A 57,413-nucleotide genomic window follows, 5' to 3' on the forward strand; every position below is an offset into this window, starting at 1 on the left:
TGTGGCGTTATTGGCTCTCTTCACGGCCGCTGTCCACCTGTATCTCTTCTTAGAACATGGTGAACTCGTGATGCTGCTCGCTGGGGCAGGATTTATCGGCGGAATCGTTCTCTTCTTTACCGGATTCAATCGTCACTATCTCTACGCCAGCGGAGCACTGTTTACGCTCGTCCAAATTCCGCTGTGGGTACTCGAGGGGATGCCCCATCTGGATAGCTTCGGTCTGCTCGATAAGATCGTGCAGGTGCTCTTGGTTCTCCTGCTCGGCTACCTCTATTTCCGGGAACGATAACACAGGGGGCGCTGACAGAGAACCGATCTTCGACGACCCCTCCCCAAATCTGAACCTTTCAGAGAGGGAGATCCGAGACGTTTCAGCGATATCCGAACACACGGGCCGTCCCACCTTCGAGATGGGGACCCTCCCTCCTCCTGACGACGCAGTGTCGTAGGGTATTCGCCTTGTCCGTCGATCACCCGGTTCGTGTTGACAGAACCGACAGCGTCAGGCGGCGCAGTTGTTGGCCCCGGTCTCGAGCATCGTAGCATCGCGACTACTCTCGACGCTCTCCTTTCCACGGTTGATGCTGATGACCGTCTCGTAGTTATCCGGCTTTTCGGGGATGTTTTCGATCATCCGCTCGACGAACCCCTCTTCGTCGAGATCAACCAGGTCGAGACTGTTGCGGACATCCGTGAGTAACGCGCCGACGAGTTCGCCCGGTGACCCGTTCTCGTAGGTGCCGTCGTTGTTCACAGTGACGTGCCCCGGGAGCACTGTGAGTTCGTCCGAAAGTTCCAGCAGCGTGTCGTGGAGCGTCTCGTACTGCATCCTCGCGCCTTCTTCGGCCTCTTCCTCGCCGAATTCGAGTTCCGTGCGGCCAACCGAGTCGAGGAACAGAGCGTCGCCGGTGAGTATTGCTTCGTCGTCGATACGGTAGTTGACCATCTCGGAGGTATGGCCGGGCGTGTATAACACTTCGATCTCCACATCACCTATCGAGACGGTGTCACCGTCCTCCAGCGGGTCAAACTCGTAGTCGATGTCTCGGGCGGTTGCGTGTTCGCCGAGGCGGTATGGAACGTCGAGTTTTGCCGCGAGGTCGTGACCGCCGGAAATGTGGTCGGCATGGATGTGAGTATCCATGATCTGTGTGATCTCTAGCCCTTCCTCGGCGGCCGTCGTTACATACTGGTCGGTGTGTCTCGTTGGGTCGACGACGACGGCCTCCCCAGTGCTCCGTGATCCGACGAGGTAACTGAGACAGCCTTTCGCCCGGCGCTGGAACTGGATGATAACGAGGTCGTCGTTCTCGGTGTCGACGCGAGCAGTCTCGTACAGGGAATTCCAGTCCCGCATCCCGCCTTTGACGACCGCAACGTCGTCGTAGTCGTGTGCATCCAGCTCGGAGGCGAGCGTCGACGACGTTGCTCCTTTTCCACAGATCGTGATTATCTGGCTTCCGTCTGCCCGCTCGTCAATCTCCTCTTGCTGGTCATCGTCCAAGGTTTCTGCTGGCCCGAACGGGATGTTCTCCGCGCCCGTGATGTGCCACGCTTCGTAACTATCCTCGGGGCGCGTGTCGATGAGTGTGTAGTCATCGTTGTCCGAGTCCTGTTCGTCCGCAAGCTCACGGACGGTGATTTTCTCGAACATCGCTATCCGGACATACAGTATTGAATGTGTTAAGCATTATTGCCGCTCAGTGAGACGAGTCATTGCCTCTCGTGAACCGCCTCGTCGATGCTCGATGCGTCTCAAGGTTAGTCACCGTCGTGCGGTGAACGATTGGAAGCATCTGAGACGGAGTGAAACGATTCGAGACGGAGTTCTCTCTTTATTCGGTCTCCGCGACTCCAACAGACTGCTATGGCAACCAAACCATCCGCCCTCGACGGAGTCACCGAAGCATGCTCGGAATGCGCACGTGAGACGCTCCACAAGGTCCGGGTGGAGCTCCGAACAGAGAGCTCAAAGCCGACGAACGCAGAGTACTCCCGCGAACCGTATCGCGTGGCGACCTGCATGGAATGTCAAACCGAGACGACGCTGCGGATGAACAACGCCTGAGACAGACACCACTGTACAGACTACTCTTTTAGCGACAGCCGCTCCCTGTCGAGAACACGAACCGTCGTCACCGCCAGAGACAGCCACGAGAAACACTCGCGAAGAAGCTGATCGCGCCGACGAGTAAGCAGCGAACAGATTGATAACGAACAGGCTCTCACCCCCTCCTGTGCGTCGAAAGATACACAGACGGCGCTCGCGGTTTCGTTACGACCGGCAGTTTTCTCGTCGGTCGTGATACTCCGAACCATCGCTGGCCGCCAGCCACTCCTCTGGTGGCCGGTCTCTCATCTCGACCCCACGCGGTGAGAAACTGTCACTCAGCAAGTTGCACGGCCAGCACGGGAACCTCAGCAGTTCGAATTACCTTTTCAGCAACGCTACCCAGGAGATGGCGGTCGATCCCAGACCGCCCGTGAGTCCCAAGGACAATCAGATCGATTCCATGGTCTATTGCATACGACGTGATCTTCTCGTGGGGACGTCCATAGTCGACCACCTCTGTGGTCGTTGGAACGCCAGCTTGGGTTGCCTGTGCCGCAACGGCCTCAACGAGTGTCTGCCCCTCATCGTCAAGTTGTTCACGAAGCACATCCGCAGTGATCTCACCCGCTGCTGGCGTCGCAGTGAGATCAACCGCCGACTGGTCGACGACGTGGAGCACGTGCAACTCTGCCTCATACGTTTTTGCATGTTCGATCGCCTGCTCGACAGCGGCTTCTGTCCCGTCACTACCATCCGTCGGAAGGAGGATTCGATCGTACATCGGGGCACCCTTCGCAGCCATGCGGCAAATGGTCACTGGCCGTCGCGTTCAGCAGCGTCTTCTGACTACCACTTGTCCCGACTTGGATCGTGAAAGGAAAATGACACAGTGATGGCGCGCTGAAACGACGCTCCGGAGGAGAGGTACGGCGAATCAGTCGTGACCGACCCCTTCTCGTCGTTCCGAAGCAGCGTGCCGACGAACGGTCATCGCTCAAATGGTTCGGGCATCTCTTTCATCCCCGATAAGATGGGGCTTATTATACAGCCGCAGAATACATGTGTCGTTACACGATTATGTATGTAATCCTGTTGGCCCAGAGCCGGTTTCGGAAAGTCGGCGTACTCTCGAGTTCGCTCAAGTCGTGTTCACGTCTCTGGCGATCATCTCTCTTCGATATCGGTGGTTACGACAGGTTTGTTCCGACTGCCAGTCGAAGGTAGTCGACGGTTCTCTACAGTCAGCACCTGTCACAGCAGTCGAATCCGAAATTTTCGTTCTCGCATCGTCGCAAGCAGTTACCCCTGTGGGTCAGCAGCTGAGGCATCACAGGGAGGTTGCACCGGGACGGACAGATCGACCAGACCCATCGGTGGGTCAGGGTTGAACATTCATCGATCCGGCTCGTTGAAGGGCCAATTCGGTGATCTCCTCAGGAGTCGACGCTGACTTCGCCGCGAGGACGCGGGTCATCATGCCGAGTTGCTCGGCGGCGACTCGTCGGAGTTCCGATTCGTCGACGGTGTTTCCGAAATAGTACTCTTTTGTTCCTTCCTCGGTGATAATGCCGACGTACACCGAGTCAACGTCGTCCCTACAGATAGCGTCTGCCGCGCGTGTCTGAAGCCCGTCGAAATCGTCGGTGCTCTCTTGGCTGGTCATCTCGACTGAGCGTACGCGTCACTGCCATAAAACGATGGGGACATTCCTTGGGCTCCGACCCGATCTTCGATCCTGGGCGTGCGATTCCCGTGGCGATCCGAAATCGAATACTTGCTCACAGACTGGAACTCGTGCCGACGACAGTTCTGCTCGCCGTTGTTGGCGCTGCCATGTTGCTGGTGTGGCGCGGCCGGGCTCCCCTTACGCAGCGGTACTCCTCAAGCAAGCGAGGGACCGACGAAGACTGGCGTTGGACCGCGGCTCCGGACGGAATCCGTATCAGTCGAAGGGAATCCGCGAAAAACCAACCGAGAACGCCAGGGGCCCCAGTGCTTTTCCTACCCGGTACAGTAGCTAAGAGTGGCTCAACCGATTACCGCGTAGTCGATCTCATCATGACTGACTCACCCACCCGCTCGAACGACACTCCCGTAATCCGCGTCACGGTCGGCCGCGACGAGTACCCGGCCAGCACCGGACAGGCAACCCACGCAAGCAACGAGGGAACGACGGTTACGGCGCGTGGTCGCCAACTGCTAGATACCGTCCGAAGTGTCGACGGGGCGGACGTCCGGGAAGTGGGGTCGACCGGCGTCCGCGCCCTCGAACCGCTCGTACTTATCAGCCACGGCGGACGGACGGCCTACCACTCTCGTCCGTCACTTCACCGTGTGGAGGAGCTCGCCGAGGTCGCAGCGTCGGGCGACATCGATGCTACCGACGCCACGTGGGTTGTCGACCACGACCCCGACATCACATCGCTACCGGCGCCACCGGACGGTCCACTCTCGGTTGGTCGTCGTCGCGTTCTCGATCGATGTGGGTGGGTTTCGCCCGGTTCTGACGCAACCGCCGTCCCGTCCCGAGCATACAAAACTCCGGATGCGACGTTAGACCGCCTTCGGGACATCGGTCTTCTGGGGCGCGGGCGGGGCGACGCCAGCCGTGACGCTCCCGTCGCTGAGACGCTAGAGACGGTCCGCGCGGCGACCGGCGACCCGGTCGTCGTGGTGAACGCCAACGAGAGCGACGACCGCAACGAAACCGACAGGACATTGCTCTCGGGGTCGCCAGAAACGGTCCTCGCCGGTGCGCTCGCCGTCGCGGAACTCGTGGGTGCGGATCCGAGCGACGTAGTCGTCTACACGAACGAAGCCGATGCACTGGCACGCCGTCGGGTGCGCAACGCAGCCCACACGATGGCCGACGGATCGGATGGCACAGACACCACACAGGTCGTCTCCGGACCCGACGAGTACATCGCCGGTGAGTTCACTATGGCCCTAGAGGCGTTGGAAGGAAACGACCGGCTCGAAGCACGGCTCCGCCCGCCTGGCCCTGCGCGCCATGGGCTCTATGGTCGGCCGACGGTCGTCCACACTCCCCGGACGTTCGCCCAGATACACCGGGCCCTCACCGAACCCGATGCGTTCGACGACGACGACGCCGACCCGGGGACGCGCGTGGTCACCGTGACGGGAGATGTCGAGACGCCGGCGACGGTCGAACTCCCCACCGGCGGGTCGCTGGCCGCAGTCCGAGACGCCGTAGAAACTGAGGGCAGCTTCGAGAGGGCTTGCGTCGGTGGTCAGTTCGGCGGGTTCTCCCCCACACTCGACCACGGCGTGAGCGCGCTCGCACTGTCGAACGCTGGTCTCGGCACCGAGGGCACAGTCGAACTGCTGAACGACGACCGCTGTGTGGTGGCGAACGTAGGCGAGCGCGTCCGATTCGCCAGCGAGGGGAACTGTGGCCGCTGTTTCTCCTGTCGAGAGGGATCGAAGCAACTCCTCGAGCTACTTCGCGATGTCTACAACGGTACCTACGACGACGACATGATACGTGAACTCACCCGTACGGTAGGCGATTCAAGTATCTGTGACTTCGGTCAGTCGGCCGCCCGTAGCGTCCGGACGGCCGTCGACCGCTTCGAGACCGAGTTCGAAGCTCACGCAGACGGACGCTGTCCCAGCGGTTGCTGCGAGGTATCCCAGTCATGAGTATGCACGACGACCCCGGACCGACCGAGCACAGTCCCACCGACGCGACTCCCGGCGTCCCGAACGTCGACGACCCGCAGTCAGAGACGCCGCTGACCGACGAGTTCGAGACGGGAACGGCCAACGACCCCGAAGTCGGAACCGCAGGCGACGAGGCGACGACGGTGACCGTCGACGGCGAACCGGTCACCGTTCCGCCGGGGTCGACGCTCATCGACGCTATCGAGGCCGTTGACACGGACGCCGACGTTCCGGCGCTCTGTTACTACGACCGCGACACCGAGCAGACCGACAAAATCGGCCCGCGCGGGACCTGTCGGACGTGCATGGTCGAGACAGACGACCACGGCATGGTGCCGTCCTGTAGCTTCCCGGCGGAGGACGGTCTCTCGGTCAGCACGGACGACACCGACGCAGAGGAGGCCCGAGACGTCAACCTCGACCTCGTGCTCTCGAACCACAACCTGCGGTGTACGACTTGCGGACAGAACGGCCGCTGTGAACTGCAGGACACCTCTATCGAACACGGCGTGAACGAACCCCGCTACGGCGTGTTCAGCGACCGCGACGAGTACGCACCCCTCGACGACTCCTCGGTTATCCAGATCGACCGCAACAAGTGCATCCTCTGTAACCGCTGTGTCGAGGCCTGCAACGACGTCCAGAACGCCGGCGTCCTTCGGATGTCCGGTCAGGGCGACGACATCCACATCGACTTCCAGAAGCCCGAGGCCGACACGATGGCCGAGTCGACGTGTATCTCCTGTGGACACTGCGTTACAGTCTGTCCGACGGGGAGCCTCGTCGAGGAGGGGCTCACGGACGCAACGACTATCCCGCTGCCCGGGTTCACCCAGAAGGTGTCCATCGGGACGGTCCACGAGAAAGTCCCCGCGGAGACGGCCGACACGGCCGAAGAGCCCAATCGCGACCTACCGGAGGTCGGCACCGAGGACGGCGCGGCGCGAACTGACGGCGACGAACCATCCGGGGTCGCGGCGTTCATGGCCGACGCGAAGCAGCAGGCGACGGACCTCCCGAAGAAGGCCGCACGGAGCGCCGCCGAGACGGTCGAACACACCGCCGAAGCGGTCGCTGAGGAGACGTTGACCATCGGCCAGCTGTTCGACGCCGCACAGGCCATTAGCGCCTACCGGAAGCGTGAGCTCACGGTCGCCGATACGACCTGTACGTACTGCGGCGTCGGCTGTCGATTCGACCTCTACGGGAAAGGCGAAGAGGTCCTCGCCACTCGGCCGGCCGAACCAGAGCAGACGCCCGCCAACGACTTCTCGACGTGCGTGAAGGGGAAGTTCGGCTACGAGTTCGTCAACTCCGACGAACGACTGGAGACGCCGCTTGTCAAGGAGGACGGCGAATTCCGCGAAGCGTCGTGGGACGAGGCGCTCGACCGTATCGCCGAGCGCCTGACCGCCATCCGCGACGAGCACGGGTCGGACTCGCTTGCGGTGACCTCCTCTTCGAAGGCGACCAACGAAGAGAACTACCTCGCTCAGAAGTTCGCCCGGCAGGTGCTGGAGACCCCGCACGTCGACAACTGCACGCGGCTCTGTCATTCTTCGACGGTCGCCGCGCTCAAGCAAACGGTGGGGTACGGCGCGATGACCAACCGCATCAACGAGGATATCGGCGAGACCGACGCCTACCTCATCACGGGGTCGAACACCACCGAGAGTCATCCCGTCCTCGCGACGCGCATCACCCAGAACGTCCGCGCGGGCGCGGACCTCGTCGTCTTCGACCCGCGGGAGACGACTATCGCCCAGCATGCCGACCAGTACACGCGAACCAAGCCCGGTACGGACATCGCGTGGCTCAACGGGATGATGCGCCACATCATCGAGAACGATCTGCAGGACGAGGCGTTCGTCGATGAGCGAACGAAGGGGTTCGAGGACCTGAAGGAGACCGTCGAACCGTATACGGCGGACGCCGTCGAGGAGATGACCGGCGTCTCGCCCGAAGAACTGCAGAACGCGGCTGAGACCATCGCGAACGCAGAGACGTGCGTCTACGGCTGGGCGATGGGCCTCACCCAGCACTCCCACGGGACGAAGAACGCGCTCGCCATCGCCAATCTGGCGCTGCTCTGTGGACACGTCGGCAAGCCTCGGTCGGGCCTCTCGCCATTCCGCGGGCAGAACAACGTCCAAGGGGGCGGCGGCGACATGGGCCCCATCCCGAACAACCTACCGGGCTACCAGCCCGTCGACGACGAGGACGTCCTCGACAAGTTCGAGGAGTCGTGGGGCGTTCGGCCGCCGGGGACGGTCGGCCTCCGGGTCACCGAGATGTTCAGCGCCATCCCCGGCGTCAAGAAGAACGACGCGGAGAAGGACGACCACGACGGGGGCTCCTCCGGCAGTGACGACGCCGAGGGCGAGAAGCGCGAGCGGGGGACCGGTGATCCGCACGCCCGAGAGGGGTACTCCCCCGGCAACACGGACATCCACGGGATGTATATCGTCGGCGAGAACCCCGTGGTCTCAGAGCCGGACGTCCAGCACGCCGACGATGCGCTGGAAGCCCTCGACTTCCTCGTCGTGCAGGACCTGTTCATGACCGAGACGGCGAAGTACGCCGACGTGGTGCTACCCGCCGCCTCGGCCGCCGAAAAGTACGGCACCGTCACGAACACCGAGCGGCGGGTTCAACTCGTTCGGCCGGCCGTCGAGTCGCCCGGGATTGCCCGGACGGACATGGACATCCTACAGAACCTCGTCGGTCGACTGGACACCGGGGTCGAGTGGGACTACGAGACCCCGACCGACGTGATGGACGAGATAAACGACCTCGTCCCCATTTACGGTGGCGTCAGTCACGAGCGACTGGAGGCGAAGGAGGACGGTCTCCAGTGGCCGTGTTGGGACGAGGATCATTCCGGCACGCCGTACCTCTACGACGAGGAGTTCAACTTCGACGACGGACTGGCGCGGTTCGTCCCGTCGTCGATGCCCGACGAGCAGGAATCTACCCCGAGTGAGGAGTACCCGTTCACGCTCTCGACGGGCCGCGTGCTCTACCACTGGCACACGGGGTCGATGACTCGCCGCGTCGAGACGTCGATGCGACACGTCGGCGAGAGCTTCGTCACGGTCCACCCGGACGCCGCCGAGGAACTCGGCATCGCAGACGGTGAGTACGTGCGTGTCGAGTCCGAACAGGGCGACATCGTCGTGAAGGCGAACGTCGAGGCGACGTCGGGGCCCGACGTGCTGTTCATTCCGATGCACTTCGTCCACGGCGCCGTCAACAGACTAACCGAGGAGACGTTCGACCCGACGAGCAAGATCCCCCAGTACAAGGTGACGAACGTCAGTCTGCAACCGCTCGGTTCCGACCCCAACCGAAAGCCGACGTCACTCGACGAGCTAGCTGACGGCGACTCCGAACCGTTGGCCGGCGACGACTGAGATGTCGGTTATCGAGCGGCGGACCATCCCCGAAGCGAAGACCGAGAGATGGACAATATCGTAGAGTTCACTTCCAAGAACTGAACCGGAGGGAAGCAGCGCGAACCCTACTGCGACGAACACTGTTCGACTGCTCTGCTTTCGTCAGTACGCGCGAAATCCCTGGTACGCGCTGAGGGGACCGAGGCAGACGACGATCAACTTCGCAACGACGAGGCCGAGCTCGATCCCTCATCAATCCTCATTAGTTGCACCGTCCGGAAATGCGCACAGTGAGGTGAACAGTCTATAAAAAGCAAAATTAACAGAATCGTAGTCGTGATGTGATGGGTTTATCCGACTTTTGCTCATCTTAGCGCCGTCTGTTAGCTAGCTCTATTTGTACTCGTCTTCGCGCGCCGATAGTGTAATTTAGAAGAAGTAAATGCTCAGAGAGGATTTGTTCGAAGCAGAGGGTCGGCGGGATTCTTATCGATACTCGAAGACGCGCGCCATGCCTCCCTCAAGATGGTAGGCGTTGTGGCAGTGGAACAGCCAGTCACCGGGATTGTCGGCGACGAAGTCGAAGGTGACACTGCCCATGTGGGAGGGGACGATGACGGTGTCTTTCAGAGCGTCTCCGACCCGGAAGAAGTGGCCGTGTAAGTGCATCGGGTGGAGCATCGCGCTTCGGTTGTTGAGTTGCACTCGAACGTGGTCGCCCTCCTGAATCTGCAGCGGGTCTGTATCAGGGAACTGTTGGCCGTTGATGACCCACGACCCAGCTTCGGACCCTGTAGACAGCGTCAAGTCGAACCGTTTGTCGGGGCTACCGCTGAACGCCTCGAGCGACTCGCGCGCCTGCAGGTCACTGTACTGCAGTCGACGGCCCTCGAACGTCGGTTCGGTTGGCGTCGTCGCTTCTGCGCCATCGTACTGTAGAAGCGCACGGGCGGGTGACTCGTTTCCGTCGACGGGGATGCCCTGAATGTCCCACGTTCCAGGTTCGTCCGCCGTGACGATTGCATCGTATCGCTCGCCAGCTCCGAAGACGAACGAATCGACTTCGACGGGGTCGACTGGGCGACCGTCGGCGTGTGAGACGCGCATCGTGTGCCCACCGATACCGACGCGGTACGTCGTCGCACCACTCGCGTTGATGAACCGGAATCGAATCTGTTCACCCTCGGAGACGGTGAACTCCGTGGGTGAGTTCGGACCCTGACCGTTCACCAGATGGCCGGCATACGGCGGTCGCCACGTCGACATCATCCCCCCTCCTCCGCCCATGCCGCCCATACCTCCCATGCCGCCACCAGAGCCACCACTGCTGTTTCGCCACTCAGATTCGGGTTTCGGAGCAGTGGTCAGATAGTCGTTGAGAAACACGATTACATCGCGGTCGTAGTCGACGTGGGGTGACTGCTCCTCGACAATGAGTGGGCCCAGCAGTTGGCGTTCGAGTTGGAGTCCGACGTGGCTGTGATAGAAGTACGTTCCTGGTGGTGTCGCGTCGAAGACGTACGAGAAGGTCTCGTCGGCGGCGATCGGTTCTTGTGTGATTCCCGGAACACCGTCAGCGGGATTGCGGACTGGGACGCCGTGCCAGTGGACGGTCGTCTCTGCATCGTTGGGAAGGTCGTTCGTTACGTCCACGCGGAGGCGTGACCCCTCAGAGACTCGGATCTCGGGTCCGGGGACTTGGTCGTCGTACAGCCATGTCGGTAGTGACTCTCTACTAGGGCTGTACTCACCTACTGTCGCGCGTATCGTCTGCGTCTTATCTGCCGAATCAGGAGGTAGTGGAGTACTATCAGGACGACTTGGGCCACTGGAATCACCGATCGTCGGAAGTCCAACACAGCCAGATATCGCAGCGAGTCCGATCGCACCGGTGGCTAACGCCTGCCGTCGAGTCAAATTCGGTTTCATTTTCGACCCGAAGTTCCGGAGTGGTTGGATAGGGCTGTCGACACTGAATGGCGGACTCGTTGAGTTGTGGTGAGCGAGTAAGTCGTATCGCTGCCATACTCTCCCACCGAACAAGGCGTATTAGTTCGCTCATTAGAATCGGTCTCTCCGTCGAGGACCGTGACGCACGGATTCATCTCGGGGGAGGTCGCTATCCTTTCGCTGCTAAGGGTCATTGTTTCGAGATAGGAGTTGACAGCAGATGTATTTTTGGACATCCATCCCACTATTAGACACAATCATCCTGTGAGGCCCGCGATTAACCTGTCGAGTATTGACAGCAGAATGAGCAGCTCATCGGACACGGCTCAACGGACTCGCTCGCGAGAGACGTTCCCTCGCTGGGTTCTGCTCGAGGGAACGACTGACGATTGTCGGAATATTTCTCTTGTCGATACTTTCAGTGCTAGTGCCGCTTCAAGCGTGATTTGTTGGATATAGCTGACGAAGTTTAATGCGTGCGTCGTCGGTCGTGAACTGCCAGTCGATAGTGGAATCAGCCGCGTTTCGAGTGCGTTCCCACGCAGCGACCTCCGCACGGAGGGTCGCTGCGTCGGGGAGTCGTCGGTTGAGACACTCTGTGGTGAGTGCGCTGAACTCAATCTCTGCCATGTTGAGCCAACTCCCGTGCTTGGGTGTGAAGTGGAACTCTAGCTTCCTGAGCAGACGGTGTGCTTCTTCAGGTGGGAGAAACTCGTAAAAGGCGTAGGCTTTGTGCGTATCGAGGTTATCGAGCACCACCCGGATGCAGTCGGCATCCGGGTAGTGCTCATCGACGAGTGCCTGCATTTGCTGAACGAACTCCTGCTTGCGGCGGCGCTTTGTCACCTCGACGTGTCGCCACCCGACGAGTGGCTCGCTCATCATGAAGAGGTTCCGCGTGCCGTTTCGTTCGTAGGTGTAGTCGTACCGAGCGACCGCTCCCGGACGGGCCGGGAGCGGGTCACGGACGTGCTTGTGAAGCACTTTGTTACTCTCGTCGAAGCAGACGACAGGACGAACTGGGTCGTACGGTTCGTGATAGAGGTCGAGAACGTCTTCCATTTGGCAGACGAAGGCGGCGTTGTGTTCGGGTTTGATCACCCACGATTTTGATCGGTGAGGGTGCAACCGTGTTTTTTTAACACCTGTCGGACGGTTTCGTGAGAGATCGACTCAACGTCGATCTCGTTGAGTGCGACAAGATGTTCGGCTAGAAGGTGAAGCGACCAGCGAGACCGTCCTTCTGGTGGGTCGCTACAGGCCAAGGCAATGAGGTGTGCTTCTTCGCGACCATCGAGTTTGCGTTCATAGACACGGTCGGCCTTGCGGCGATGAATCGCCGCGAGGCCGTCCTCGGTGTAGTGTTTCCGAACACGTCCAACCGTGGCTGGATGACAGCCAACGGCTTGACTGACTTGGTGGTCAGTCAAGCCGTCATCGGCGTGCAAGAGACAGCGTGCACGCGTGAGAACACGTGTTTTGTGCGTCCCTGCGGCTAGCATTGCTTCGAGTTCAGCTCGTTCGTCAGCGGAGAGATCGACAACGTACTGTTGGGTTCGTGGCATGATGGGCTTCAGACACAGCTGAATACTAGAGAGACGCTCTCTACGGAGATATAGTTAGCAGTTCAGGACTGAAGCGGCACTAGTGCTTTTATCGTTTATCGGGGTTCTCTCACCGCAGCTATTGACCCCGATGAACTTCCTCTTTAGTCCGCTAATCGGAGAGAGTTTGACACTCATCACCGTGGTCATCTCTATCACTCAGCTAGTACTCTCTCGGGAACTCGGGTCTCCAGGTGAGCCGTATCAACGGATACAGCAGACAGAACAGTATCGAGACGAAGCCGAATCGACTGCTGGAGGTTCTGTGAGTCCCGTCCCTCTAACCGAACTCCTTCGGTAGGTACTCGTCGTCACTATCCTCACATTTGTGCCACAACGAGATACTTCTCTTGGTGAACAGTACGGGTCCTTTGCAATCGGCCACAACTCACCTAAAAGAGCTACACGTAGGCGAAGACGAGTATGCCTGCCCAGCAGCCGCTTGCAACCGAGACAGCAGTCCCGTTAGCGTCCGGTGGCTGGTTGTCCGGTATCGTCAAACAGATCGAGCACGCGTTCGCCCCGGCACGAGAAGTCATCAGGCCGATCCTCTCGAGTCCGACCGTGGTCGGGATCTGGGCCGTACTCGTTCTCGTCTCGGTCGGTGTTCTCTGGTGGGATCTCCGGAAGAACAACCAAGCGATCGCATCGCTGATGCAGGCAGTCTGGACGCTCGTCGTCCTGTACTCCGGTCCGTTCGGATTGGCGATCTACTGGTACTCGGGCCGAACGCAGATCTCCCACGACTCGCTGTGGCGACGTGGGTTTCGGTCGACTGCACACTGCTACTCCGGTTGTGGCGCCGGTGAAGTCGTCGGTATCACGCTCGCTCAAGGGATCCTCGCGCTCACTGTCGGGTGGGTCGCAGCGGTCACCTTCGGGTTCGCGTACCTCTTCGGCTACGCCTTGACGATCGGCCCACTCATGCAGGATGGGGTGGGCTTCACAGAAGCGACGTGGGACGCTCTCCTGAGCGAGACTCCCTCGATCACGGTCATGGAGATCTTCGCCATTGGAACCGACCTCTTGCTTGCTGCCGAGGCACACATGGGTGATCTCCTGTTCTGGTCTGCACTTGCGTTCTCGCTGTCTATCGGCTTCCTCGTCGCGTGGCCCGTGAACGTCGCGCTCGTCCACTTCGGGGTGAAAGAAGGCATGAGCAACCCTGCGAAGATGGGAGCACAGAGTGCATCAGACGACTAATCATTCCCGAAGCGAAGTGCGGTGAAGAGTAGGCGGTGCCGCCTTCGAAGATAGACGACGTCGTTAATCAGTGTTCTCTCAGTATAACCGAAGCCCCCTACTCACCTTCTCGAGTAGGCTTTAAACATCTCCGCTATTGGATTACAGACATAGCTTCGTAATGCAGCTTTACAGAATACGGGTTGAAGCGAGGTTTAAGCAGGGGATTGAAGGAGAGTATTCGCAAAACGAGCGGAACGTTGCTCAGAACTACTCGAACCAAGTGCCTGAACCCTGAAAGGCAGTACCAGAAAACAAAGTAAGGCGCTTATAAATCGAGCGTCGAAGAGAAAGGTCAGGAACAAAGAGACCACCTACAACAAGCTTCAACAAGTAACAGGTGTTTTAATCACTCGCCAAGATTGGGCAGTCGATGCCATTTACACGGCGAGCTGCTGTCCGTACGTTGGCAACTGCCGGTGTGTTCGGTGTTGCAGGTTGTCTCGGGTCGTCCAATACGCGTAGCTGGGAGCTCGAAGAGAACGTGGCAGTCGCGAATGCTCAGCAGTACAACGCACCTGGGTGCGGATGCTGTAAGCAGTACGCGTCGTACTTACGTGACAATATCGACGGGGGACTCACTGAGACAGTCCCCGAGGACATCGTTCGCATCAAAGAGAAGTATAACGTCCCCGAAGACCTCCGTAGCTGTCACACGCTCGTCTTGGAGGACTACGTCGTCGAAGGACACGTTCCGGCACAGGTAATCGCGAAGCTCCTCACGGAGAAACCGGCGATCGAGGGCGTCGCACTCCCCGGGATGCCAACCGGGACGCCTGGTATGGGTGGAACGAAACAGGGGCCATGGACTGTCTACGCAATTGGTGGGAAGCAAGCCCAAGAGACGTACGTTGAGCTCTGATCGAGTACTTAGCAACTTCTACTTTCGATACTGTAGATTCTGAACTCTGGCCACATAACTTAGTGGACCCAAGCACCAAGCGTTGGGTGAAATAGACATAACTGATGTCCACCCATCGGCGGTCGCTCGAAGCGTCCACAGGAACGACGAGGATCCGTTCATCCTCGACGTCCGAAACGAAGAAGACGACGAGGAGTGGCGCGTTCGGGGAAGTACGAACCTCCCTGTCTACGACGAACTGCTCGATCACAACCGTTCGACGTCAGAAGAGCACCTTGAGGATCTCCCGGGCGATGAAGAGATTGTCGTCGTCTGTGGCGGTGGGATCACCTCGACACGTGCTGCGAGTTTCCTCCCTGACCACGGCTTCGATACGACGTCCATCGACGAAGGGATGGACGATTGGGGTCGCGTCCACCCAGCCTACGAGATCGAAGCGACCGACAGTGTCGTCCAGATCGCTCGTCCTGGAACAGGGTCCGCGTCGCATACGTCAGATCGCGTTCGCTGATTTCGGGGCCGTAATACTGCCAGATTTGGTAGATATTGTACGCTCGTGACGGAATGTAGATCGACCCTCGAACATCGACGAAATCCGTACTCTTGGATGGGTTGCTGACTCCCGCTGGGTCACCAACGTTTGGTGGCCACTCACGCTGCTCTGTAAATTCCGTGACTGGGGAGCTACAGCCGTGCCAACCACGCCTCCGACGGCACTCGTTGCCAAGAATTGCCGTCGAGTCAAGTCAGACCTCGTAGCACGGGCCCACATAGAAACCACTTCACAACGAGGTTCACGTGTGTTCTCTGGCCAGATATGGAGGTGAATGTGATGGTCCCGCTACAACCTGTTGGTCGACTAGTGCCGATCGGAGTTAGCAAAAGGATTCAGACATCGCTGTTCTTACCTTCAGTGGGTTGTTATATCTGCGTGCAACACTCAGAGAGTGCGCTCAGCGGAATCCGAAGACGACAGCAAGCGCAACCAGAGTGAAGAAAATCAACCCCGAGAGAGTCACAATACCAGTCACACCACCAATTTCGAGGGCTAAAACTGCACATCCCACTGCTAACAAGCCAGCTACAAAGAGTGCAACCCGAAATCGGAGGTATCTCCCGAGGACTCGGGTGTTCCAAAGGAAATGGAGAGGGCTACGCATATCTGGATTCCTCGTTCCACTCACAAATAAACGATGCAATACCGTACCCTCTATTCAGCACGCAGATTTTGAGGGTGGGAAATCTGTGACGTTGAACAGTACGAAGACTTCCGCTAATCGCTACGAGTGTCCCGGTCAACCTCTCACGGCACGAATTGAGTGCACTCCACCACTTAACGCACTGTCTGATGCAAAACCATTAGCGATCTCCGAGTCTAGTCTCTACTACAGATAATGTACGAGAATATCCTGCTGCCGTACGATGGGAGCGATGGCGCGGCGGCCGTCCTCTACCACGTCGGTGAGATTGCAAATTGGACTGATGCCACCGTACATGTGCTCTTCGTCGCCGACACCGCACGTGACTCTGTAACCGTCGTCGAAGGACGAACCGTCGATACACTCGTCCAGCAGGGCGATGACATCGTCGGGGAGGCAGCAGAGACACTCCAGTCACTCGGTGTCGAGTATAAGACGGATGTCGTTCAGGGGAATCCAGCACCGACGATCGTCGAGTATGCAGAGCGGTACGGCCACGATCTCATCGTGATGCCGACACACGGGCGGACAGGCATCTCCCGGTATCTCATCGGCAGCGTAACCGAGAAGGTCATCCGCCTCTCGTCAGTACCTGTCTTGACCGCGCGCATGCAACCCGATGAACAACTCGTATTTCCATACGAGAATATTCTCGTCCCCACCGATGGAAGTTCGGGTGCGACGCACGCCGCTGAACATGGACTCTCGCTTGCAGCGACACTCGACGCAACCGCACACGCACTCTCAGTCGTTGACGGCGACACGTTGTTCGGACTCGACGCCCGCTCAGCGGTTGCTGAGACGGGTGGTGAGACGGCCGCGAGTGACGCCATCGACGACCTCGTTGCCACCGCAGACACGTACGGCATCACGAACCCTGTCACGCACATCGAACACGGGGCGCCTGCAGAAGCAATCCTTGAGTATATCGACGCCAACGAGATCGATGTCGTGGTGCTTGGAACCACTGGCAGACGCGGCACCGATCGCATTCTCCTTGGAAGTGTTGCAGAGAAAATCGCTCGCGCAGCACCAGTCCCGGTCATTACAGTCAATCCCGGCGAAGAGTAGCAGTTTAGGTTCTGTCGTCAGTAACTCGTACACTCCAGTAGAAAGGGTCGACCAAGATGATCTACCCGTTCAGAACGACGTCCGAAGGCTGGACGACTTCGATCTTTCCCTGCTTCCTGTAACTGGCGATGTGCTCGCACATTTCGCGGAACTCGTTCTTCGAGTTCTCGGCATCGCCACCGATCAAGTGCAGATAGAGATTGTACATCCCACGGTACGCATGGGCCACTTCGAGTTGGTTCGCAACTGCCTCGGGTGAATTCGGCCGCGAGCGGTTGACGAACATCGGTCCCATGAGCGCCGACTGTGAGAGCCCCTTTTCGGAGCCCTTGAACGCGAGGTAACCGAGCTTGTGATGTTCGCGGACGAGTTCGACCGTGTGCTCATCACACCCACCACCAGGATACATGAACGCGATCGGATCGCCGAGCCCGCGCTCCTTCATGAGTCGCTTTGCACGTTCGATCTTCTTCTTCTGGGCGGAGCGCCTGAGACCGTACAGCGCCTGGAGGTCATTTCCATGGCTGGCGAACTCCCAGCCGGCTTTCTTCAGTTCGTCTAACTGCTCTTGGTTCATCCGGTTGTCGTTGCCGATGATGTCCGGCGGGACAGCCACGACGCCCTCGAGATCGTACTCCTGCATGATCGGGAAGACGTCCTCGTAGACCGAAATCGAGATGTCGTCGAACGAGAGCATCACCTGCCCCGTCTTCGTCTGCTTCTCGTGGAACCGAATGTCGTCTAGCCAGTAGCGCTTATTCGCACCGTCACCGTCGAGCGTGATTAATATCGACTCGATCGATCCGAGATCACCATCGACGGAGTTGATCGAGGGGTTGACCCGCATCCACGTGTTCGGGTGGTTCTGATTGAGCTGCTGGATGAGCCGAATCTCGTTGCCCGCGGTGTCAGTGAACCAGATGCGAAGATTCGTCGGCTCCGGCTTATCGAGTTTGACCGCGAGTGAGATGTCCTTGGTGGACAAATCAACCGGCACCGGAAACTCCCAGACGATCGTTCCACTGGCGTTCTCAACGCGTGCAGATTGGCTACCAGTGTAGACCGTGTCTTCGTCGGCAGTGAGATTGACGTTCGCGTGTGCCTGCCAGAACGAGAGATCTTCGAACGCCGCAGCGCTTGGTTCCATCGGTTGTGGTGACCCAGGGTCGTCTGACTGCGACGACTCAGGTGTCGATGTCTCCGTTGTCTCGGTCTGATGAGCAGTCGTCTCGGTTGTCGTAGTTACCGTCTCGTCAGTATCCGAACCGCCACCCATACACCCAGCAACAAGCGCCGACGATGCTAATGATAGGACACTAATAAATTTTCTTCGACACAACCTCTTATTTTGTTTCATTTTGTGAGCGAAACCCGTTCATTTGGTATAGGTTTTGTGCTAGCAACTTCTCCCTGATTTCAGGGGAGAGTACCACAGGTATCGCTCCTCCCCTCCCTACTCACTCGCTTCGCTCGTTTCTTGAGGAAGGGGACTCCGCGCTACCGCTTCAGTTGAACAACAGCAACCTCAACCCGATCCCTCACACGTCCGTATGTATTAGTGACTTCTCCCACGACTACACTCGTGGGTGCCGCCTTGGAGAACTGTGAGGTTCAGCCGAAAAGTCTCCTCGTAACGGGCCGGAAGATCGTGGTGAGTATCACTAGTTAAACCGCTGTTCAGTGTGTTCTCGAGACCATTGTGAGAGTGGTGCCTGCCTTCGCCAGAGCCAAAATCCTGCTCCACCACTTACCATCGACAGCAGCGTCAGTACGGCGAGGCGTTGGATCGATCCCGAACTGGTGAGGTTTCCCATATAGCTACACCTACCTCAAGAGAGGTATGCGTTCGGGCCGCGAGCAGCCCAGACGCGCAGTGAACACTGGTCTTCCTGTTGGGCCACCAACGCTACCGATCGATTGCAACAATCACGGCGAAGACGACGTCTCACGGTCGGTGAACACGCCGATGGGCTACGTCATCGAGGTCGTCCAGGCGCCCTGGTACGGGGCAGTCTGGGGGCCCGGGTCGCTGGCCATCGGGACGGGGGAGCACATCGCGCCGTCGCTGGCCGTGCTCGTCGAACGGAGCGGCCCGATAGAGATCACGGCGTTCGTCGCGATTGTGGTCGCGACACGGGATGTGATGCTCTGGCACCAGAAATCCGGGCCTCGGTGAAAAGAAGAGTTTGAACAGGTACGATCCCCGAGGAGTTGGTCGCTGACGCGTCGCGAGTGGGCGCTTCTAGTCTTCAACACCGTGATCCCCGACTACACGACAGGACTCTAATTCACGTCTCGGTGTGGGAGGGAACAGTTCTACTAGTCCAGTCGAGGAGGTTCATTTTGAACACTGTCGGAGCCGACCACACTGTGTGCATTGAGAGCACCGGTCTCAACTACTGCGCTACGGAAGCGTTGAGATTGTATCTGCCATTACAGTACTATGACTTGTTCCTATGAAATAAGGTGGCCCATTAACGCTCACAAGACGCTATTCAACACGAACTCTTTGCCAATCAGATGTATTCCGCTGTCTATGCTCTACCAATGTCGCGGACCGCGCGCGAGATATATTCATCTTGATTGTTGTGGAATATTCCCCCAGTCAAAAATTCCCCATCTCATTCAGCCGAAATTATCCTGTTTCTATCATGTATACTACACGTTAATGAGGATGAACATTGTAAATCTTCGGATATGGGTGTATCCGGGTCTATACTATCGCCAATCTGCGTATTGATGGTCCATGAATTGTTTCTCCTCAGACCTAACTGCATCATTTTCTCCGAAATAATTCACGAAATCTGAATACCTGTGTGAACGTCTCTTAGCCCCATCTATCCCCAATTCGGCTTCTATGGGCATGAAATAACTCTCTCTTGGGATTCACAAATCGTGAATACTTTTGAGGTGCCTGATGAAATGGTCTAATATGCCCCGGAATGGATCTGGCCGCTCTCTCAAGACGCTTGAAAACGCCCTAGAAATCGTTGATATAATTCAGGAACGAGAAGCTCTTACTATCGGTGAAATCACCGATGAAGTCGGATTCGCGCGGAGTACTGTTCATGGATATGTCAAAACGCTTGAAAACGAGGACTACCTCACCAAACAGAACGGAACTTATAAGCTAGGAATGGCGTTCCTCGACAAAGGTGGAGACGTTCGAATCCGAGACCAGCAGTTTCGAACAACAATCCCGAAAATCGAAGAAATAGCCGAAGAAACCGGTGAGCGTGCTCAATTCATCGTCGAAGAACACGGTGTAGGTACATACATCCATACAGCGATTGGGAACAATGCCGTACGAGCTGATTCTCGGATTGGGAAACGAATAAACTTGCACGCCAGCTCGGCAGGTAAATCTATTCTCGCTCATCTCCCGCGCAGTCGTGTTACAGAAATCATCGACCAGCACGGCCTCCCAGCATTAACTGAAAACACGGTCACAGACCGGGAGGACCTCTTTGACGAACTACAGAAGATTCGTGAACGCGGATACGCAGTAAGTGATGAGGAGTCGATCGGAGGACTGAGAGCTGTTGGTGCGCCGATTCTAGCTGATGACACTGTCATTGGTGGAGTAAGTATATCGGGACCTGCACACCGCATCAAAGGAGAAAAATTTCGTTCTGAGCTCCCGAACTTCCTCTTGGGTGTGACGAATGAACTCCAGCTTCGATTAGAGTATCAGTAGCGTCACCTCTCGTGAATGCAACCATCGGTGGTTCATCACCAGCATCATCGTTATCCTTATTAGTCAAAACTCGAACGTCCGGTGCATGGCACATGACACCAATGTCACTACGACACGCCGTGGCTTTATCGCCGCAGCTGGTGCCGGCACCGTAGCACTCTCGGGTTGCAGCGCGATCCAGAGCGAACTCCAGAGTAGCGGTGGCGAATACCCTAGTGAAGACATCACCTATATCGTCCCTTTCAGTCAGGGTGGCGGTACCGACACCTACGCTCGGAAGATTATGCCCCAAGTTTCCAACGAACTGGATACTGGGATCGCAATCGAAAATGTACCAGGGGCTGCCTCGCTGAAAGGGGCTGCTGAGATCCTCCGTTCCGATCCCGAGGGATACACGTTCGGTGGGTTCAATCCTCCGTCCACGCCGATCTCCTACCTTGTACACCAGCCGGATTGGGATATGACGAAGCTCATGCCCGTCTGTACGTACGCCCGAACGCCCTACGGAATCTTTGCGAACCCGGAGCATAACATTGAGGGCCTCAAAGATCTCGTCAACCGTTACCAGTCTGGAGATCTCAAGCAATTCGCAGGGCTTGGACGCGGTGGTATCGTCAACCTCGCTGCTATCGTGATGAAGAATGACTACGGCCTGAACTACGACCAATATGTCGCTTACGACGGCGCTGGACCTGCGATCAAAGCGGCTGTCTCCGGTGAAGTCCCCGTCGTCGCAACTACTGACACTGCCGCGCAGAGTGCCGTTGAATCGGGTGATCTCGAGGCTGTCTCGATTCTCTCGAGTGAGGGGAGCTCTGTCTTCCCTAAGGCACCATCCCCGTCGGACGCTGGTTTCGAAAGCATCGACTACATCGGCCAGCTCACTCGGTGCATGTTCTTACCGCCCGAAACGCCGACGGATGTCCGCGATACGCTCGCAGAGGGTGTTAAGGCTGCACTCCAAACCGATGAAGTGCAGACTTGGTCAGAGCAGACCGGAAATATTGTCGAATATGGTTCTCACGAACGTGCTAAGAAGGCCTTAGTGAACTCCATCAACACAATCCCGAATAAAGTCGACATGTCGAAGCTTCGCGGCGAATAATATTCCAACACATCATTTAAATCATACAATGAACGCATCTGGATACACTAATACGTACAATTACGATATTGTTGTCGTCGGTAGTGGTACCGCTGGCCTCACGACCGCACTCCGCGCTGCGGAACTTGACCGTACTGTTGCCGTCCTCGAGAAAGCTCCCCGTGAACATCAGGGCGGACACACTCGATTCAGCGAGTCGTTCCGTGTCCCCTCCGTTGGGACTGACCTCGAACAGTATGGCTTCGAGTTCGACATCAAAAACTACACTGCTGATGAGTTCTACGAAGATATTCTCGATCAGACCAGCGACCGGGCAGATCCGGACCTCGCTCGTTATCTCGCCGAAAACGCCGGTGATACCCTTGAGTGGCTCACCGGTTCCGCTGGCGTTGATTGGCAGATGGAACCTCTTGCCGTTGGCTATACCGTGACGCGTACGTGGTTCGATGGCGAAGACTATGTTGATACCGTTACTGAAGCTGCTGAAAACGAAGGTGCAGACTTCCACTTCAAGACTGAAGCTCGTGGGTTCCATCGAGATAGTGATGGTAGCGTCGTCGGTGTGGATGCGATAACTGACGATGGCCAAGTTCGGTTCGAGGCTGACGCCGTTGTCCTTGCAGCTGGCGCATACAGTTCGAGTGACGAAAAGCGCGTTCGGTACTATGGACGTGATTATGACGCGATGAAAGTGCGTGGCAGTCGATACAACACTGGCGAAGCACTTGAAGCAGCCAGCGACGTCGGTGCTGATCTCGTTGGTCAGTGGGGCGGTGCCCATATGGCACTTATTGACGCTGCTAGCCCGGACGTCGCTGGTGGTGCAAACCGTGTCGACGGCTACCAGTACGGCGTCATCGTGAACGACGAAGGAGAACGGTTTGTCGACGAAGGTCAGGACGCTCGTGCACATACTTACGCGAAGTTCGGCCGTCTCATCTTTGAGGAACCAAATCACGTCGCGTACATTGTCGTCGACTCGAAGGTTCACAACCTCCTTCGCGCGACTGGACCGTCGGATCCCATCGTCGCGGATAATCTCCCTGATCTTCTGGACGAAGTCGGATGTGGTGACCCTAAGACGGCTGTCGAAAACATTGAAGAGTACAACGCTGCTTGCGACCCAGGTGAGTTTGAACCAGAGGTTCTTGACGGGAATGAAGCGACTAGCGTTACACCCCCGAAGACGAACTGGGCGCTCCCCATCGACGAGCCTCCCTACTACGCATACGCCGTCACTGGTGGTATCACGTTCAGCTTCGGTGGTGTCCGGACCAACACCGACGCAGAAGTCATCGATAGTCGCGGCGAGACGATTCCGGGACTCTACGCTGCTGGGAACAGTACCGGCGGACTGTTCTTCGACAACTACCCTGGCGGAACCGGTCAGATGAACGCGGCCGTGTACGGGAAAACTGCGGCCGAATCAGCTAACGAGTTTATTCAAGAATGAGCACATCCAAATCCTCGGTGACGGATCGACTTGCCGATATGGTCAGCGGCGAGCATGTGTTCGCCGCGCTGCTAGTCACACTTGCCGTGTATATGTTCGTCACGGCCTACGACTTCCCACCGGCAGCACGCCTCTTTCCACAGGCTGCGTCTGGACTCGTCTTGGTCGCAGCCGCGCTTCGCGTCCTAAACAACGTCATCCCTTACGAATTCACCAGAGATGACGCTGTTGTACTCAGCGGTTCTGATGCCGATGAGTCGTCGACATCAGAGACGGAGATGAGTGAAGACAATGCGGAGAATGAAGACCTAATCCGCATGCTAGTCCTTGGTACGCTCATTACAGGGTATATCCTCCTTGGGTACGCCATTGGACTATTCTGGGTAACTCCGATTTTTGCACTCGCCTACCTCGTCTACACGGGTCAGAAGTGGTGGGTGACAGCGATTATCACCATCGCACTCACCGGGGTTGCCTTCGTCTTCGTTGCGCTCATGAACCTTGACATCGTTACTGGAGGACTCTAAATGGCAGACCTTAGTGTACTCTTCCACGCAATCGAAACGGTGGTTTCATGGCCGGGAATTGCGCTCCTCGCGCTCGGTGTCTTTATCGGTATCATCGGCGGTGGTCTTCCCGGTGTCGGAGGTGCACTTACCCTGGCGATTGCGACACCATTCACACTCCAGATGGGGGACATCACCGCGATTATCTTCCTCATCGGAATATACAATGGGGTCATGTACGGGGGCAGCATCTCTGCAATTCTGTTCAATGTTCCAGGCTCCGCGTCTGCAGCAGCGACAACGCTCGAGGGCTATCCGATGGCGAGAGTAGGGCGTGCTGTCGACGCACTTACTATCTCAGCTGTTTCCTCAGCCATCGGTGATTTCCTCGGTGGAGTGGCCGTTCTCGCGATCCTTCCTGTACTCGTGTCAATCGTCCTCTTGTTCGGGACGCCCGAGTACTTCTTAGTCGCAGTCCTTGGACTCTCGCTCATCATGGTCGTCTCTGAAGGATCGTTCCTAAAAGATGCAATGGCGGGCGGGTTCGGCGTGATGCTTGCAACTGTTGGGATCGCACCGATGCTCCCAACACAGCGATACACGTTTGGTCAGCTCGGCCTTCACAACGGAATCAGTTTTGTCGCAGCCCTCATTGGGATTTTCGCAGTTTCGGAGATGCTCCGTCTGAGTAAGCAGGGCGGGACGATTTCGCGTGGTGGAGATGTTGACATCGGAGGGAGCGTCCGATCGGGTATTCGGACGGTCCTTTCAAAACCCCTCACGCTCATCAAGTCTTCCGTCATCGGTTTGCTTATTGGTGCAGTTCCAGGGTCCGGAGGGTCTGTCTCAACGTTTATCGCGTACGGGGAAGCAAAACGTGCATCTAACAACCCCGAAAAATTCGGAAACGGTGCCGAGGAAGGTATTATTGCCACGGAGTCCTCAAACAACGCGACAGTAAGCGGATCGCTAATTCCGACACTGACGTTCGGTATCCCGGGGAGCACCACAACCGCCGTCCTCATCGGTGCGCTCATGCTTCACGGGATTCGCCCTGGACCGGCACTCTTCGGCGCACAGATCAACCTCACATACTCGATTTTCGTCTCACTCGTCGTGTGTAGTTTCATCGTCTTTGCCCTCGGCCTCCTCGTCGTTCGGTGGGCAGGCTACTTGACGACGGTGAACACCTCTGTGATTATTCCCATCATTATCGTGCTGTCCGTTTTAGGCGCGTTCTCGCTCAATTCGAACTATATCGACGTGTTCGTCGTGCTCGCATTGGGGATTATTGGGTACTTCATGGAGTCGTACGACTACTCCATCGTTGCGTTCCTTCTGGGACTCATTCTTGGTCCCATTGCGGAGGAAAATCTCTCCAGATCGCTCTCCCTTAGCAACGGAAGTTTGGATATCTTCTTCGCAACCCCCCTTCGACTACTGCTGATCGTCGCAACGGTAGTGATCATTGTCGGGCCGTATCTCGGTCCGGTGCTGAAACAACAATTCGGCTCAACCTCAAACGCTTAAATGGATCAGAATTCACTGCAGTGCGCCCTCGTTCGCGGAGGTACCAGCAAGGGAGTTGCCGTCGCTCGCGACGAGCTCCCAGAAGAGAACACCAATACAGCGCTCCTCTCGCTGTTCGGCAGTCCTGATGAGCGTCAAATCGATGGACTTGGTGGCGGAACGTCGACGACATCGAAACTGATGATCATCGAAGAGAGTAATCGCGATGGCATTGACATAGACTACGAGTTTGGTCAGGTCAGTGTCCGTGAGCCGACCATCGACTATGGAGGAAACTGCGGAAACATGACAACTGTCGTTGGGCCGTTCGCTGTCGACCAAAATATGGTCGATGTCCCCGACTACGGTGAAACAACAGTTACGCTCTATAATAAGAACACAGAGACACGTATCGACCAATCCTTCGAAGTCGTCGACGGTCGTACAGCTGCTGTGGGCGATCACAAGATCCACGGTGTCCCTGGTACTGGCGCTCGGATAGACACGACGTTCTACGATCCGGCCGGCACAATTGAAGAAGGGCTCTTTCCGTTCAACGAACGGGTAACGACACTTGATTTCGGTGACAAGTCTGTCGAGATGACGGTCTTAGACGTTACAACTCCCGTTGTTTTCATCCGAGCATCTGATCTCGGTGTCACTGGCACGGAGCTGCCCGAAGACATCGATAACAACCCTGAGTTCCTTACCCGGATCGAGCAGATTCGAGCGACCGTGTGTGCGGAACTCGACATCGTCGATTCTCCTGCGGATGCAACCGTCGAATCGCCTGGCTTTCCGAAGATAGCGTTCGTCGCGCCACCAACCGACTACGAAGCCACTGCAGGCCACGTTACTGAATCGGAGATCGACATTACAGCCCGAATCATGAGCATGCAGTACCTTCACCCAGTGTATGCTGTAACAGGCGCATCGTGCACTGCAGCCGCTACATTACTTGAAGGAACGATTCCAAACCAGGTCGCAGATGTTCCCGACAGTGAAACAGTCCAGTTAGGACATCCGAAAGGGAAGATGTCGATCGAAGCCAGCGTCAACGATGACACCAAGGTAGAGTGTGTAACGGTCTCGCGTACACACCGACGCCTAATGGAGGGTCAGGCGTTCTACACGCTCGAGACAAACGGCCAGTAGAATAGCCATGCGGTAGCGATAACTCCTAACGAGAGAAGGAGTGTTACGACGCCGAACCGAGCAACCTCTCTCTGTTTTAGTGGCCCTTCTTCGTACGCGAGCAGAGCGGAGGTCGTGTTGAACGGAAGAAACGTGGTTCCACCAATAACGATGAGGAGTGCGAATGAGAGGTAGAGTTGGTTCACACCTAGTTCCTCCCCAATCCGAAGCGCGAAAGGAACAACGACGAGCAGCGCCGCAGACCCAGTAGAGAACACAGTACGAACGGCGACTGCGACCAGAAGAAGAATACCAACGCTTGCGAACACTGGTAGAGCGTGAAGCGGGATTGTCTCCAAGGTTTGGTTGATAAGCAGTTCCACAACGCCCGTATTCGTGAGTGCCTCGAGTAACGAAAACATTGCGCCGATGAGAAAGAGCACGTTCCAGCTTACATCCTCGACAGCATCTGCACGGATAATCCGGATCTTGGGGAGTGCAAGGATAAGGACTGCCGCAGCAGCCGGAAGAATCGTAGGGATACCAAGGAAAGATCCGATGATCCACGCAAGGACGGTTCCAGACATCACAGCGGCAACGATCTGTTGGTCACGGTTGAAGCCAGTGGCAGTGTCTTTTGTCGTCGGTTTCGGAATATCTGGGTAATTGAGTGGATAGAGCGTGAAAACGGAAACCGCACCGAGCAGATATAGGACCACTGCAGGAGGGGCCATGTATAGGGCCCATTCTACCCACGTGAGGGGACCGACGAGCGAGTGAATGAGTCCAGCAGTGACTACAGCCATACCACCGCCAGTCATGAGCCCAACGGATGCAAGTGGATTTACCTGGCCAAGGATCAAAAAAGCAGTTTGCGAGAAGTCAGAGCTGAAGGAAAGATCAAAAGAAGTCCGAAGACGACGAACTACGGGAATTAGTGTCACGGTCCGAGCCGCAGCCGAGGGCATAAAAACAGCAAGAGAGAGTAGTGCCGCCGTTAGCGATTGAAGTGCATGCGTTGGGGAATCTTTGGACCCAAGGAGGCGGTCTGCGAGTCGGGTATCTAGATTTACTTCGGAAATCGTGTTTCCCAACAGAAAGAGTAAGAGTAGAAAGAAAACGAGCGAAGAAGAGAACCCAGATGCAGCATCTTGGACGGAATTTGAGACGCCAAGTGCATAGAGGAGCATGACTGCAGTGACGCTTGAGATTACATATGGAACAGCGCGGGTCAGCCACAGGAGAAGCGTCGCAAGGAATACTACTGTTGCGGTGAGACCAGTATCTGTCATTCCAGTTGGCGGAGTGGCTATTAGTCCGCCAGCAACGATCACGACAGCACCGACAAGCCCAAAGATGGAACTGCGATCTAAGATGTCGCTTGTCACGGTTATCCTCCTATTTATTTGAACTAAAATCAGATGGTTCCGGCAATCGATTCGATAGATACCGGGCAGTTTTCGCAATGACGACCCAGTCAGACGGCGTTATTCCAACTGCGTGGTGTGTTCGCCGAACTTGAAGCGAACATGGCCCAACAGCGAATCAAAGAGGGATTTGCTGCTCGGATGGAAATCCGACCGAGAAGGCGCCTCTCGTTCAGATCGGTCATCTTTGCCCTGTTGAATGGATGATGAATCAGGGTTAGAGCGGATCACATAGCAGTTCTATGTTGACACGATCGACAACGCGCCAATGTCGATAAGTAGTGGTAAACGGCGTCGAGGTCAGTTAGCTGCCTTCCCGTAGAGAATTTCGTCGACGTGCTCCGATGTGTCCGACGGCTCTCCTGCTGTGTCGGTCCGTCGGGTGAAGAACAGGTCATCCGAATTGATGTCTGTGGTGATTGCCTCTTGATCTGCAAGCCACCAGACGACAGCCCCGGCACCGACTTTCCGGCGGTCGACGCGTCCCGGCTCGCTCAGTCGCATCAGCTTCTGGCGGGCTGCCTCGGATGAACATCCGAGGCACTCACCAACCCCCTTTGCAGTGGCCACGGGGTCACTGCTCTGCTGTAGCACGGCGAGGACGTCTTGGAGGGTGATTGTCTCGGTATACTGTCCCCGGTCGTTTCGGTCTCGCTCGTTGCTCATACATTCACAAACGACTTACCGAGCTGTAAGCCTATTGCCACGCGGCAACAACGTTGACATCAGCCATCGTTCCTGATGGGTGTCGTAGCGCTAGCTGTGTCGGCGGGGTAGCATGTAGGTTCCGCCGTGGCACTGGAGTCACGAACATGGGCCGATTTTTGTTCGTATCCCGATCCGCTCGTGAGACGGCATCTTGTGCACGACTCCATATGGGCCACTGAGAAATAGTGCACCATTCATAACGTTCTTTGATGTAGAAAAAATATGTGATAGTGATGCACTACTCCGAAACGTTCCAGTTGTTCGGGCAAGCGTTCACGTTCCCGGCAGACCAGAATACCGTCGTCGAGCAGTTAGGAGATGTTGAGCTGACGGCCCCAGCTGGAGACGCCGTCACAGTCCAAGATGTGTTGGAACGAACTGACGAAACCACGTATCACTCGCGAGACGATCTCTATGCCTCACTGGTTGGAAATCTCGAAGACATCTTTATCGGACGAAAATACTACGACGACCGCTCAGGCCTTGGGTCGAGTATGCAAGATATCCGCGGAAGCGACATGTCGGTGTAACGCTGCCGACTCACTCTTCTTTGTGTGGGTTATAGACAGCAAGGTCATCAATCCGCTCTAAATGTCCATCTGTCGCGACGAGCGTTGCGTCAGCGCTCCGTGCTGTCGCGGCGTTCAGCACATCGGGGAGTTGAATCCGGTTGCCTTGACCCAGAAGCTCGGCGTGGATTTGTGCGGCGTCCTGTGCCGAGTCATTCGTGAGCGGCAGCGGTTCGGCGAACGAAAGGTCATCAGTAACAGTAAGGATGTCTTCGTTTGGGGAGTCCGAGAGCAACGCGCCCGCGTATAGTTCGAACAGTGCCACCGTCGGCACACCGACGTCTGCGTCCACCTCGAGATTCTCAAAAAAGTGCCGGGCGAACGGCTCCCCGTTCCAATAGTCGATGACAAACGACGTCTCAAGAGCATAGCGGTTAGCTGTCGAAGAACTCCTCCTGACGCTCTTGGAAGTCTCCATCTAACTCCTCACCAACTGCTCGCACCGTCTCGCCGACGTCCGTGTCTGCGTACTTCCCGAAGCTCTTGAGGTAATCTGGCCGCTGCTCGGCTTTATACGCGTCCGAGAGCCACCAGACCTGCCCACGCGCACCAACGTCCATCCGGTTGAGAATGTTGCGCTCTTCGAGATCCTTCAGTCGGTTGAGGAGCGCACGCTTCCCGATCGAAACCTCTTCGGCTGCCATCGACGTCGTCAAAACGGGTGTGTCGGCGTGCTGGAAAACGACCAACTCACGCATTCCTACAAGGTCGACGCGTTCCCGCCGATCGACGAAGTTGCCTCGGAGGATATTGCGCGGTCGGAGGCTGAGACCGAGCAGTTGATCGATGAGTTACTGAACAAGCACGGCATCCGGCGGCGGACCGACGCCGAAATCAAAGCCGAGTCGCGGTTCCATCCCTCGGAGGGAGGGAGTGCGTCTCGAGACACCGACGACGAAGCGGTCCAGATAGCCGAGACAGACACGGCAGTCAAAGCCGTCTACGACGAGAGTATTCGAGCCAACGGTGCGGGGTGTGCGTGGGTCTCGGTTGACACTGCGACTGACCGGATTCAACGGTACGTCGAATCGGAGTTGAGTCTCGGTCAGCTGTGGGACGCCCTCGAGTCGATTCCGAGCGACGTCTTGGCGGTCGAAGAGCGCGACGACGGCATGTATCTCCGAACGACGCCGACCGGGGAGACGCGTATCCTCGGAACCGGCGATTCAGAGAACACGGGTGGAGGGAAACATCGGCAGTTGCTCAAAGACGCCTACGACCCACTCACGAAACTCGGGCTCGTCGTCAGTCTCCCCAACCAGGACGGGACAGACATGCCAGACGGGCTCATCGATCCCACCGATGTGACGCCCGATACAGAGGGGTTAGGCATGAGCGAAACCGTTGAAGCCTACCAGACGTTCACCGAGGAGCATCCGGTGGTCTCTAAACTGACTGATGGAGATGTCGCCGCCCTCGAGGCCGAATCGTCGACGTCGACAAAACCCGCTCAGACGATTCGGAATCTGGAGAAGGCTGTTGATCAAGGGCAGCACTGTGTGTTTCTCGCGCGCGAGGAGAATGCCCAGACCGTGTATGATGCGTTGACTGACCCACCCTACGTGGCCGCCGAACGCGACGACGGCACGAAGGTCGTGTACAACCACAAAGCGCTCCGCATTGACGGTGAGCGCGTGTACGTCGAGGATACGGGGGCCCAACGGACGGTGTGGGTGTCTGATCCTGCAACAGGGCAGTTGACGCTAGAGGATTCGAATGGTGTGGAACATGCGACCTTCGAGAGTCCGGAGCAAGCGTGGGCCGACGCTTCGGGGTACCCAGCGACAGAAAGCGCAATCGACGACGAGGCTGGATGGCGTCGTGTCTATCAGCCTCGTGTTCCCGAGCGGCTCTTCGACGGCGAGGTGCCTGACGCCGAAACATGGACGGTGATTGCTGTTGATCGAAGGGCTGAGTCCGTCGACGATCTCACAATCCTCGACGACGCGGAGCGTTCCCCGCCCGATGAAACCGCCGGGACAGACTCTACGAAGGATGACTCCATCGGTAAGCAGGCCGATGAAACGGGTGTAGCGACGTCCGAGGGATCAGCCACAGCCGAATCAGTGTTTGCGGAACTGCAAGAGTTGGATAAGTAGAGGGGCTACTGGGGGGGATTCGCGAAAGGTTTCATATTTTGTAAAATCACAGAAAACCCACCTGCTGAAATCTGCGTGCTGAATAGAGCGCGCGTATCGCCCACGAATGAGTAGCGCTATCGGACCGATGAGTCGTTCGATAGAGAGTGCATACGTGACAGAGAGATACTTTCTATCTGTTAAAATAGGGCCAAAAAATACTTCCAAATTCCGTTTCTCATCATCGGCATACAGGTAGTTACCAATGACCAGCGAAGATTCATCCTCCTTGACTTTACCGCGCCGCGAAGTCCTCGCCGCTGCAGCCACAGGTACCGTTGCTGTAGCTGGTATCGGTGCCGCCGCGGGTACCACCCCGGGCAACAAAGATCAACAGCGCCGGTTCACCGCCGAGTTGTCTCCGGAGAAGGCGATTCCGAGCGATGGAGAGAACCAACCCTACGACGCAGATGACGCGACTGGCCAGGCGACGGTCGAACTTGCCGAGTCCGGCCGTGAACTCACCTGGACCGTCACTCTCTCAAGCGTCCAGTGTGTTACAGGTAGTCATATCCATCATGGAGGCGCAGGCGAGAACGGCCCGCACCTGGCGGAGCTGTTCAACCTAGCTACACCGAGCAAGGAACTTGATGATGCACAATGGACGGAGCACTTCGGGAGTGGGGACACCTGCGGGTCGGGCAAGAACAACTGTCTCTCAGAGGGGACGACGTTCGACGACCTCGTCTCAGCGATGCGTGCAGATAAGACCTACGTCCAGACCCACATGACCGACGGTCGGGTAATCAGGGGACAACTTGAATGAGGCCGTATCCTGTGGTTCGGACCGCGAGTGCTGAATAGAACCTCTATTCAGCACACCACTTCTGACAACACCCAGAGAAAAGACAGGCACACTGTCCGAATTCTTTGGTTACATCTCTACGCGTCTTCGCGAAGACTGATGTAGGCGTCTTTAACGTGCACACCCTGGTCTTCAAGGGCGGCGACGAGCGCTTTCACTTCGTCGCGACGGAGTTCGTTCTCCCGCTCGAGTTCTGCGACTCGGTTCCGAAGCTGTGTGATCTCCTCGGCAGACGGAATCGCATCGGCGTGTTCGTCGAGTACCTCACGCCCGGCGTCGATAAGTCGATAGACAGCCCCCGGTGGGCCACGCGTTCCACTGTCTGCCTCACCGCTCTGTTCGATCAGGCCCTGTTCGCGCAACGGGCGGAACACATACGTCCGAGATCCCTCGGCAATCTCGGCCGCATTCATGATGTCGTGGACTGGTGCTTCCCCACCGAGATAGGCGATTGCTTCGAGGGCCGACCGCCGGACACCTGTCACAGTCTCGATACTGGATTCGTCGTCGTGAGTGTCGCTCATTGGGTGGTCTTTTAGATTGAATCAGAATAGGACTTAATGGCTCTGTTGAATCGCCATACAGCGTACGATTTTACTGTTTAATGAGTCGCTTGATGTTGTAGACGACACACATCAGCGTGATTTCACGGAACTCTCGATACCAGTCACGCGCTCGCACGGCGTAGCCGAGCGAGCGCTTCACAGCCGAATTCACAGTTTCAGTCATTGAGCGCTGTGCGTAGCGATCTTGGTCAATTCGAGCGTTGTGTGCATGGTCGTACGGTGCGAAGACGCGATGTTTGATGAGCGGGCGAATCCCGAGTTCCCGCAACGCTTCTCTGAGCGCCTTCTTGTCGTAGCCTTTGTCTGCGGCGAGTGACTGCAGATCGCCCGCGTTCCGGCGGGCGATCTGCTCACAGAGGTCAGCATCACTTCCTTTTCGGGTCGTCGAACAGTGTACGTCAAGGATCGCCTGGCTGTCTGTATCGACGAGTTTCGTGACTTTGAGCTTCTGCACGCGGTAGTTCGTTCGATTGCAGTAGTGGCGGCTTGCTGTATCTCGTTCGTAGAACGTGGCATCGACCGCTCCGTGCTTCGAAGGGTCGTGCAGCTGCGCCGAGTGGCGCAGCAGCACTCGACAGACGCTCATGCTGAATCGGTCGAACGCCTTACACAACGTAGATGGTGAGGGGAGATCGGCCGCTTCGAGGCCGATCTCCCCGATTATTTGCGGCATCTCTTTGAGCAGGTCGATCGTCATGCGGTAGGACGTATCGAGGTAAATCCGCAGACAATGGAGGGAAACGAGGGCATAGTCAGCGAATCCGCCGCCACCTTCCGGGGCGGCGGATTCGTCTCCATCGCCAGTAACCCTTTGAGCAAGCGGCACAATCTCACCAGTGAAGCGGGAGATTTGTGTCATAGGCAACCGAATCTCTCCGCTTCAACTCCTTTGATTTAGCGACCCATCTCGACGCTGTCTAGTGATTCAACACAGCCGACTTAATACATTAGTAACCGGTTTCGTCGAAACCGCCGACACAATAAGGTGGGGTATGAGGTGAACGCTGGCCAGATGGGGTGTCGAACAAGCGGTGCTGTATAGCTGGGTGTCGACGACGAACGTCTCGGGAAGTTGATACAGTCGCAATGGGGGTGTCAGGCGAGCGCTCGAGTGGGGGTGTCGACTAGATGCGACAGGGAGAGAGACAGGTGAGTGCACCCTGGCGGCGACGCTGACCTGGCGACGACAGACATCGCGAGTGAGATGGAGGCGACGCCGTGGACGTGACCTCACGCGGAGACCTGCTGATGGCGGCGACGACCGTCGCCACAGTAGACCAGCCTCGGTGGGCCGACGACGCACTCGATCTCACGGCACCCAACAACACAAACAGGTGTGCCCAACGCTCGGCGACGAGTAGATAACGATGGGGAGGTCACCGAACACACAGAGACGACGTCACTGGGTCCACAGTGTCCACGCTGCGGATCCGTCCGTAGGCGACACCCAACGCGACTCGGTGCGTCGGACTGCAATTGCGAGGAACGGTCACAGCTGGCCACGACACGTAACCGCGTGCGGGACGAAGCTCAGAATGCATTCCCCCCGCTGCGCAGTCATACTCCCGGGGTGGGTGGAATGCATATGGCATTCCGGTTTTCACAACGCCCTCTGGCCCAGGGCGTTTTTACTCGAGGAAAGTGCGTGCGGAGTCTCAACTATTGGGTTCTCCATGGACTCTCGCGTTGTGACTCGCTCACGCCACTGTCGCGGTGGGAGATGGTCTGCTTTCTTCGCGTGGGTAGTTTCAAGAGCCGTGTTGCAGACCGTCGCTCACTCACTCAAGGAAGAGTGCCCAGTGCACTGAACGAACACGGCCATGTGTCTGCCTGCCAGCAAGTGTGTCGAGGGCGACGTCGGTGGGACTGTCGGCGACTGCGAACTGGATCTAAAACGGCTGACGAACCGCGAGTGACGACGACGAGGCCCGTGCTGACCTGTGGTGGCGGCAGTAGAGACCCGCGTGCACGTCGTCGACTCCGTCGGAGGCTTACGCGAGCAGTGCCTTGAGGTCCTCGAGGTCAGCCGCGTCGTACCCGCGAATGTCGTAGCGATTGGCACTCGAGCGCTCAGCGTAGATGTCGATAATCTCGAGCTCAACTAGCAAGGCGAGGAGACGGCCGAAGGTCCGCGCTGGGAGTGGTGGATCGTCGAGATGGGCGTACAGTTGCCGACCCGTCGGATAGGGGCGGGTGGCGTCGTCGAGTGCTGTCTGGAGGAGTGGGAGGTGCCGTTGGAGGGTACTGTAGTGTTGCGGGGAGCGGGCTTCGAGCGCTTCGAGTCGGCTCGTGAGCGATGACGGCATCAGTGGGTTGCTGGTGACACCTATGAAACGACACGCCATACTACTATCCACGCGGTTGAACGCGGGGTTGTTAGCAGCAGCACTCGAGAGAACCTCTTCAGAAATAGGAGTAGTAGACGTAGTTGACACGGGTTTTGGGTAGAGGGGCGTGTGGAGGCTATCACAACGGGTGTGATTAGATGCGACCCGAGCAGTGGAGCTAACCGAGCCTGCAGTTACGATCTACGGGGACCTCGAACCAACAGTATCACTGGAGACAGCCACAGCGGGACACCGGGACGAAGCAGATCGCATCAAGAAGTGGCGTGAAACAGATTGATAACGGACAGGCTATCGCACCCACCCGTGCGTCACTGACGCACGCCAGGTCTCTCCGTCCTGGAATCACGACACGCCCGGCGCTTTTCTCGTCGGTCGTGAACGCTGCACCACTGCCGGCCGTCATCCGCCACCTGGCGGCCGGCCCCTCGTCTCGACCCCACGCAGTAAGTCTCTTGACGAGTGTACATCGAACCAACATCTCAGAAGTAAGTAATAGAATACGCGACCGCCCAGCGCGGCGATCGACCGGACTGTACATGGCACAACACACAGTCTCCACCCGATAAATATCGTATCGCAAAACCACCGGGAGAGACGCGCAGTCCCAATCCTACCGCATTTCAGCATGGCGTTACACCATTCGAGGAGTTGCGGTACAGATACCAACCCATAATCGCAAGACAACGCGGTGTTACGGCAATATACCGCATGCCGGAACAGTACCCCACCGTGAGAAAATGCGATATATGCGGTATACGGGCGACACAGCACGTCTCGGAGTGGTGCAGCGCATCTGTGACGGCAAAAACCAACTAGTATAGATGGGGGGTAGGCCGTTGGAAGTTAGGGTAAAGCCCGGAGAAGAGATTTGATACGCCGCGCGCGGCGAAACAACGAGAAGTTGCTATCGCCGCTAGCGAGAATTATATGAATTCTGACATTGGAGAGAGGTGAGTCGCGGAGGCAGACCACAGCAAAAGTGACGTGACGAATAGTGGTCAGTACCTCTCCAGCGATGAGCCCAGGACACTAATCCGACGCGAATACTTATTATTCGTCGTTGCATACAATCGGACAGTGTCTCACGAAACAGAACAAGTAATAAAGATCTGCCTTCCGATGAGCCCAGGGGACGACACACGAATCTTCAGGCAGCAAGCTGCCGACGAGGTTCTGCGCCAGCTCATCGACGCCCACGAAACAGAGTTCACCATCAAAGAACTCACAGCCATCACCAAGCGCAGTCGATCGACTATCTGGCGGGCCGTCAATTTCCTTGAGGAGCTTGGTGTGGTTCGAATCCGTGAGACGACCCAACGGAACTACGTCGCGATTGACCCTGCACACCTCCAGAAAGACGATCCGCTCCTTGGAATCGACCAACCGGAGTATCACGCCCCACTGCGAGCGTTCGTTGACCGCGTTACAGCGGCACTCGATGAAACGGACGACGTCGATCACGTCGTTGGAATCCTCGTGTTCGGAAGCGTCGCCCGTGGTGAGGCCGACCGGAAAAGCGATATCGACGTCTTCGTCCTCGTTGAGGGCGACCGCACGGTTGCCCGCCGCGTCGTGACGACGATCGCCACGGAACTCGGTGAGATGCGATTCGATGGTGACCGTTATCCGTTCGAACCGTTCGTCGAATCTACAGCCAGTGCGCGACGCGCCGGTGAGAAACTGCGAGATATTTTCCAAGAGGGCGTCACCATCTACGGTGGCGACCCGTTCCAGCGAGTTCGGACGGAGGTACTGACCAATGAGTAGTACGCGGATCGAAACACTGGTTGCGGAGGTACAGGCAGCGTTCGATCGACGACCCGACACTATCGAGACAGACTTAGCAACGAACGAGGCTGACGTTCTGCAACTCCGCAAGTCGTGTCGACTGCTTGCCGGTGCTGAGACGCTGCTTGCAGAGGGGTTCTACACGCTAGTGATCGAGGCGTCGTTCGTCGCCATCGAACGCGTTATCGAGTTTAAGTTACTTGAAGGAGGAGTCGAGCCACGGGACCTACCGGGAACGCATCCGGGTGTGTACACGGAGGCTGCAAAGCGTGGCATCTTGTCGGCGCACGTCGCTGAAAACCTCCAAGACTTGTGGCGAAACCACCGTGCGAAGACCTACTACCAGGACGGCCTCGCAGCGAGAACCCGCGCTGAGAAACTCTTCGAACTCGCATCAGAAACACACGAATATGTCGTCAATCAATCGACAAAGCGGCACGAATGTGTCTGTGAGTGACAGCAAATCATTTAGAACCGGTTGTGATGCCCAGTTGAATTATCGACACCGACTACGGAGTCGCCTGTTTCGGGTCAGGTTCGTTGCTGAGACCACCCGTCGTTGGGGTGCGAACATATTCGTTGCCGTCGCTCGAAGTACCTTGTAGAGTCGGGTAACAAACCAAATGTCGTCGACTGAGCGCTACGAGTCGGCAACGATCTCGGCGAAGGCGACGTTCTGGCGGACCGTATGCACGTCAATCGTCACTGTCTCACCAGGCTGACCGCCGTCGACGATGACGACGTAGCCGCGTTCGACCTTCGCGATGCCGTCGCCTTGCTCGCCGAGCGTCTCGATCGTGATCTCGCGGACATCACCCTCGTCGACGGGCGGCCCGTGCTGCTTCTGTGGTACCTCGTTCGGGGCGGTGTTGGCGTCGGGAGACTCACTCGGCGACGACGCACTGGTGTGCGTAAACACGCCAACACGACAGTGCTCGCCGACATCAAGCTCACCCTCTTCAATCTCCTCGCGTGGAATCTCGATACGATACGACCCGCCCTGTTCAGTGACAGACGCAGTACACAGACGCTGCAGTGAGTCAGGAACATCGACCATCGGCGTAGTGGTCGTGCTTCGAGAGACCACTGTATAATCGTCTGGATCGCTCGCGTCGTGAACCAGCACTCAAGTGAGCCGTTCGCAGCTTATTAACCAACAAGGTCGGTGGGTGTTGGTTAATCGGCACCATGTCGATGTTCGAGTGCCCAGATGAAATCTACAAGATACACCAATACCAACCGACGGCACCCTCGATAGTAATCAAGGACTCTGAAATGATTCTCAGGGTGGTACGGGTGTCCCAAACGCTGTCTCGACAGTTCACGCTGTGACACTAAACCCCAACAATCACCTCAATAGCGACGCACTGTACCCTTAATGCGGCATTCGTCGACCCGGTTGACCCCAACACAACAAACAGCCTTCGAGCAGATCGAACACGCGGTTGCAACAGACGAACCATTCACGCACGACACAGCGATTGACTGGATCAGTACCGGCGACGTTGGACACTCCGAGGCCGCAGCGCTCCTCGAACAGCTGCTGTTGAAAGGCTATCTCTATGAGACCGACGCGGGCCTCCGGATTACGAAGTGACGGTCGCGACACATTCCGCAACACACCCCCCACCGACAAGCTTTGGTTTACGGTGCACAGAAGATGAGCGACGCCTGAAATGGGTCAGTAAACACTCATCTTACCAGTACCGACTGCAGTTCGGTCCAGTTTTGCAGCAGAAAAAATCGAGACGACGCTTGATTACGCAGCGAGCGGAATCTCCTCAGGAATTCCGACCGTTACCGCGGGAGCGTGCGCCGACAGACGCCGGGAACTGACCGTCCTTGAGTTCCGTTTTAATGCTCGTGTCGGTCCCGTCGATATCCACTTTGAGGCTCGGAGCAAGCGTGCCACCGAACGTTTCCTTCAGTTCGTCACCAGGAAGACCGAGCGTGTCGACATCCTGGAAGTTTACGAAGCTCTCGACAACACTGCCGCTCCCGTGCGGCATCGCGAGCCACGAGTATGTCTGGAAGGGAGCTTGCTCCGGGTTCGCTACCACTAGACTGCTTCCGTTGAGTGGTTCCATATCACTGTCGTATAGCCCGTCGGCGGCAAATCCGTGGAGCGCTTCCGGACCCGGCGGCTTGCCCTCCTTTTCGAAGCGTCCGCCCTCACTCCAAAGCTGAGGAGCGTACGTGAACTCGTGGGTGATAAAGAAGAGATACCACTTGTCTTCCTGGAAGATGAAGTGGGGACGTTCAGTCTGCTGACTGACGCCCACTGCCTCGAAGATCGGTGGCTTCAGTTCCCACTCGGTGAGATCCTTACTCGTCGCCTTCGCCGCACCGATGTTTCCGTTGTAGTTCTGCGGACTCTTCGGATTGTCGTTCTCCGTGGGCGTGTTGCCCTCGAAGATCATCCAGTCTTCACCAGTCTCGGGATGTTTGAAGTACCACGGGTCGCGGAACGCAGTGATGATCCCACTGGAATCTTCGAGCTGTTCGTACATCTCGCCGTCAGCCTCGGCGAGAATGTGGTGCGACTCGGACTCAGTAACGGTGACGTCTTGGGGTCCGGTTTCGATGGTCGCGCCTTTCGCGAGTGCGAGGCGCTGACGTGCGTCGGGAAGTGCGTCTGCGGCCGTGTAGAAGTGGTAGATCTGTTCTTCGTCTTGGTCGTACATCGCGGAACCAGCCCACGTCTGGTTCCCGAGGAAGGCGTCTTCGTCGAAGACTTCACCACCGAACTGCCAGCCGCTCGGTCCCTCACTCTTGCCAGCTCGGGAGTAGAAGTACCCCACACGCGCGTAGTTGTGACGGTCACCCGGGACGTCGATCTCTGGTCGACTCTTATCAGCGACTAGTGAAAAGATGATCTGCCAGCCATCGATGACTGTAATCGAGCCATCGCGGTTCCGAAGCGGCCATGTGTCCCAGACCCAATAGCCTGCTTCTTCAGCAATCTGAGTTGGCTCCTCATCGAGATACGGTGCGGTGTTTTCCTCCGTAAGCTCGATTTCAGCGACCATCTCTTCGGTCCACTGTGCTGGTTCCTCTACTTCGACTGCTGCGGCCGAACCACTCGTAGCTCCGACGCCCGCTGTGGCGGCGAGGCCAACAGCTCCGGTCGTTCGAAGGAACTTACGACGCCCAAACTCGTGTTTGGAGTTATCTTCCGTCATTCCACCTTCTTGTAGTTTGTCTTCACAAATAAATCTTTATCTCCGATAGATTGTTACATTAGTGGTATAGAGATGGATAAAATTGCCATTATGTTAGAAAATGTGCTGAGTGCTCCCTCTCTGAAAGGGGTCTCGGGTCCTTTTAGGGGCAGTTTTCTCAGCGAAGCGATCCCGAGGTGGATATCGCGAAAGCCTCGAGCTCGGATACTACACCCCCTATGAATCCGTCACCGAGACCTGTTGGGGGGTTGTGATGATTTGACTGATGGGAGGAAATGACCATCCTTGAGCTCTGCTACGATGCGCGTCTCTGTCCCGTCGAGCTCCAGTTTGAGACTGGGAGCGAGTGTTCCGCCGAAGAGCTCTTTTTGCTCTTCTGGGGGAAGGTACCCCACTTCGTCGAGACTAATCGACCCGCGCGACGTGTCGTCGAGGCCACGGAAGTTTTCGAAGCTCTCGGCGACGATGCCATCGCCGTGCGGCATTGCGAGCCACGAGTACGCTTGGAACGGTGCTTCATCGGGATTCGAGATGACCAATCCGCCTTCGTTGAGTGGTTCGTAGTCACCGTACATCGAGTCAGCCACGAATCCGTACAGGGCATCAGGTCCGCTCAGACCGGGTGCAAATGTGAATTGATGGCTGATAGTGAATAGATACCACTTGCCGTCTTGGAACACGTAATGCGGACGTTCAAGCTGCTGATTGGTGCCGACAGCTTCGAGAACTGGTGGCAGCAGTTCCCACTCAGTCAATTCGTCGTTCGTCGCTCGCATAACCCCGATATTCCCGTTGAAACTCTCCGGGTTGGCAGGGTCTCGACTTCCAGTTGGCGTGTTCGCTTCGAAGACGACGAGGTCTTCGTTAGTCTCGGGATGCTTGAAGTACCACGGGTCACGGAAGGCGTAGACAATGCCTTGTTCAACCGACTGCTCGTAGGTCTGGTACATCTCGCCATCCGGGGTTCCCATGATGACGTGTTCTTGTTCACCAACCAGTTCAACTCCTTTCGGGCCTGTTTCGATTGCGGCCCCCTTCCCGAGTGCAGGCTTCTGGCGGAACTCAGGGTGCGAACTCACCGCCGTGTAGAAGTGGTAGATCTGTTCTTCGTCTTGGTCGTACATCGCGGAACCGGCCCACTGGTGGTGACCGAGTGGCGCATCAAACGCCTTCCCGCCTTCGTGCCAGTCGTGCCCGTTACGCGAGTAGAAGTACCGGATCGTTGCTTCGTTGTGCCGAGCGCCGGGGACGAGGTCATTGGATGCTGTAAGCGAGAAGACAATCTGCCAGCCGTCAATCTTCACGATCGAGCCATCGCGGTTCCGAAGCGGCCACGTGTCCCAAATCCAGTAGTCGTCGGAGATGGATTCGGAGTTTTCTGTAATGAGTGGAGCCGTTGTATCATCGGTCAGTGCGATTTGCTCGGCCTCCGCACGTGTCCATTGGTCGGTGTCACCCGTTTCAACAGCCGCTGCAGAGCCACTCACCGAGGAAAGGCCCAAAGCGGCAGCGCCGACACCAGCGGCGCTTTTCATGAAGTTTCGCCGGTTCGTGTTCAGTGGGTCATTCCGGTCGAACATCGTACTCAGAAGATTAGCCTACCAGTTTAATAAAATTCTGGCGAGAACATTGGTTATAGAAGATAATATTAATTACAATACTTTCTTTCTATATTTAACAAAGATACAGACAGTCTGCATAGCGAATTTGTGGAGCTGTGATCTCTCCGAGTCACGAGATGTCTGGGTTGCTATTGTCTTCCTCCAATCGCCCGTGGATTCCCGCCTAGAAGTTCCAGACTGACGTCTGCTGGAGTCAAGGCGTGTACATTCTGAGCACCGTCTGCCCCGTTCTGTACTCAGTCGAGGGCTAGACGCGATATCGGTGTGGCTGTCTTATGGTCCGGTCAAACGGGCCTCGTCTATGTCCAAGTCATTTGAGCGGTTGGAGCGTGATCGAACTCGCTTCGTAGTCTTCGACAATCGCATTTTGTCCCCCGATGCTTACTTCGCCCACATCAGTTTCAAGCAAGAGACTCGTTTCCAAGGTGAAATTGTTGGTCGGTGGCTCAACGAGAGCTTGCCGGGTTTGGGTTATCGGTCCGGAGAGGGTCACGCCATCGATCGTCTCTACTTCCGCCCAGAGATCGGTGCCTGACTGTTGGTGCACCATTGCTTGGAGGACCGCCTGCCAGAACCAAGGGTATGTTTTCGGAAGCTGATCGGGGTTGGGGACAGAGACTTCCGTCCCTGTTGGCCAGAGGGCGCCAAAGAACATCCCACGAATCGACCCCGTAAGATGCTGCTCCGAGACTGCGACCCCATCTCCAAGGGTATGGGCTCCGGATAGCAATTGCGCATCGCCAATCAGTGCCGTACCACTTGTCGGACGGTCTGGAGAATGGGTATCGGCTGCGAACAAGAACAAAAGACTCTCACTCCAACAGCGGACAACATCTGCGGCATCCGCATAGCGATTCCGTGCTTCCTGATAGTCGTCGATGTCTTGTAGGAACAGGATCACGAGCACATCACGCTTGAGTGCCGCTTGAAGCTCCTGTTCGATTTCTGGATAGATGTGTTCCGGAATCGCGACGATGACTTCTCGTTGGGCGTTCGAGACAGCATCTCGAAGCCGCTTGACCGCCGTCTTTTGTGATTTGACTATCTTCAACTCGGGTGTCTGCGGTTGTGTGTCGTTGAATCGATCTTCGAGTACTGGTGTTATCGAATCAATTCGGCTGGTGAGGGCTGCCATCGATTCGGCTGGCGGTACTGCACGGATTGTCTTCGGTGACGCATGCTCGTTGACACGAACAAGGCCACGGTCTTCAAGACGGTCCGTAATGCTGTACACAGACTGTTGTGTGACATCAGCATCGTCTGAAATCGTCCCCGTGGTCGCCTCTCCTCGAGATAACAGTGCGAGATAAACATCGATCTCTTTGTCCGAGAATCCGAAGTCGCCTAATTCCTCTCTCAGTATTGCATCGTTCTCCTCACCTTGCTGAGACATTCTGCTGGGTGTTGTGTCCCGAGAAAGATTTGATTATCCATTTACTTTGCGCGGCTGTTGTACAACACATCCGAGCGACCGAATCAACTACGATGAGGGTGACGTTAACATCGATGTGAATCATGGCAGAGAGAGCCATGATCAATCAACCACTCCGTGCCCACAGTGGTAATTGACGGGAATAGTGAGTGTAGCCGCTGTCCTGTTGGTCACGACGCCCCAGAGACGACGAGATCTATTGCGAACCGACGAGTGAACTCAAGACTGCGCGTCATCGAGAAGGCAGCGAACAGATTGATAACGAACTGGCTATCACATCCACCTGTGCGTCCACTGACGCACATCAGATCTCTCGGCCCAGAAATCACGACCGGCGCTTTTCTCGTCGGTCGTGAATGCTGCACCACTGCCGGCCGTCAGCCACTCCCCTGGCGGCCTGCCTCCTCGTTTCGATCCCAGGCAGTCAAATACACAAGATAATACGAAGGCGAACACGACTGCCGAGATCACGATGCTTCAGGAATGGGTCAAAGCCGTCAAGTAGCAACTCGCTCGGCTTGAAGACCGTTCGGGCGGGGTGTCCGTGGTTGACCACCGCAAATACGAGGACCATTGTCCGACTGAACAGGTAGTTCAAAAGTCCTCACTGTCAGTCTATCGGGAGATTGTATCAAACCACCGTCACTAGTTTATGATGTTGTTTACCGTACAATAGTGTGAGTCGGGTGCAGAGTGCCGCTTCACGGCCGAAGAGAGTCTTCAATCATGAGTACAGAGACGCCACACACACCTGTCGAATGGAACTCCAAGCTGATGAGCACAACGCGCCGAACTGCGCTTTGCGGGGCTGGCCTCGTCGGAGTACTCGCGCTGGGCGTCGGCAACACCGGTGCCTCGCAAGCCGTCTCGGAGATGACCACTCACCAGACCCTGAACGAGACGGCGGAGACAACTGAGCCGATCCCGGTTACATGGGAGAACTACAGGCGCGCGGAGTCTGACACCTACTTCCAACGCTACGTCGAACTGGGTGGATTCGGCACGTTCTATCACATCCGAGAGTTGGTTCCCATCGATCAACAGAACGTCATCCAGATGAACCGCGACACGCTCTACTCTGCAGGCGTCTTCGATCTCACCGAACCAGTCACCGTCACCAAACCGGACACCGGTGACCGCTACCAGCTGATGATCGTCATCAATCAAGATCACTACGTAAACGTCTCGTCCACGGACTCCGGCGAATTCACGCTGACGCAGGAGGAAATCGGGACGCGGTACTGTATGGTCCTGTTCCGCACGTTCTTCGATCCGACCGATCCCAACGACGTCGAGGCCGCCCGCAGTATCCAAGACCAGATCACGGCGAGTCAACAATCGTCTGGAACGTTCGAAATCCCGAGCTGGGACCAAGAGTCACTCGAACGGATCCGCAACGCGCTCATCGTCGTCGGGGAAACGATGGACGACACACGGGATACGTACGGGACCGTCGACGACGTCAATCCGATCAAGCATCTCCTCGGCACCGCGATCGCGTGGGGTGGAATGCCGGAGACCGACACACTGTTTTTCTGGCGAACGCCTGGGCAGAACGACGGCGAAACACCATACACCCTCACCGTCAACGACGTCCCCGTCGATGGGTTCTGGTCGGTTACCGTCTACAACAGCGATTGGTATCTTGAGCAGAACCAGTACGATGCGTATTCGATCAACAACGTGACTGCAGAGCGAGCCGACGACGGGAGTGTCACCCTCCACTTCGGTGGCGACCCCGAGCAACCGAACTTCCTCTACACGCCACCGGACTGGAACTATACGGTTCGGCTCTACGGACCACGTGAGGCGATTCTCGACGGGAGCTATCAGTTCCCCGAGCCCCAGCCAGTTGAATGAAGCACGCACGTGGCTGGCAGCCATTCGACTATCATCACAGACGCACAGGGCGAGAACAAAGATGAACAATCGACACACAGAGGAGAACTTCAAGATGGCACAACTGACGCGCCGCGAGGCGCTCCAGAGAGGAGGAGTCGTAGCAGGTGGACTCACACTTGGAGGATCAACGGTGATCGGAACAGTCGCCGCGAATCGAAATCCGACAGGTGGGTACAGCAACAAAAAGAATAACACGGTTGAATCGATTGCAGCAGACGCGTATCTCTACGGCCTCCAGCAAGTCATCTTCTACGAAACGCGCTACAACTACACGCAGAAGCAGGACAGCGGTGTTTTCGAGGGCGTCAATCGGTTGTATTATCCGAACGAGGGCCGACCGATAACAGCCGACTTCACGGCTATCGTCAGTCCGAACGCCACCACTCTATACGGGATGGGTTTCCTTGACCTCCAGGACGAACCCGTCGTCATTGAGATGCCCGAAGTCACCGACCGCTACTTCTCGTTGCAATTGATGAACCAGTACGGGATCTTCCCCCTCTACGCTGGGAATCAGTTCAACGGAACCGACGCACGGTCGTACCTGATACTGCCGGACGGCTACGACGGCGAGATTCCCGGCGTCTTCGCCGCGACAGACGTCGTCCCGGCAGAGACGAAGTCCCTGTTAACCGGAGTCCGGTATGCGCTGCGCGACCTCACAGACGACTCCGAAATTGCTTTCATCAACGACCTGCAGGCCCAGACGACCATAACCCCGCTCAGCGAGTGGCTCGCCAACGACCACTCGGGGGTGCCGCAGTCGGAACGACCAGTTGTCCCTGGCGACTACGAGACGTTCCCGCGAATGGACGAGCTCACAACTCGGCAGGTCGAGAACCAGACTGTAGCGGACTTCTTCACCTTTCTCGATTTCGTCTTGAACGACCCGAGCCTGTCGCTCATCGACGACTCGCTCAAGGAGACCGCGATGCTCGACCGGTTAGAACGGGTCGGCATCGGCCCGGGACTTGAGTTCGAGTGGTCTACCCTCGACGACGACGTGCAGGAGGCGCTGACCACCGGATTTCAGAACGGGTTCGAACGCGTCAGGACCACCGGTCAGGAGGGCTTGATCGACATGAACGGCTGGCAAGTCCTCGCGCCGACGGGGGACTTCAGGACCGACTGGCTGAATCGGGCCGTCATGGCCGACTTCGGTTACGCGGGCCCCGACTCGCCGAAATCGCACGTCGCTGGATTCCGATTCACCGACTCGAACGGCGAGCAACTCGACGGATCGACGCGGTACACCATCACGTTCGACCTCGACAACCTCCCGCCAGTCACCGAGTTCTGGTCGATTCCGATCTACGACGCGCAGGGCTACTTCGTCGAGAACGAACTCGACCGCTACAGCATTAACAGCTTCATGCTCGAAGCGGGACAGTTGTACACCGAAGCCAACGAACTCGTCATCTACGTCCAGAACGAAAGACCCGACACTCCCGAGAAGGCGAAGAACTGGCTACCAGCACCCGAAGGCGGTATGCGCTTTGCGGCTCGGTTCTACGGCCCCCGCTGGTCGGTGGTCGATGGCTCCTACGACATGCCCGAGGTCGTCCCTACAGGGGGATGACGATGGCAACCGTCGTCTTCAACCGGAGAGGTGGCCTGCTGCATGCAGCCTCCGGTTCCGCAGGCTTGTACTGACAGATTCCACGCACGAAGAAAACCACTAGTCATGAGCAACGAAACACGCGATACGACAGCTGACTCGAACGCCGAACTGCTGCGAGCGACCCGCCGCGCTACCCTTCGCGGGGTGAGCCTCGCCGGATTGCTTGCAATGGGTGGTGGCGGCGTCTCTGCCAACCAATACTCCCCGAGAGCGAATATCCACCAGACTGAAACCGAGACGTCAGAAGATGACGAATCAATTCCTGTGACGTGGGAGAACGTCGTCCGCGCTCAGACAGACACCTACTTCGAATCCCACGTCGAAAACGAGGGATTGGGCGCATTCAAGCACTACCGAGATTTCCCACCCATCGAGGAGCAGCAAACCCAACCCAAGGCACCAATTGCTGACGCACTGTACTCGTGGGGTATATTCGACCTCACCGAGCCGCTTACCATCACGAAACCAGACACGGAGGGTCGATACCAGTCGATAGTGATTACCAACCAAGACCAGTACGTGAAAGGAGTTCTCTACGAGCCTGGCGAGTACACGTTGACGCAGAACGAGGTCGGAACGCGGTACGTCAGTGCGCTCATGCGCACGTTTGTGGACCGAAGCGACCCAGACGATGTGAACGAGGCCCATCGACTACAGGACGCAACGACGGTCAGTCAGCAATCGTCAGGCACGTTCGAAATTCCCAACTGGGAGCAGGAATCGCTCGAAGAACTTCGCGAAGCACTCGTCATAGTCGGGGAAACGATGGACGACTTAGCAGGCGTCTATGGCGACGTCGGTGAGGTTGACCCCGTCAAGCACTACATCGGCTCCGTGGCGTACGGGCCGGGGGGAATCCCCGAACCGTCGGAGGCGTTGCTCGTGTTGCGGTATCCCGAACGGAACGACGGCGAAACGCCGTACACACTCACCATCAACGACCCGGATGGTGTCCCCGTCGACGGATTCTGGTCGGTCACCGTCTACAACAGCGACTGGTTACTCGAGCCGAACGAGTACGAGGCGTACTCGATCAGCAACGTGACCGCAGAGCGCGCGGACGACGGGAGCGTCACAATCCACTTCGGCGGTGACCCCGACCAGCCGAACTTCATCTACACGCCGGAGGACTGGCAGTACATCGTCCGACTCTACCGGCCACGCGAGCCGGTTCTCGACGGGAGCTATCAGTTCCCCGAAGCACAGCCAGTCGAGTGACTACGAAAGAGAGCCAATCATCATGAACAACGAGACACACGATACGACGGCTGACTCGGACGCCGAACTGCTGCGAGCGACCCGCCGCACCGCGCTTCGCGGGGCGGGTCTCGCTGGCTTGCTCACGCTGGGCGTCGACAGCGCCAGCGCTCGCCAAGACGTTCCGTTCGCGAGTGCCAAGCAGACTGACCGGCGGACGACAGATAACGACGAGTTAGTCCCGGTCACGTGGGAGAACTTCCCCCGCGCACAGTTACATTGGGAGATGGCGAGCCAGGTCGAAAAGGGTGCGTTCGGAAGTTTCTACCATTATCGAACGCTCGCACCCATCGACGCGCAGATTGAAGCCCTGACCAATCGAGATACGCTGTACTCGTTTGCAGTCTTCGATCTCACCGAACCAGTTACCATCACGCTCCCGGACACTGGTGATCGCTACCAGTCGATGGTCGTTCTCAACGAGGACCAGTACGTCAAGATGTTCGAATACGCTCCTGGCGAGTACACGTTGACCCGGGACGAGATCGGGACGCGATACGCCGCTGTCCTGGTCCGCACGTTCGTCGACCCGAACGATCCGGACGACGTAGAGACCGCCCATCGATTACAGGACGACCTCACAGTGAGCCAGGCCTCGGTCGGCACGTTCGAGATACCCAACTGGGATCAGCAATCGCGCGAAGAACTCTTCGACGCACTCGTCACAGTCGGAAAAACGATGACCGACTTCAACGGTGCCTATGGCGACGTCGACGAGGTCAATCCCGTGAAATTCTTGCTCGCGAGTGTGTCAGCGTTCGGGTTTCCGGAATCTGAGACAGTCTTCCTTTCGAGGGTTCCCGATCAGAACGACGGCACGACGCCACACACGCTCACGGTCGGTGACGTGCCGGTCGACGGGTTCTGGTCGGTCACCGTCTACAACCGCGACTGGTATCTCGCAGAGAACGAGTACGAGGCATACTCGGTCAACAACGTAACCGCAGAGCGGAACGAAGACGGCACCGTCACGATTCACTTGGGTGGCGACCCCGACCAGCCGAACTTCATCTACACGCCCGAAGCGTGGAACTATCTGGTCCGACTCTACCAGCCGCGCGAGCCTATTCTCAATGGCAGCTATCAGTTCCCCGAGGCCCAGCCAGTCGAGTGACAAAGTAAGAGAGCCAATCGTCATGAGTAACGAGACACACGAGTCGGCCGCGGACTCAGAAGATGAACCAATACGAGCAACCCGCCGCACCGCCCTTCGCGGGGCGGTCCTCTCCGGATTGCTCGCAATAGGTGTTGGGAGCGCCACAGCCCAGCGAACCGTTCCGAGTGAGCACGCCCAGGAGAATCGAGAAGAGACCACTGGGCCGCTTCCGTCATGGAACGACGGGGAGGCCAGGGAGGCCATTCTCGCGTTCGTGAAGGCGGTGAGCACGCCGGACTCCCCGGACTTCGTTCCGCCTGCCGAGCGCATCGCCGTGTTCGACAACGACGGCACACTGTGGGTCGAGCAGCCGCTCCCGCAGCTTGCTTTCACGGTGGACAGAATACAGGAGTTGGCACCCCAGCATCCGGAGTGGGAGACCGAACAGTCCTACAAGGCGGCGCTGGACGGCGACCTGGAGGCACTGGCGGCGTTGGGTCAGAAAGAGCTTGTGGAACTGCTCGCTGCCACGCACGCCGGCATGACCACCGACGAGTTCGAGGCGATCGTGACCGACTGGCTGGAGACGGCGCGCGACCCGCGTTTCGACCGCCACTACACCGAGCTCGCCTATCAGCCGATGCTGGAGTTGCTCACGTTCCTGCGGGCGAACGAGTTCAAGACGTTCATCGTCTCCGGCGGTGGCGTCGAGTTCATACGGCAGCTGTCCGAGGAGACGTACGGGATTCCGCCCGAGCAGGTGGTCGGCTCGAGTGGGAAGACCCGCTACGAGGTGCGGGACGGCGAACCGGTGCTGGTGAAGCTGCCGGAGGTCGAGTTCATCGATGACGAGGCCGGCAAACCGGTCGGTATCCACAAGTTCATCGGCAGGCGCCCCATCGCGGCGTTCGGCAACTCCGCCGGAGACCGCGAGATGCTCGAGTGGACCGGGGCGGGAGACGGTCCGCGGCTGCTCATGCTGGTTGACCACGACGACGCCGAGCGTGAGTACGCCTACAGTATGGACGAAGGGCTAGTGGGCGAGGCGCCCGAGGAGTCGTCCCGGCCAACGATAGACGTTGCAACGGAGAGGGGGTGGGTTGTCGCCAGCATGAAAGACGACTGGAAGCACGTCTTCCCCTTCGAGCAAGCAAATAACTGAGACAACCTCTCTGATGAATCTCGGTTGAACACCACAATCGACCGTTCGATACGACGACCTCGACGGTTCCAGATTTGTCGGCAAGTTTCGTCCGTCCACCATCTGGACCATAGTGATGAGGGCCGGAACCAAGAGACAGGAGTTGCTCGGGAGAATCCCGACACATCACACAATACCGAATCGGAATTTTTCCTCGAATATTATTGTCTCTCTTCCAAGAGATTCAAAAGAAGATTGACAATATTTTATGCGAAAGAACGACGTACAAGAGTACCTGTCAGCTGTCGCAGTGTTGTTGTGTGACGTTCAAAAGAGACAGAGCCATGAGAAACGAGACCGACAATATGACGACTGAATCGGGCATCGAACTACTGCGGGCAACCCGCCGCACTACGCTTCGCGGAACTGGTCTTGCTGGGTTATTCGCGATGGGCGTTGGTGGCGCCAGCGCCCGCCAACACCTCCTGGGTGCGAACGCTTCTCAGACGGACCAGCGGCCGTCAGAAGATGATGAGTCAGTCCCAGTCACATGGGCGAACTATCCCCGCGCCAACTGTCACGTTACGTTCCAGTCGGCTGTCGACCTGGGCGGGTTCGGACAGTTCTACCATCGCCGGAATGTCACCCCCATCGACGAGCAGCAGGCTGTCGGTGAGAACCGTGACGTGCTCGCCTCGTTTGGGGTGTTCGACCTGACCGAGCCGGTCACCATCACGCTGCCGGACAGCTGTGACCGATATATGTCGATGAACGTTCAAGACGAGGACCAGTACGTAAAGAAGTTCGCCACCGACCCCGGCAGGTACACGATAACACGGGAGCTCGTAGACACTCAGTATGCTGGCGTCCTGGTCCGGACGTTCGTCAACCCGAACGACCCGGCCGATCTGGAACAGGCCCGGCAACTCCAGGACGAGATCGAGGTGAACCAATCGTCGGCTGGCTCGTTCGAGGTTCCCAACTGGGATCAGCGATCATACAGACAACTCACCGACGCGCTCGTAACAGTCGGATTAACGGTAGACGACTACGTAGGCGCGTTCGGCTATGTCGACGAGGTCGACCCCGTGAAATTCTTCATCACCAGTACGGCGGGGTGGACCGGCGTTCCGGAACCGTCGGAAGCGGTAATCTTTCAGCGGACCCCCGCCCAGAACGACGGCACGACGCCACACATACTCACTGTCGAGGACGTCCCCGTCGACGGGTTCTGGTCGGTCACCGTCTACAACAGCGACTTTTATTTAGAGGAAAACGAGTTCGACGCCTACACAGTCAGCAATGCGACTGCAGAGCGCGCGGACGACGGGAGCGTCACGATCCACTTCGGCGGCGACCCCGACCAGCCGAACTTCATCTACACGCCGGAGGGATGGAACTACACGGTCCGGCTCTACCAACCGCGCGAGCCGATCATCGACGGGAGCTATCAATTCCCCAAGGCCCAGCCAGTCGAGTGACAACGTAACGCAAAGAGAACCAATCATCATGAGCAACGAGACACACGACACAACTGCTAGCTCAGACTCCGGATCACTGCGGACGACCCGACGGACCGCACTCCGCGGGACGGGCCTCGCCAGCCTGCTCGCGATGGGCGTCGGCAGCGCCAGCACCCGCCAGGACGATCCAGGCGCGAACGCCCGGCAGACGGGCCAGCAGCCGTCAGGATGTGATGAGCCGGTCCTGGTAACGTGGGAGAACTACCCGCGTGCAAACTGTCACATCACGTGGAAGGTAACCGTCGATGATGGTGGGTTCGGACAGTTCAACCACCAGAGAAACCTGGCCCCCATCGAGGATCAGTTGGCCATCCAGGCAAACCGTGACACACTCTACTCACTCGGGGTCTTCGACCTGACCGACCCGGTCACCATCACGAAACCAGACACCGGTGACCGATACCAGTCGATGAACGTCCAGAACGAGGACCAGTACGTGAAACTGTACGCCACCGACCCCGACGAGTACACGATAACGAAAGACCTCATCGGAACTCGGTACGCTGGCGTCGCGATCCGTACGTTCGTCGATCCGAACGACCCGGACGACCTGAGACAAGTTCGGCAGCTTCAGGACGCGATCGGCGTGGAGCAATCGTCCCCTGGTTCGTTCGAGATCCCCAACTGGAATCCGGAATCGTACACACAACTCAACGACGCGCTCAAAGTAGTCGAACTCACGATAGACGACTTCTCGGGCGCGTTCGGTGACGTCGACGAGGTCGACCCGGTGAAATTCTTCATCGCCAGTACGGCGGGATGGACCGGCGTTCCGGAGCCGTCGCAAGCGATCGCCCTCCAACGAGTTCCCGACCAGAACGACGGCACGACGCCACACACGCTCACCGTGCAGGATGTCCCGGTCGACGCGTTCTGGTCGGTCACCGTCTACAACCGCGACCAGTATCTTGAGCAAAACGAGTACGACGCCTACTCGATCAACAACGTGACCGCCGAGCGGGACGCTGATGGCAGCGTCACGATTCACTTCGGCGGCGACCCAGACCAGCCGAACTACCTCTACACGCCAGCGGGGTGGAGCTACACCGTCCGACTCTACCAACCACGTGGGCCCCTCATCGACGGGGACTATCAGTTCCCCAAAGCCCAGCCAGTCGAGTGACAACATACGAGGAACAATAGCCATGAGAAACAACGCACACGACACGACTGCCAGTTCAGACCCCCAATCACCGTGGACGATACGACGAACCGCGCTCCGTGGGAACAGTCTCACCGGAATACCTGCATCGGGCGTCGACAGCGCCAGTGGCGACCGGCACTCACCAGAGCTACTCGACCGCGGAATCCGGCAACAGATGGGTGAAAACGACGAGCCGGTACCGGTGACCTGGGAGAACTTCCCGCGTGCCAACTGCCATGCGAAATGGCAGTCGACCGTCGACGACGGTGGGTTCGGACAGTTCTACCACATCCGGCGTCTCGCCCCCATCGACGAGCAGTTTACCGTCGGGCTGAATCGCGACACGCTCTACTCCTTCGGGGTATTCGATCTGACTGAACCAGTCACTATAACGCTCCCGGACACCGGTGACCGCTACCTGTCGATGAATGTCCAGAACGAGGACCAATACGGGAAGCTCTGCGTGTACGATCCTGGGCCGTACACCATCACACGTGAGCTAACAGGGACTCGGTATGCTGGCGTCGCGGTCCGCATCTTTGTTGATCCTGACGACCCGGAGGACGTCAGAGAAGTCCAGCAACTTCAGGACGAGATAGGCGTGGAACAGTCGTCGGCAGGGTCGTTCGAGATTCCAAACTGGGAGCGCCAATCACTCGGGCAACTCAACGACGCGCTCAACACAGTCGTGGCCACGGTTGACAACTTCTCGGGTGCGTATGGTGACGTCGACGACGTCGACCCCGTGAAATTCTTCCTCCTCTCTACGTCCGGATGGACCGGCGTTCCGCAACCCTCAGAAGCATTGTTCTTCTTTCGGACCCCCGCCCAGAACGACGGGGAAACTCCACATACCCTCACTGTCGACGACGTTCCCGTGGACGGGTTCTGGTCGGTCAGCGTCTACAATCGAGACTTGTTCTTCGAGGAGAACGAGTACGATGCCTATTCCGTGAACAACGTGACCGCCGAACCCAACGACGACGGCAGTGTCACGATTCACTTTGGTGGTGACCCGGACCAGCCGAACTTCCTCTACACCCCGGAAGACTGGAGCTACGTAGTCCGGCTCTACCAGCCGCGCGAGTCGATTCTCGACGGGAGCTATCAGTTCCCCAAAGCCCAGCCAGTCCAGTGAGGCGAGCACATGGACATCTCTACGGACAGAAAGACGAGAGTACAACGCTGGGCCCCAGCGATCGCCGTGAGTCTGACGACGTTCGTTATCGTCGTCAATGCCTCCCTGATGAACGTGGCCATCCCCACGATGGTCGAAGAGTTCGATACCACGGTCATCGCGATTCAAGGAGCGGTTGCTCTCTACTCGCTGGTAATCGCTGCGCTGATTCTCCCGGCCGGCACGCTGCCGTCTCGTCATAGTACTCGGCGTGTAATGGCAGTCGCACTGATCGTCTATGCCGGTGGGACGCTGGTGGCGGCCAGTAGCTGGAATACGACGGTCCTCTACATCGGCTGGTCGTTCATCGAGGGTTCTGCGGCCGCTGTGTTGCTTCCCCTGACGTTCACTGTATTGACAGTCAGTTACGAAGACGAGGACCGGGCGAAGGCATTCGGACTGTTGGCCGGCGTGCACGGAGTTGGATCGACGCTTGGACCGATAATCGGTGGCGCACTAACCACGTACGCTAGCTGGCGGTGGGGATTTACGCTCCAGCTCATCGGCGTAGGGGTTATTCTCCTCTTCGTTCAGTACGTGAGTCCGACTCCGCTCTCAGAAACACGGAATTCGCTGGATAAAGGTGGGACAGTTCTGTCCATCATCGGTGCGACGTCGCTCGTCATCGGATTCCTTCTCAGTGGGAAGTACGGGTGGCTACTCGTGAAGCGACCGTTTTTCGTCGGCGACGTGCAGTTCAACCCGCTCGACACGTCGCCGACGATCTGGTTCCTTGGGCTCGGACTTCTCGCGTTCGCCGGATTCATTCAGTACGAACGCCGACTGGAACGTGCCGGGAGGTCGCCACTCGTCCCACTGAGTGTCCTGACGAACCGCTCGTTTTTGTCCGGCGTTGTCACATACAATATTCGCTCGATACTCTCGGCTGGCTTCATGTTCATCTTCCCGGTCTATCTTCAGGCAGTACTTGGATACACCGCCTTTGAAACCGGGCTCGCGTTGTTACCGTATTCCATCGCGTCGATCCTCTTTGCGACGTTTACGACCGGTTGGCGGAAGTACATCTCGCCGAAGACGCTCATCCAGATTGGCATCGTGTGTATGGGCTTCGGACTGCTACTGTTGTACGAGCAGACAGGCCCCGATCAAACCATCAGCAGAATGCTTCTCCCGGTAGCGATTTATGGGGCCGGTGTCGGACTCATCGTGGCACAGATCGGCAATATGACGATGTCGTCCGTCCCCACCGCGGACTCCCCCGAGGCATCCGGCGTCTTGAACGTCAGTAGTTCGATAGGATTTGCGCTGGGGACAGCAGTCATCGGCTCGTTTTCCTCGGACAGTTCTATGGTAGTGTCGTCGATGGAGTACTCCGAGCGGAACACGTGAGCGTTTCCACAGAACAACGAAATAGGCTAGTGATAGCGCTCGAAGATGCAGTAGAGACGGCGACTGAAGCCACACAGCAACAGTTCCTGAACCAACTCACTCCTGAACAGCGGCAATTGCTTGAGGGTATCTTCGAGGCTGCGATGTTCGACGCCCAACGGACGACGCTGCTCCTCCTCGTAGTGTTCGTGTTGCTCCTGCTCGTCGCATCGACGTTCTTGCCACGGCAGATACCGAAAGCTGACGAACCACCCGACCACCCCGAACTGCCACAGACACCGACACGTCAGACTCGTAAAATAGGGGAAGACTGACCGAAAACACAAAACAGGACGCCTCGGACATGAGCACTCACCCGTTCGGTCGCCTCGGCAAGATATCCTACTCCTGAGTAGTCGAAGGACGGAGGTGGATCGGCCCGCTACTGGGACATCGATTCGAGATCGATAACTCGACCGAGGAACAGCACGGTATCCGTTGTTTCCTCTCGAATCATGAACAGAAACGGCCCATCTGAATCAAGGAGAGAATCCCGTCCTTCAGGACGGGCGTGAATCCGACAATCTTCATCGTTATATCTCTTGGGAGCGTCTTGCACACCGCCCGAGGCGGTACACCCGCCCCCATATCGGGACAATCGGACAATCGACCGTCATCTCGAACGGTGCTACTGGTATTGTGTTGATGTACGTCATTGTGCGTGGGAAACAGCTTTCCAACGCGTGAGAGCGACCCCAGACACGCACAACCCATTTCAGCTTGCGAATTTACAGATGGTGCTCGTTCTACTGTGTACATTCTCTAAGTTCAGCACGTACCTTCTGACAGCATTCGGTGAGGTTTCTGCGACCGTGCTGAATAGAGCGCGCAAGTCGGTCAAATGAGATTCTGTTTTACAGATTACTTTACTTGATTCTCGGCAGGGTTAACCGATTCAAGCCTACCCATGTATTTGGCGGCTACACCGACGATATACCCCAGAATCCCAAGCGGCATCCCCATTATCACAGCACTCAGAATGAGATATCCCACCATCTCTATTGGGGAGACTGGCCCGAACAGTCCTCCACCCGGTGCGTATCCGAAATCAACCAGCATAGCGACGAGGATGCAGATTAGGAGACCGTCGTTCAGATACGCGACTGCTGCTGATAGTGCGACCAGTAGTAACCAAAATACGTACACTCGAACACCAGATCCGAGCCACGTACCAAGCCCGAATGCAACCTCTGAGACAACAAGAGCAAGCATCAAAAGGAATCCTATCCCAAGTAACCGTGCAGAGAGGGCCTCGTCCTGTCCTATTAGTGCAGTCCTCATCCTCATCGACATATTACTTGGTTGTCAGTCCGGTCTGATAAATTCACCCTCTGTATGTGTCACGCCAGTTCTGACAGCGTTCGGTGAGGTTTCTGCGAGCGTGCTGAATAGAGGGCACAAGTCGGTCACATGGCTTTCTCGCTCTCGCTGTCACCAGCGTCTAAACGAGGTTCTGAAGAAGTGGAATGAACTGACTTGAGGGCTGGAAACAGTGCTTCTTGTTCGACACCACCGTTATAGTGGCATATTCGCAGTTAGGTCCGACGGCCTACCACCCGGCAAGGGATTCACTACGGTCGCAATTATTACAGCGTCTGTCCTCGGTGGATAACCCACCGTCCACCCACACCAAGGACATAGGCCACGAAGCCGATACCGAGACCAACGAGAATCGCTGACCCAAAAATCGCTTCTGGAGGTGCATCCGCTTGCAGCTCTATGCGAAACAGTATGGCAAGGCTCGTGTGGATGACGAGGCCGATGAGAGGAGCGACCGCTAACAGGACGGTGGCGATGAGGCTTCCATTTTGGTATGCTTGGAGGAGTGCGCCACCGAGGGCAGCGAGGCCGAAGAGAAGGAGAACAACTCGGAGGAGTGTTTGTGCCCCCGACTCAAACTCGGGGGTGGGCGCGACTGTGGGAATGACGGGATAGATAAGTCCCGCTGCAATCGCCGTTCCGAATGCGAGTCCCGTGGCGAGGAGGAGCCAACGTATGGTTGCCGTCCGTTCATCTCCAAAGAGCATCGGATGGGGTGAGCCGGAGTAACGGGGGACCATATCCACTATTAGGCGATGGTTTGTCATAACTCTACGCTCGGAACTGGTGAA

Annotated in this window: 51 protein-coding genes and 1 pseudogene (1 of these 52 only partly in view); 32 read left to right on the forward strand and 20 right to left on the reverse strand. The window is 57.3% G+C overall.

The window, feature by feature from the left end; genetic code table 11:
* Positions 1–292, forward strand: the 3' end of a protein-coding gene (locus EOHIBHHM_RS25240) for a DUF7475 family protein (RefSeq protein WP_497258851.1). 434 nt of this gene lie to the left of the window's left edge; 292 of the gene's 726 nt are visible here — the last part of the coding sequence; the start codon falls outside the window, past its left edge; its stop codon occupies positions 290–292.
* Positions 293–505: 213 nt separating this feature from the next.
* On the opposite strand, the gene EOHIBHHM_RS25245 is transcribed toward EOHIBHHM_RS25240, so the two are convergent.
* Positions 506–1,657, reverse strand: a complete 1,152-nt coding sequence (locus EOHIBHHM_RS25245; protein ID WP_497258853.1) for an MBL fold metallo-hydrolase — start codon at positions 1,655–1,657, stop codon at positions 506–508.
* Positions 1,658–1,870: 213 nt separating this feature from the next.
* Between EOHIBHHM_RS25245 and EOHIBHHM_RS25250 the strand changes: the two genes are divergently transcribed.
* Positions 1,871–2,071, forward strand: coding sequence for a DUF7835 family putative zinc beta-ribbon protein (locus EOHIBHHM_RS25250; protein ID WP_497258855.1), 201 nt, complete (start codon positions 1,871–1,873; stop codon positions 2,069–2,071).
* Positions 2,072–2,387: 316 nt separating this feature from the next.
* Here the strand turns inward: EOHIBHHM_RS25250 and EOHIBHHM_RS25255 are convergent, their stop codons facing one another.
* Together EOHIBHHM_RS25255 and EOHIBHHM_RS25260 are read right to left on the reverse strand one after the other, a co-directional pair.
* Positions 2,388–2,837 (reverse strand): universal stress protein, encoded by a 450-nt coding sequence (locus EOHIBHHM_RS25255; RefSeq protein WP_497258857.1) that lies wholly within the window; start codon positions 2,835–2,837, stop codon positions 2,388–2,390.
* A gap of 597 nt (positions 2,838–3,434) precedes the next feature.
* A complete protein-coding gene (locus tag EOHIBHHM_RS25260) occupies positions 3,435–3,719 on the reverse strand; it encodes a DUF8113 family protein (RefSeq protein ID WP_497258859.1) in 285 nt (94 codons plus the stop codon).
* A 395-nt stretch (positions 3,720–4,114) separates the two neighbouring features.
* Between EOHIBHHM_RS25260 and EOHIBHHM_RS25265 the strand changes: the two genes are divergently transcribed.
* Together EOHIBHHM_RS25265 and EOHIBHHM_RS25270 are read left to right on the forward strand one after the other, a co-directional pair.
* Complete coding sequence (locus EOHIBHHM_RS25265) at positions 4,115–5,719, forward strand: NADH-ubiquinone oxidoreductase-F iron-sulfur binding region domain-containing protein (protein WP_497258861.1); 1,605 nt, start codon at positions 4,115–4,117, stop codon at positions 5,717–5,719.
* A complete protein-coding gene (locus EOHIBHHM_RS25270) occupies positions 5,716–9,153 on the forward strand; it encodes a molybdopterin-dependent oxidoreductase (RefSeq protein ID WP_497258863.1) in 3,438 nt (1,145 codons plus the stop codon). The genes EOHIBHHM_RS25265 and EOHIBHHM_RS25270 overlap by 4 nt, the downstream gene beginning before the upstream one ends.
* A 468-nt stretch (positions 9,154–9,621) precedes the next feature.
* Here EOHIBHHM_RS25270 and EOHIBHHM_RS25275 read toward each other — a convergent pair whose 3' ends face one another.
* On the reverse strand, positions 9,622–11,064 hold the full coding sequence (locus tag EOHIBHHM_RS25275) for a multicopper oxidase family protein (protein ID WP_497258865.1): 1,443 nt from the start codon (positions 11,062–11,064) through the stop codon (positions 9,622–9,624).
* 456 nt (positions 11,065–11,520) lie between these two features.
* Positions 11,521–12,650, reverse strand: a protein-coding gene (locus EOHIBHHM_RS25280; protein WP_497258867.1) for an IS630 family transposase whose coding sequence is annotated in 2 segments (ribosomal slippage) — positions 11,521–12,215 and positions 12,215–12,650 — 1,131 coding nt in all. Because the reading frame shifts where the segments join, the coding sequence is not laid out codon by codon here.
* 130 nt (positions 12,651–12,780) lie between these two features.
* On the opposite strand from EOHIBHHM_RS25280, the gene EOHIBHHM_RS25285 reads away from it, so the two are divergent.
* The 4 genes from EOHIBHHM_RS25285 to EOHIBHHM_RS25300 all read left to right on the forward strand — a co-directional run bounded on the left by EOHIBHHM_RS25285 (position 12,781) and on the right by EOHIBHHM_RS25300 (position 15,304).
* Positions 12,781–12,990 carry a DUF7972 family membrane protein gene (locus tag EOHIBHHM_RS25285; protein WP_497258869.1) on the forward strand — a complete coding sequence of 70 codons (210 nt, stop codon included), beginning with the start codon at positions 12,781–12,783 and terminating at the stop codon, positions 12,988–12,990.
* Between the two features lie 122 nt (positions 12,991–13,112).
* Positions 13,113–13,892, forward strand: a complete 780-nt coding sequence (locus EOHIBHHM_RS25290; protein ID WP_497258871.1) for a DUF4396 domain-containing protein — start codon at positions 13,113–13,115, stop codon at positions 13,890–13,892.
* A 523-nt stretch (positions 13,893–14,415) separates the two neighbouring features.
* Positions 14,416–14,793 (forward strand): DUF411 domain-containing protein, encoded by a 378-nt coding sequence (locus EOHIBHHM_RS25295; RefSeq protein WP_497258872.1) that lies wholly within the window; start codon positions 14,416–14,418, stop codon positions 14,791–14,793.
* Positions 14,794–14,875: 82 nt separating this feature from the next.
* Positions 14,876–15,304, forward strand: coding sequence for a rhodanese-like domain-containing protein (locus tag EOHIBHHM_RS25300; RefSeq protein WP_497258874.1), 429 nt, complete (start codon positions 14,876–14,878; stop codon positions 15,302–15,304).
* Here the strand turns inward: EOHIBHHM_RS25300 and EOHIBHHM_RS25305 are convergent.
* A complete protein-coding gene (locus tag EOHIBHHM_RS25305) occupies positions 15,287–15,565 on the reverse strand; it encodes a twin-arginine translocation signal domain-containing protein (protein WP_497258875.1) in 279 nt (92 codons plus the stop codon). The two genes, EOHIBHHM_RS25300 and EOHIBHHM_RS25305, sit on opposite strands and share 18 nt — an antisense overlap.
* A gap of 622 nt (positions 15,566–16,187) precedes the next feature.
* Here EOHIBHHM_RS25305 and EOHIBHHM_RS25310 point away from each other — a divergent pair.
* Positions 16,188–17,063, forward strand: coding sequence for a universal stress protein (locus EOHIBHHM_RS25310; RefSeq protein WP_497258877.1), 876 nt, complete (start codon positions 16,188–16,190; stop codon positions 17,061–17,063).
* Between the two features lie 61 nt (positions 17,064–17,124).
* On the opposite strand, the gene EOHIBHHM_RS25315 is transcribed toward EOHIBHHM_RS25310, so the two are convergent.
* Positions 17,125–18,210, reverse strand: coding sequence for a polysaccharide deacetylase family protein (locus EOHIBHHM_RS25315; RefSeq protein WP_497258879.1), 1,086 nt, complete (start codon positions 18,208–18,210; stop codon positions 17,125–17,127).
* Positions 18,211–19,029: 819 nt separating this feature from the next.
* Here EOHIBHHM_RS25315 and EOHIBHHM_RS25320 point away from each other — a divergent pair.
* From EOHIBHHM_RS25320 to EOHIBHHM_RS25350, 7 genes are all read left to right on the forward strand, one after another.
* The gene (locus tag EOHIBHHM_RS25320; protein WP_497258881.1) at positions 19,030–19,239 is read left to right on the forward strand and encodes a hypothetical protein; all 210 of its coding nucleotides are present in this window, start codon (positions 19,030–19,032) and stop codon (positions 19,237–19,239) included.
* 756 nt (positions 19,240–19,995) lie between these two features.
* The gene (locus EOHIBHHM_RS25325) at positions 19,996–20,760 is read left to right on the forward strand and encodes an IclR family transcriptional regulator (RefSeq protein WP_497258883.1); all 765 of its coding nucleotides are present in this window, start codon (positions 19,996–19,998) and stop codon (positions 20,758–20,760) included.
* 85 nt (positions 20,761–20,845) lie between these two features.
* Positions 20,846–21,865 carry a Bug family tripartite tricarboxylate transporter substrate binding protein gene (locus EOHIBHHM_RS25330; protein WP_497258885.1) on the forward strand — a complete coding sequence of 340 codons (1,020 nt, stop codon included), beginning with the start codon at positions 20,846–20,848 and terminating at the stop codon, positions 21,863–21,865.
* A gap of 28 nt (positions 21,866–21,893) precedes the next feature.
* Positions 21,894–23,318 (forward strand): FAD-dependent tricarballylate dehydrogenase TcuA, encoded by a 1,425-nt coding sequence (gene tcuA / locus EOHIBHHM_RS25335; RefSeq protein ID WP_497258887.1) that lies wholly within the window; start codon positions 21,894–21,896, stop codon positions 23,316–23,318.
* On the forward strand, positions 23,315–23,845 hold the full coding sequence (locus EOHIBHHM_RS25340) for a tripartite tricarboxylate transporter TctB family protein (protein ID WP_497258889.1): 531 nt from the start codon (positions 23,315–23,317) through the stop codon (positions 23,843–23,845). Before tcuA ends, EOHIBHHM_RS25340 begins: the two co-directional genes overlap by 4 nt.
* Positions 23,846–25,354, forward strand: coding sequence for a tripartite tricarboxylate transporter permease (locus EOHIBHHM_RS25345; RefSeq protein WP_497258891.1), 1,509 nt, complete (start codon positions 23,846–23,848; stop codon positions 25,352–25,354). It abuts the gene before it with no gap.
* Entirely contained in the window at positions 25,355–26,488 is a 1,134-nt protein-coding gene (locus EOHIBHHM_RS25350) for a 2-methylaconitate cis-trans isomerase PrpF family protein (RefSeq protein ID WP_497258893.1), read from the forward strand.
* Here EOHIBHHM_RS25350 and EOHIBHHM_RS25355 read toward each other — a convergent pair.
* Positions 26,461–27,855: an SLC13 family permease gene (locus tag EOHIBHHM_RS25355; RefSeq protein ID WP_497258895.1), complete on the reverse strand. Its 1,395-nt coding sequence runs from the start codon at positions 27,853–27,855 to the stop codon at positions 26,461–26,463. The genes EOHIBHHM_RS25350 and EOHIBHHM_RS25355 overlap by 28 nt on opposite strands.
* Positions 27,856–28,194: 339 nt before the next feature.
* Complete coding sequence (locus tag EOHIBHHM_RS25360; protein WP_497258897.1) at positions 28,195–28,560, reverse strand: hypothetical protein; 366 nt, start codon at positions 28,558–28,560, stop codon at positions 28,195–28,197.
* A gap of 275 nt (positions 28,561–28,835) precedes the next feature.
* Between EOHIBHHM_RS25360 and EOHIBHHM_RS25365 the strand changes: the two genes are divergently transcribed.
* Entirely contained in the window at positions 28,836–29,132 is a 297-nt protein-coding gene (locus tag EOHIBHHM_RS25365) for a DUF5789 family protein (protein WP_497258899.1), read from the forward strand.
* A gap of 10 nt (positions 29,133–29,142) precedes the next feature.
* On the opposite strand, the gene EOHIBHHM_RS25370 is transcribed toward EOHIBHHM_RS25365, so the two are convergent.
* Both EOHIBHHM_RS25370 and EOHIBHHM_RS25375 read right to left on the reverse strand, forming a co-directional pair.
* A complete protein-coding gene (locus EOHIBHHM_RS25370; RefSeq protein WP_497258901.1) occupies positions 29,143–29,589 on the reverse strand; it encodes a PIN domain-containing protein in 447 nt (148 codons plus the stop codon).
* Positions 29,546–29,815, reverse strand: coding sequence for a hypothetical protein (locus tag EOHIBHHM_RS25375; RefSeq protein WP_497258903.1), 270 nt, complete (start codon positions 29,813–29,815; stop codon positions 29,546–29,548). Before EOHIBHHM_RS25375 ends, EOHIBHHM_RS25370 begins: the two co-directional genes overlap by 44 nt.
* A 390-nt stretch (positions 29,816–30,205) precedes the next feature.
* On the opposite strand from EOHIBHHM_RS25375, the gene EOHIBHHM_RS25380 reads away from it, so the two are divergent.
* Together EOHIBHHM_RS25380 and EOHIBHHM_RS25385 are read left to right on the forward strand one after the other, a co-directional pair.
* Entirely contained in the window at positions 30,206–31,270 is a 1,065-nt protein-coding gene (locus EOHIBHHM_RS25380) for a hypothetical protein (protein ID WP_497258905.1), read from the forward strand.
* A gap of 244 nt (positions 31,271–31,514) precedes the next feature.
* Positions 31,515–32,075: a CHRD domain-containing protein gene (locus tag EOHIBHHM_RS25385; RefSeq protein WP_497258907.1), complete on the forward strand. Its 561-nt coding sequence runs from the start codon at positions 31,515–31,517 to the stop codon at positions 32,073–32,075.
* Between the two features lie 116 nt (positions 32,076–32,191).
* Here the strand turns inward: EOHIBHHM_RS25385 and EOHIBHHM_RS25390 are convergent, their stop codons facing one another.
* The 3 genes from EOHIBHHM_RS25390 to EOHIBHHM_RS25400 all read right to left on the reverse strand — a co-directional run bounded on the left by EOHIBHHM_RS25390 (position 32,192) and on the right by EOHIBHHM_RS25400 (position 34,986).
* Positions 32,192–32,638 (reverse strand): hypothetical protein, encoded by a 447-nt coding sequence (locus tag EOHIBHHM_RS25390; protein WP_497258909.1) that lies wholly within the window; start codon positions 32,636–32,638, stop codon positions 32,192–32,194.
* A gap of 70 nt (positions 32,639–32,708) precedes the next feature.
* The gene (locus tag EOHIBHHM_RS25395; protein WP_497252184.1) at positions 32,709–33,539 is read right to left on the reverse strand and encodes an IS5 family transposase; all 831 of its coding nucleotides are present in this window, start codon (positions 33,537–33,539) and stop codon (positions 32,709–32,711) included.
* A 1,132-nt stretch (positions 33,540–34,671) separates the two neighbouring features.
* Positions 34,672–34,986 (reverse strand): hypothetical protein, encoded by a 315-nt coding sequence (locus EOHIBHHM_RS25400; protein WP_497258911.1) that lies wholly within the window; start codon positions 34,984–34,986, stop codon positions 34,672–34,674.
* A 1,119-nt stretch (positions 34,987–36,105) separates the two neighbouring features.
* On the opposite strand from EOHIBHHM_RS25400, the gene EOHIBHHM_RS25405 reads away from it, so the two are divergent.
* Together EOHIBHHM_RS25405 and EOHIBHHM_RS25410 are read left to right on the forward strand one after the other, a co-directional pair.
* Positions 36,106–36,795, forward strand: a complete 690-nt coding sequence (locus EOHIBHHM_RS25405; RefSeq protein ID WP_497259797.1) for a nucleotidyltransferase domain-containing protein — start codon at positions 36,106–36,108, stop codon at positions 36,793–36,795.
* Positions 36,788–37,273, forward strand: coding sequence for a DUF8154 family protein (locus tag EOHIBHHM_RS25410; protein ID WP_497258913.1), 486 nt, complete (start codon positions 36,788–36,790; stop codon positions 37,271–37,273). The genes EOHIBHHM_RS25405 and EOHIBHHM_RS25410 overlap by 8 nt, the downstream gene beginning before the upstream one ends.
* A gap of 183 nt (positions 37,274–37,456) precedes the next feature.
* Here the strand turns inward: EOHIBHHM_RS25410 and EOHIBHHM_RS25415 are convergent, their stop codons facing one another.
* Entirely contained in the window at positions 37,457–37,735 is a 279-nt protein-coding gene (locus EOHIBHHM_RS25415; RefSeq protein WP_497258915.1) for a TRAM domain-containing protein, read from the reverse strand.
* Between EOHIBHHM_RS25415 and EOHIBHHM_RS25420 the strand changes: the two genes are divergently transcribed.
* Both EOHIBHHM_RS25420 and EOHIBHHM_RS25425 read left to right on the forward strand, forming a co-directional pair.
* Entirely contained in the window at positions 37,724–37,855 is a 132-nt protein-coding gene (locus EOHIBHHM_RS25420; RefSeq protein WP_497258917.1) for a hypothetical protein, read from the forward strand. The genes EOHIBHHM_RS25415 and EOHIBHHM_RS25420 overlap by 12 nt on opposite strands.
* Before the next feature lie 339 nt (positions 37,856–38,194).
* The gene (locus EOHIBHHM_RS25425; protein ID WP_497258919.1) at positions 38,195–38,413 is read left to right on the forward strand and encodes a hypothetical protein; all 219 of its coding nucleotides are present in this window, start codon (positions 38,195–38,197) and stop codon (positions 38,411–38,413) included.
* 184 nt (positions 38,414–38,597) lie between these two features.
* Here the strand turns inward: EOHIBHHM_RS25425 and EOHIBHHM_RS25430 are convergent, their stop codons facing one another.
* The 3 genes from EOHIBHHM_RS25430 to EOHIBHHM_RS25440 all read right to left on the reverse strand — a co-directional run bounded on the left by EOHIBHHM_RS25430 (position 38,598) and on the right by EOHIBHHM_RS25440 (position 43,013).
* The gene (locus tag EOHIBHHM_RS25430; RefSeq protein ID WP_497258921.1) at positions 38,598–39,998 is read right to left on the reverse strand and encodes a glycoside hydrolase family 68 protein; all 1,401 of its coding nucleotides are present in this window, start codon (positions 39,996–39,998) and stop codon (positions 38,598–38,600) included.
* 227 nt (positions 39,999–40,225) lie between these two features.
* Complete coding sequence (locus tag EOHIBHHM_RS25435; protein ID WP_497259799.1) at positions 40,226–41,533, reverse strand: glycoside hydrolase family 68 protein; 1,308 nt, start codon at positions 41,531–41,533, stop codon at positions 40,226–40,228.
* A gap of 397 nt (positions 41,534–41,930) precedes the next feature.
* Positions 41,931–43,013, reverse strand: coding sequence for a TrmB family transcriptional regulator sugar-binding domain-containing protein (locus EOHIBHHM_RS25440; protein WP_497258923.1), 1,083 nt, complete (start codon positions 43,011–43,013; stop codon positions 41,931–41,933).
* 813 nt (positions 43,014–43,826) lie between these two features.
* Between EOHIBHHM_RS25440 and EOHIBHHM_RS25445 the strand changes: the two genes are divergently transcribed.
* The 9 genes and pseudogenes from EOHIBHHM_RS25445 to EOHIBHHM_RS25485 all read left to right on the forward strand — a co-directional run bounded on the left by EOHIBHHM_RS25445 (position 43,827) and on the right by EOHIBHHM_RS25485 (position 55,577).
* Positions 43,827–44,912, forward strand: coding sequence for a DUF1214 domain-containing protein (locus tag EOHIBHHM_RS25445; protein WP_497258925.1), 1,086 nt, complete (start codon positions 43,827–43,829; stop codon positions 44,910–44,912).
* A 61-nt stretch (positions 44,913–44,973) separates the two neighbouring features.
* The gene (locus tag EOHIBHHM_RS25450) at positions 44,974–46,533 is read left to right on the forward strand and encodes a DUF1254 domain-containing protein (RefSeq protein WP_497258927.1); all 1,560 of its coding nucleotides are present in this window, start codon (positions 44,974–44,976) and stop codon (positions 46,531–46,533) included.
* A gap of 42 nt (positions 46,534–46,575) precedes the next feature.
* Positions 46,576–47,793 (forward strand): DUF1214 domain-containing protein, encoded by a 1,218-nt coding sequence (locus tag EOHIBHHM_RS25455; protein ID WP_497258929.1) that lies wholly within the window; start codon positions 46,576–46,578, stop codon positions 47,791–47,793.
* Between the two features lie 22 nt (positions 47,794–47,815).
* A complete protein-coding gene (locus EOHIBHHM_RS25460; RefSeq protein WP_497258931.1) occupies positions 47,816–48,946 on the forward strand; it encodes a DUF1214 domain-containing protein in 1,131 nt (376 codons plus the stop codon).
* Positions 48,947–48,968: 22 nt separating this feature from the next.
* Positions 48,969–50,090, forward strand: coding sequence for an HAD family hydrolase (locus EOHIBHHM_RS25465; protein ID WP_497258933.1), 1,122 nt, complete (start codon positions 48,969–48,971; stop codon positions 50,088–50,090).
* Positions 50,091–50,413: 323 nt separating this feature from the next.
* A complete protein-coding gene (locus EOHIBHHM_RS25470; protein ID WP_497258935.1) occupies positions 50,414–51,550 on the forward strand; it encodes a DUF1214 domain-containing protein in 1,137 nt (378 codons plus the stop codon).
* Positions 51,551–51,578: 28 nt separating this feature from the next.
* Positions 51,579–52,715 carry a DUF1214 domain-containing protein gene (locus tag EOHIBHHM_RS25475; RefSeq protein WP_497258937.1) on the forward strand — a complete coding sequence of 379 codons (1,137 nt, stop codon included), beginning with the start codon at positions 51,579–51,581 and terminating at the stop codon, positions 52,713–52,715.
* Positions 52,716–52,737: 22 nt separating this feature from the next.
* A complete protein-coding gene (locus tag EOHIBHHM_RS25480) occupies positions 52,738–53,874 on the forward strand; it encodes a DUF1214 domain-containing protein (protein WP_497258939.1) in 1,137 nt (378 codons plus the stop codon).
* Between the two features lie 9 nt (positions 53,875–53,883).
* Positions 53,884–55,577, forward strand: a pseudogene (locus EOHIBHHM_RS25485) (MFS transporter).
* A gap of 586 nt (positions 55,578–56,163) precedes the next feature.
* On the opposite strand, the gene EOHIBHHM_RS25490 reads toward EOHIBHHM_RS25485, so the two are convergent.
* Together EOHIBHHM_RS25490 and EOHIBHHM_RS25495 are read right to left on the reverse strand one after the other, a co-directional pair.
* Positions 56,164–56,595, reverse strand: coding sequence for a hypothetical protein (locus EOHIBHHM_RS25490; RefSeq protein WP_497258941.1), 432 nt, complete (start codon positions 56,593–56,595; stop codon positions 56,164–56,166).
* A gap of 293 nt (positions 56,596–56,888) precedes the next feature.
* Positions 56,889–57,362, reverse strand: a complete 474-nt coding sequence (locus tag EOHIBHHM_RS25495) for a hypothetical protein (protein WP_497258943.1) — start codon at positions 57,360–57,362, stop codon at positions 56,889–56,891.
* Between the last annotated feature and the right edge of the window lie 51 nt (positions 57,363–57,413).

Source organism: Halogranum roseipondis, from assembly GCF_059695585.1.

What these genes read in the sequence shown, in the direction of transcription:
- EOHIBHHM_RS25270 (WP_497258863.1), top strand. Translation starts at nt 5,716, where the DNA reads ATGAGTATGCACGACGACCCCGGACCGACCGAGCACAGTCCCACCGAC.
- EOHIBHHM_RS25410 (WP_497258913.1), top strand. Translation starts at nt 36,788, where the DNA reads ATGAGTAGTACGCGGATCGAAACACTGGTTGCGGAGGTACAGGCAGCG.
- EOHIBHHM_RS25290 (WP_497258871.1), top strand. Translation starts at nt 13,113, where the DNA reads ATGCCTGCCCAGCAGCCGCTTGCAACCGAGACAGCAGTCCCGTTAGCG.
- EOHIBHHM_RS25455 (WP_497258929.1), top strand. Translation starts at nt 46,576, where the DNA reads ATGCAGCCTCCGGTTCCGCAGGCTTGTACTGACAGATTCCACGCACGA.
- EOHIBHHM_RS25435 (WP_497259799.1), bottom strand. Translation starts at nt 41,533, where the DNA reads ATGAAAAGCGCCGCTGGTGTCGGCGCTGCCGCTTTGGGCCTTTCCTCG.
- EOHIBHHM_RS25340 (WP_497258889.1), top strand. Translation starts at nt 23,315, where the DNA reads ATGAGCACATCCAAATCCTCGGTGACGGATCGACTTGCCGATATGGTC.
- EOHIBHHM_RS25425 (WP_497258919.1), top strand. Translation starts at nt 38,195, where the DNA reads ATGCGGCATTCGTCGACCCGGTTGACCCCAACACAACAAACAGCCTTC.
- EOHIBHHM_RS25310 (WP_497258877.1), top strand. Translation starts at nt 16,188, where the DNA reads ATGTACGAGAATATCCTGCTGCCGTACGATGGGAGCGATGGCGCGGCG.
- EOHIBHHM_RS25255 (WP_497258857.1), bottom strand. Translation starts at nt 2,837, where the DNA reads ATGTACGATCGAATCCTCCTTCCGACGGATGGTAGTGACGGGACAGAA.
- EOHIBHHM_RS25470 (WP_497258935.1), top strand. Translation starts at nt 50,414, where the DNA reads ATGAGAAACGAGACCGACAATATGACGACTGAATCGGGCATCGAACTA.
- EOHIBHHM_RS25260 (WP_497258859.1), bottom strand. Translation starts at nt 3,719, where the DNA reads ATGACCAGCCAAGAGAGCACCGACGATTTCGACGGGCTTCAGACACGC.
- EOHIBHHM_RS25305 (WP_497258875.1), bottom strand. Translation starts at nt 15,565, where the DNA reads ATGTGGGCCCGTGCTACGAGGTCTGACTTGACTCGACGGCAATTCTTG.
- EOHIBHHM_RS25375 (WP_497258903.1), bottom strand. Translation starts at nt 29,815, where the DNA reads ATGGCAGCCGAAGAGGTTTCGATCGGGAAGCGTGCGCTCCTCAACCGA.
- EOHIBHHM_RS25440 (WP_497258923.1), bottom strand. Translation starts at nt 43,013, where the DNA reads ATGTCTCAGCAAGGTGAGGAGAACGATGCAATACTGAGAGAGGAATTA.
- EOHIBHHM_RS25245 (WP_497258853.1), bottom strand. Translation starts at nt 1,657, where the DNA reads ATGTTCGAGAAAATCACCGTCCGTGAGCTTGCGGACGAACAGGACTCG.
- EOHIBHHM_RS25490 (WP_497258941.1), bottom strand. Translation starts at nt 56,595, where the DNA reads ATGTCGATGAGGATGAGGACTGCACTAATAGGACAGGACGAGGCCCTC.
- EOHIBHHM_RS25345 (WP_497258891.1), top strand. Translation starts at nt 23,846, where the DNA reads ATGGCAGACCTTAGTGTACTCTTCCACGCAATCGAAACGGTGGTTTCA.
- EOHIBHHM_RS25450 (WP_497258927.1), top strand. Translation starts at nt 44,974, where the DNA reads ATGAACAATCGACACACAGAGGAGAACTTCAAGATGGCACAACTGACG.
- EOHIBHHM_RS25285 (WP_497258869.1), top strand. Translation starts at nt 12,781, where the DNA reads ATGAACTTCCTCTTTAGTCCGCTAATCGGAGAGAGTTTGACACTCATC.
- EOHIBHHM_RS25460 (WP_497258931.1), top strand. Translation starts at nt 47,816, where the DNA reads ATGAACAACGAGACACACGATACGACGGCTGACTCGGACGCCGAACTG.
- EOHIBHHM_RS25350 (WP_497258893.1), top strand. Translation starts at nt 25,355, where the DNA reads ATGGATCAGAATTCACTGCAGTGCGCCCTCGTTCGCGGAGGTACCAGC.
- EOHIBHHM_RS25445 (WP_497258925.1), top strand. Translation starts at nt 43,827, where the DNA reads ATGAGCACAACGCGCCGAACTGCGCTTTGCGGGGCTGGCCTCGTCGGA.
- EOHIBHHM_RS25465 (WP_497258933.1), top strand. Translation starts at nt 48,969, where the DNA reads ATGAGTAACGAGACACACGAGTCGGCCGCGGACTCAGAAGATGAACCA.
- EOHIBHHM_RS25365 (WP_497258899.1), top strand. Translation starts at nt 28,836, where the DNA reads ATGCACTACTCCGAAACGTTCCAGTTGTTCGGGCAAGCGTTCACGTTC.
- EOHIBHHM_RS25370 (WP_497258901.1), bottom strand. Translation starts at nt 29,589, where the DNA reads ATGGAGACTTCCAAGAGCGTCAGGAGGAGTTCTTCGACAGCTAACCGC.
- EOHIBHHM_RS25265 (WP_497258861.1), top strand. Translation starts at nt 4,115, where the DNA reads ATGACTGACTCACCCACCCGCTCGAACGACACTCCCGTAATCCGCGTC.
- EOHIBHHM_RS25320 (WP_497258881.1), top strand. Translation starts at nt 19,030, where the DNA reads ATGGGCTACGTCATCGAGGTCGTCCAGGCGCCCTGGTACGGGGCAGTC.
- EOHIBHHM_RS25395 (WP_497252184.1), bottom strand. Translation starts at nt 33,539, where the DNA reads ATGACACAAATCTCCCGCTTCACTGGTGAGATTGTGCCGCTTGCTCAA.
- EOHIBHHM_RS25480 (WP_497258939.1), top strand. Translation starts at nt 52,738, where the DNA reads ATGAGAAACAACGCACACGACACGACTGCCAGTTCAGACCCCCAATCA.
- EOHIBHHM_RS25390 (WP_497258909.1), bottom strand. Translation starts at nt 32,638, where the DNA reads ATGAGCGACACTCACGACGACGAATCCAGTATCGAGACTGTGACAGGT.
- EOHIBHHM_RS25475 (WP_497258937.1), top strand. Translation starts at nt 51,579, where the DNA reads ATGAGCAACGAGACACACGACACAACTGCTAGCTCAGACTCCGGATCA.
- EOHIBHHM_RS25250 (WP_497258855.1), top strand. Translation starts at nt 1,871, where the DNA reads ATGGCAACCAAACCATCCGCCCTCGACGGAGTCACCGAAGCATGCTCG.
- EOHIBHHM_RS25275 (WP_497258865.1), bottom strand. Translation starts at nt 11,064, where the DNA reads ATGAAACCGAATTTGACTCGACGGCAGGCGTTAGCCACCGGTGCGATC.
- EOHIBHHM_RS25330 (WP_497258885.1), top strand. Translation starts at nt 20,846, where the DNA reads ATGGCACATGACACCAATGTCACTACGACACGCCGTGGCTTTATCGCC.
- EOHIBHHM_RS25315 (WP_497258879.1), bottom strand. Translation starts at nt 18,210, where the DNA reads ATGGAACCAAGCGCTGCGGCGTTCGAAGATCTCTCGTTCTGGCAGGCA.
- tcuA (WP_497258887.1), top strand. Translation starts at nt 21,894, where the DNA reads ATGAACGCATCTGGATACACTAATACGTACAATTACGATATTGTTGTC.
- EOHIBHHM_RS25385 (WP_497258907.1), top strand. Translation starts at nt 31,515, where the DNA reads ATGACCAGCGAAGATTCATCCTCCTTGACTTTACCGCGCCGCGAAGTC.
- EOHIBHHM_RS25325 (WP_497258883.1), top strand. Translation starts at nt 19,996, where the DNA reads ATGCCCCGGAATGGATCTGGCCGCTCTCTCAAGACGCTTGAAAACGCC.
- EOHIBHHM_RS25430 (WP_497258921.1), bottom strand. Translation starts at nt 39,998, where the DNA reads ATGACGGAAGATAACTCCAAACACGAGTTTGGGCGTCGTAAGTTCCTT.
- EOHIBHHM_RS25360 (WP_497258897.1), bottom strand. Translation starts at nt 28,560, where the DNA reads ATGAGCAACGAGCGAGACCGAAACGACCGGGGACAGTATACCGAGACA.
- EOHIBHHM_RS25400 (WP_497258911.1), bottom strand. Translation starts at nt 34,986, where the DNA reads ATGCCGTCATCGCTCACGAGCCGACTCGAAGCGCTCGAAGCCCGCTCC.
- EOHIBHHM_RS25495 (WP_497258943.1), bottom strand. Translation starts at nt 57,362, where the DNA reads ATGGTCCCCCGTTACTCCGGCTCACCCCATCCGATGCTCTTTGGAGAT.